Origin of the sequence: Stieleria tagensis (assembly GCF_024129865.1) — a bacterium.
Classification (GTDB): Bacteria; Planctomycetota; Planctomycetia; order Pirellulales; family Pirellulaceae; genus Stieleria; species Stieleria tagensis.
On sequence record NZ_JAMYFE010000049.1, the window covers coordinates 115,344 to 173,014 of the forward strand.

Annotated in this window: 42 protein-coding genes and 1 pseudogene; 27 read left to right on the forward strand and 16 right to left on the reverse strand. The window is 54.7% G+C overall.

All coding sequences use genetic code 11. The features are described 5' to 3' along the window. Window positions 1-86: 86 nt before the first annotated feature. From NHH03_RS12485 to NHH03_RS12550, 14 genes are all read left to right on the forward strand, one after another. Window positions 87-1,433 carry a phage portal protein gene (locus NHH03_RS12485; protein WP_253156542.1) on the forward strand — a complete coding sequence of 449 codons (1,347 nt, stop codon included), beginning with the start codon at window positions 87-89 and terminating at the stop codon, window positions 1,431-1,433. Then, window positions 1,405-3,420, forward strand: a complete 2,016-nt coding sequence (locus NHH03_RS12490) for a Mu-like prophage major head subunit gpT family protein (protein ID WP_253156544.1) — start codon at window positions 1,405-1,407, stop codon at window positions 3,418-3,420. The genes NHH03_RS12485 and NHH03_RS12490 overlap by 29 nt, the downstream gene beginning before the upstream one ends. A gap of 48 nt (window positions 3,421-3,468) precedes the next feature. Beyond that, window positions 3,469-3,798: a DUF2190 family protein gene (locus NHH03_RS12495; protein ID WP_253156546.1), complete on the forward strand. Its 330-nt coding sequence runs from the start codon at window positions 3,469-3,471 to the stop codon at window positions 3,796-3,798. Window positions 3,799-3,807: 9 nt separating this feature from the next. After that, window positions 3,808-4,158, forward strand: coding sequence for a DUF2190 family protein (locus NHH03_RS12500; RefSeq protein ID WP_253156548.1), 351 nt, complete (start codon window positions 3,808-3,810; stop codon window positions 4,156-4,158). 23 nt (window positions 4,159-4,181) lie between these two features. Then, complete coding sequence (locus NHH03_RS12505; RefSeq protein ID WP_253156550.1) at window positions 4,182-4,793, forward strand: hypothetical protein; 612 nt, start codon at window positions 4,182-4,184, stop codon at window positions 4,791-4,793. Beyond that, a complete protein-coding gene (locus NHH03_RS12510; protein WP_253156552.1) occupies window positions 4,783-5,793 on the forward strand; it encodes a hypothetical protein in 1,011 nt (336 codons plus the stop codon). Before NHH03_RS12505 ends, NHH03_RS12510 begins: the two co-directional genes overlap by 11 nt. A 5-nt stretch (window positions 5,794-5,798) precedes the next feature. Continuing rightward, complete coding sequence (locus tag NHH03_RS12515) at window positions 5,799-6,077, forward strand: hypothetical protein (RefSeq protein WP_230273890.1); 279 nt, start codon at window positions 5,799-5,801, stop codon at window positions 6,075-6,077. Between the two features lie 5 nt (window positions 6,078-6,082). Next, on the forward strand, window positions 6,083-6,454 hold the full coding sequence (locus NHH03_RS12520; protein WP_449339229.1) for a hypothetical protein: 372 nt from the start codon (window positions 6,083-6,085) through the stop codon (window positions 6,452-6,454). Next, window positions 6,451-6,894: a hypothetical protein gene (locus NHH03_RS12525; RefSeq protein ID WP_145171153.1), complete on the forward strand. Its 444-nt coding sequence runs from the start codon at window positions 6,451-6,453 to the stop codon at window positions 6,892-6,894. The genes NHH03_RS12520 and NHH03_RS12525 overlap by 4 nt, the downstream gene beginning before the upstream one ends. Beyond that, window positions 6,891-7,448, forward strand: a complete 558-nt coding sequence (locus NHH03_RS12530) for a hypothetical protein (RefSeq protein ID WP_253156554.1) — start codon at window positions 6,891-6,893, stop codon at window positions 7,446-7,448. Before NHH03_RS12525 ends, NHH03_RS12530 begins: the two co-directional genes overlap by 4 nt. A gap of 27 nt (window positions 7,449-7,475) precedes the next feature. Then, window positions 7,476-7,889, forward strand: a complete 414-nt coding sequence (locus NHH03_RS12535; RefSeq protein WP_146439901.1) for a hypothetical protein — start codon at window positions 7,476-7,478, stop codon at window positions 7,887-7,889. A gap of 22 nt (window positions 7,890-7,911) precedes the next feature. Next, the gene (locus tag NHH03_RS12540) at window positions 7,912-8,412 is read left to right on the forward strand and encodes a hypothetical protein (RefSeq protein WP_253156555.1); all 501 of its coding nucleotides are present in this window, start codon (window positions 7,912-7,914) and stop codon (window positions 8,410-8,412) included. Window positions 8,413-8,650: 238 nt separating this feature from the next. Further along, window positions 8,651-11,869 carry a phage tail tape measure protein gene (locus NHH03_RS12545; RefSeq protein ID WP_253156556.1) on the forward strand — a complete coding sequence of 1,073 codons (3,219 nt, stop codon included), beginning with the start codon at window positions 8,651-8,653 and terminating at the stop codon, window positions 11,867-11,869. Continuing rightward, window positions 11,869-12,660, forward strand: a complete 792-nt coding sequence (locus NHH03_RS12550) for a hypothetical protein (RefSeq protein ID WP_253156557.1) — start codon at window positions 11,869-11,871, stop codon at window positions 12,658-12,660. The genes NHH03_RS12545 and NHH03_RS12550 overlap by 1 nt, the downstream gene beginning before the upstream one ends. Window positions 12,661-12,818: 158 nt before the next feature. Here NHH03_RS12550 and NHH03_RS12555 read toward each other — a convergent pair whose 3' ends face one another. The 4 genes from NHH03_RS12555 to NHH03_RS12570 all read right to left on the reverse strand — a co-directional run bounded on the left by NHH03_RS12555 (window position 12,819) and on the right by NHH03_RS12570 (window position 15,301). Beyond that, window positions 12,819-13,469, reverse strand: coding sequence for a hypothetical protein (locus NHH03_RS12555; RefSeq protein ID WP_253156558.1), 651 nt, complete (start codon window positions 13,467-13,469; stop codon window positions 12,819-12,821). Between the two features lie 155 nt (window positions 13,470-13,624). Continuing rightward, on the reverse strand, window positions 13,625-14,167 hold the full coding sequence (locus NHH03_RS12560; protein ID WP_253156559.1) for a hypothetical protein: 543 nt from the start codon (window positions 14,165-14,167) through the stop codon (window positions 13,625-13,627). A 156-nt stretch (window positions 14,168-14,323) separates the two neighbouring features. Continuing rightward, window positions 14,324-14,731: a hypothetical protein gene (locus tag NHH03_RS12565; protein ID WP_253156560.1), complete on the reverse strand. Its 408-nt coding sequence runs from the start codon at window positions 14,729-14,731 to the stop codon at window positions 14,324-14,326. Window positions 14,732-14,941: 210 nt separating this feature from the next. Then, window positions 14,942-15,301 carry a hypothetical protein gene (locus NHH03_RS12570; protein WP_253156561.1) on the reverse strand — a complete coding sequence of 120 codons (360 nt, stop codon included), beginning with the start codon at window positions 15,299-15,301 and terminating at the stop codon, window positions 14,942-14,944. A gap of 285 nt (window positions 15,302-15,586) precedes the next feature. Between NHH03_RS12570 and NHH03_RS12575 the strand changes: the two genes are divergently transcribed. From NHH03_RS12575 to NHH03_RS12620, 10 genes are all read left to right on the forward strand, one after another. Beyond that, window positions 15,587-16,159 carry a hypothetical protein gene (locus tag NHH03_RS12575; RefSeq protein ID WP_253156563.1) on the forward strand — a complete coding sequence of 191 codons (573 nt, stop codon included), beginning with the start codon at window positions 15,587-15,589 and terminating at the stop codon, window positions 16,157-16,159. 13 nt (window positions 16,160-16,172) lie between these two features. Next, a complete protein-coding gene (locus NHH03_RS12580; RefSeq protein ID WP_253156565.1) occupies window positions 16,173-17,507 on the forward strand; it encodes a glycosyltransferase family 25 protein in 1,335 nt (444 codons plus the stop codon). Between the two features lie 5 nt (window positions 17,508-17,512). Further along, on the forward strand, window positions 17,513-18,268 hold the full coding sequence (locus NHH03_RS12585; RefSeq protein WP_253156567.1) for a glycosyltransferase family 2 protein: 756 nt from the start codon (window positions 17,513-17,515) through the stop codon (window positions 18,266-18,268). Then, complete coding sequence (locus NHH03_RS12590; protein ID WP_253156569.1) at window positions 18,261-18,974, forward strand: glycosyltransferase; 714 nt, start codon at window positions 18,261-18,263, stop codon at window positions 18,972-18,974. The genes NHH03_RS12585 and NHH03_RS12590 overlap by 8 nt, the downstream gene beginning before the upstream one ends. After that, a complete protein-coding gene (locus tag NHH03_RS12595; RefSeq protein ID WP_253156571.1) occupies window positions 18,971-19,990 on the forward strand; it encodes a hypothetical protein in 1,020 nt (339 codons plus the stop codon). The genes NHH03_RS12590 and NHH03_RS12595 overlap by 4 nt, the downstream gene beginning before the upstream one ends. After that, complete coding sequence (locus NHH03_RS12600; protein WP_253156573.1) at window positions 19,962-20,771, forward strand: radical SAM protein; 810 nt, start codon at window positions 19,962-19,964, stop codon at window positions 20,769-20,771. Before NHH03_RS12595 ends, NHH03_RS12600 begins: the two co-directional genes overlap by 29 nt. Further along, a complete protein-coding gene (locus tag NHH03_RS12605) occupies window positions 20,768-21,196 on the forward strand; it encodes a hypothetical protein (RefSeq protein ID WP_253156575.1) in 429 nt (142 codons plus the stop codon). Before NHH03_RS12600 ends, NHH03_RS12605 begins: the two co-directional genes overlap by 4 nt. After that, on the forward strand, window positions 21,180-21,506 hold the full coding sequence (locus NHH03_RS12610) for a hypothetical protein (protein WP_253156577.1): 327 nt from the start codon (window positions 21,180-21,182) through the stop codon (window positions 21,504-21,506). The genes NHH03_RS12605 and NHH03_RS12610 overlap by 17 nt, the downstream gene beginning before the upstream one ends. 138 nt (window positions 21,507-21,644) lie before the next feature. After that, complete coding sequence (locus NHH03_RS12615; protein WP_253156579.1) at window positions 21,645-26,222, forward strand: hypothetical protein; 4,578 nt, start codon at window positions 21,645-21,647, stop codon at window positions 26,220-26,222. 37 nt (window positions 26,223-26,259) lie between these two features. After that, window positions 26,260-29,445: a DEAD/DEAH box helicase family protein gene (locus NHH03_RS12620; RefSeq protein ID WP_253156581.1), complete on the forward strand. Its 3,186-nt coding sequence runs from the start codon at window positions 26,260-26,262 to the stop codon at window positions 29,443-29,445. Here the strand turns inward: NHH03_RS12620 and NHH03_RS12625 are convergent. Genes NHH03_RS12625 through NHH03_RS12635 form a run of 3 tightly spaced genes read right to left on the reverse strand, consistent with a single transcriptional unit; the run spans window position 29,393 to window position 38,648 of the window. Next, the gene (locus NHH03_RS12625; protein ID WP_253156583.1) at window positions 29,393-30,448 is read right to left on the reverse strand and encodes a hypothetical protein; all 1,056 of its coding nucleotides are present in this window, start codon (window positions 30,446-30,448) and stop codon (window positions 29,393-29,395) included. The two genes, NHH03_RS12620 and NHH03_RS12625, sit on opposite strands and share 53 nt — an antisense overlap. Then, window positions 30,445-32,190, reverse strand: a complete 1,746-nt coding sequence (locus tag NHH03_RS12630) for an NERD domain-containing protein (protein ID WP_253156585.1) — start codon at window positions 32,188-32,190, stop codon at window positions 30,445-30,447. Before NHH03_RS12630 ends, NHH03_RS12625 begins: the two co-directional genes overlap by 4 nt. A gap of 20 nt (window positions 32,191-32,210) precedes the next feature. Continuing rightward, a complete protein-coding gene (locus NHH03_RS12635) occupies window positions 32,211-38,648 on the reverse strand; it encodes a DEAD/DEAH box helicase (RefSeq protein ID WP_253156587.1) in 6,438 nt (2,145 codons plus the stop codon). Window positions 38,649-39,285: 637 nt separating this feature from the next. Between NHH03_RS12635 and NHH03_RS12640 the strand changes: the two genes are divergently transcribed. Then, a complete protein-coding gene (locus NHH03_RS12640; protein WP_253156590.1) occupies window positions 39,286-40,239 on the forward strand; it encodes a hypothetical protein in 954 nt (317 codons plus the stop codon). Then, window positions 40,239-40,457 (forward strand): hypothetical protein, encoded by a 219-nt coding sequence (locus NHH03_RS12645; protein ID WP_253156591.1) that lies wholly within the window; start codon window positions 40,239-40,241, stop codon window positions 40,455-40,457. Before NHH03_RS12640 ends, NHH03_RS12645 begins: the two co-directional genes overlap by 1 nt. Before the next feature lie 50 nt (window positions 40,458-40,507). Here NHH03_RS12645 and NHH03_RS12650 read toward each other — a convergent pair whose 3' ends face one another. The 7 genes and pseudogenes from NHH03_RS12650 to NHH03_RS12675 all read right to left on the reverse strand — a co-directional run bounded on the left by NHH03_RS12650 (window position 40,508) and on the right by NHH03_RS12675 (window position 53,357). After that, complete coding sequence (locus NHH03_RS12650; RefSeq protein ID WP_253156593.1) at window positions 40,508-41,326, reverse strand: zinc-ribbon domain-containing protein; 819 nt, start codon at window positions 41,324-41,326, stop codon at window positions 40,508-40,510. A gap of 36 nt (window positions 41,327-41,362) precedes the next feature. Then, window positions 41,363-42,472 (reverse strand): annotated as a pseudogene (locus tag NHH03_RS28380) (zinc-ribbon domain-containing protein); the annotation flags it as partial. Window positions 42,473-42,480: 8 nt separating this feature from the next. Then, window positions 42,481-43,377 carry a DUF4238 domain-containing protein gene (locus NHH03_RS12655; RefSeq protein WP_253156595.1) on the reverse strand — a complete coding sequence of 299 codons (897 nt, stop codon included), beginning with the start codon at window positions 43,375-43,377 and terminating at the stop codon, window positions 42,481-42,483. Window positions 43,378-43,393: 16 nt separating this feature from the next. Next, the gene (locus tag NHH03_RS12660; protein WP_253156597.1) at window positions 43,394-46,156 is read right to left on the reverse strand and encodes a helicase-related protein; all 2,763 of its coding nucleotides are present in this window, start codon (window positions 46,154-46,156) and stop codon (window positions 43,394-43,396) included. Between the two features lie 48 nt (window positions 46,157-46,204). Continuing rightward, complete coding sequence (locus tag NHH03_RS12665) at window positions 46,205-49,252, reverse strand: DUF1156 domain-containing protein (protein ID WP_253156599.1); 3,048 nt, start codon at window positions 49,250-49,252, stop codon at window positions 46,205-46,207. Window positions 49,253-49,310: 58 nt separating this feature from the next. Then, entirely contained in the window at window positions 49,311-50,105 is a 795-nt protein-coding gene (locus tag NHH03_RS12670; RefSeq protein WP_253156601.1) for a DUF3780 domain-containing protein, read from the reverse strand. Between the two features lie 99 nt (window positions 50,106-50,204). Continuing rightward, window positions 50,205-53,357: a DUF499 domain-containing protein gene (locus NHH03_RS12675; RefSeq protein ID WP_253156603.1), complete on the reverse strand. Its 3,153-nt coding sequence runs from the start codon at window positions 53,355-53,357 to the stop codon at window positions 50,205-50,207. A 73-nt stretch (window positions 53,358-53,430) separates the two neighbouring features. Between NHH03_RS12675 and NHH03_RS12680 the strand changes: the two genes are divergently transcribed. Then, window positions 53,431-53,787, forward strand: coding sequence for a helix-turn-helix domain-containing protein (locus NHH03_RS12680; protein ID WP_253156604.1), 357 nt, complete (start codon window positions 53,431-53,433; stop codon window positions 53,785-53,787). Between the two features lie 10 nt (window positions 53,788-53,797). On the opposite strand, the gene NHH03_RS12685 is transcribed toward NHH03_RS12680, so the two are convergent. Next, window positions 53,798-55,069 (reverse strand): McrC family protein, encoded by a 1,272-nt coding sequence (locus NHH03_RS12685; RefSeq protein ID WP_253156606.1) that lies wholly within the window; start codon window positions 55,067-55,069, stop codon window positions 53,798-53,800. Further along, complete coding sequence (locus tag NHH03_RS12690) at window positions 55,066-57,291, reverse strand: McrB family protein (RefSeq protein ID WP_253156625.1); 2,226 nt, start codon at window positions 57,289-57,291, stop codon at window positions 55,066-55,068. The genes NHH03_RS12685 and NHH03_RS12690 overlap by 4 nt, the downstream gene beginning before the upstream one ends. Window positions 57,292-57,671 lie beyond the last annotated feature (380 nt).

The following is a 57,671-nucleotide window of genomic DNA, read 5'->3' on the forward strand; positions in this document are numbered from 1 at the left end:
CATCCACGCCTGGACGCTCACCCCGGCAGCCCTTCTTTTCGCGGCTTCGTGCGAAGTACGACGCGGCGAATACGACGCTCGACAACATGAAACATTGGTCGCGAGCCGATGGTTTGTCGTCTGCCGCAGCGAATAGTCCCGATGTGCGGCGCACGCTTCGCAATCGGTCGCGATACGAGGTCGCGAATAACAGTTACGCTCGCGGGATCACGTTGACGCTGGCGAATGACGTTGTTGGTACTGGGCCGCGTTTGCAAATGCTGACGCCAGACGATGCGGCGAATCGTTTCGTCGAAGCGGAGTTTTTCGCTTGGTCAGAAGCCGTTGGGCTTGCTGAAAAATTGCGGACGATGCGGCTCGCCCGCGTTTCGGACGGCGAATCGTTTGGTTTGCTGACCAGCAACGAGCGAGTCGACTCAACCGTGAAGCTCGACGTGCGGTTGATCGAAGCCGACCAAGTGGCCTCACCGACGCTGGTTGCGGATCGCTCTCGTTACATCGACGGCATTCAGTTTGATGCCGACGGAAACCCGCTCACCTATGACGTTCTGCGTGAACATCCTGGCGACGTGGCGTTCACGATTGACGAGCAGTTTGACACGGTGCCGGCCGCCGCTGTGCTGCACTACTTCCGTTGCGATCGGCCGGGACAGATTCGTGGCATCCCCGACATCACGCCGGCGCTGCCTCTATTCGCACAACTTCGTCGGTTTACACTCGCGGTACTTGCGGCTGCCGAAACTGCGGCCGACTTTGCCGGCATTCTCTACACCGACGCGCCGGCCAATGGCGAAGCCGACGCAGCAGAGCCATTCGAGCCAATCGAACTTGAGAAGCGAATGCTGCTCACGATGCCCGGTGGCTGGAAGATGGCTCAAATGAGGAGCGAGCAACCGTCGACCACGTACGCCGAGTTCAAGAAAGAAATCCTCAACGAGATCGCTCGTTGTCTGAACATGCCGTTTAATGTCGCTGCCGGAAATTCCTCGGGCTACAACTACGCGAGTGGACGTCTCGATCATCAAACCTACTTCAAGTCGATCCGTGTTGAGCAAACGCAACTTGCTCGCGTCGTTCTGGATCGCGTTTTGATTGCTTGGCTCCGCGAAGCCATTCTCATCGAGGGCTATCTGCCCAACTCGCTTCGCACGCTCGACAGCACGTTCGAGCATCAATGGTTCTGGGATGGTCACGAGCATGTGGATCCCGCCAAAGAAGCCAATGCCCAAAAGATCCGTCTCTCGAATCATACGACGACTCTGGCCATCGAATTTGCGCGGCAGGGGCGTGATTGGGAGACGGAACTCAAACAGCGTGCCAAAGAAGTGTCGCTGATGCGTGAGCTTGGTCTGTCGGCCAGCGATGCAACTGAAACCCAACCCTCAACCAAGGTCACGGAAGACAATGCCGAAGACACAGCACGCGCCGCTTGAAGCCGACGCCGAATCCGTTCCCAGTTCGTTGCGAATCGTTTGTGATGATGCGGCGACGATTACGCTCGCCGCGGCCGAAACGCCGGAAGAAGGCAAGCCGTCGCTTCGCAAGTTCTCGATGACCGCATATACCGGCGGCGCGATGCGGCTTGGCGGTTGGCCTTATCCCGTCGTCGTTGACTTGGCTGGCATGCGAGTGACTCGCAAGTCGCGACCGATTCTGAAAGACCACGATCGGGGAAGCATTGTCGGACACACCGACGACATCGCGATCACCGACAAGTCGCTCGAAGTCGCTGGCGTGATTTCGGGCGTGGGTGCGACGGCTCAGGAAGTGATCGCGACCAGTGAGAACGGTTTTCCATGGCAAGCATCGCTAGGGGCGAGTGCCGACAAGGTTGTCTTCATCCCAGAAGGCAAAACGGCGAACGCCAACAATCGCGAGTTCAAAGGGCCGGTCTATGTGGCTCGTAAGTCAACGCTGGGCGAGGTTTCGTTCGTCGCCCTGGGTGCCGACGACGACACCGAGGCTCGCGTCGCCGCCGGAAACTTCGCCAACGTTGATGATCCCAGCGACACGGATGAAGACACCGACGACCTCGAACCCGTCAACGCAAGTTTGAACATGAGCACCAAGCCGAAGACCGAAACCAAAACAGCGACCACTTCACCGGTCAACGACATGCGTGCCGAGGCCGCTGCGGAATCTCGTCGCATCGCCGGCATTCGCAAGGTCTGCGCGGGCAATCACGCTGACATTGAAGCCGACGCAATTGAGCATGGCTGGTCCACCACCAAAACAGAACTCGCCGTGCTGAGAAGCGAACGCCCCAAGGCTCCTGAACAGACGCAAAACTCACCGCGATATAGTCGCGAGGTCCTCGAGGCTGCCGCCTGTCTGTCGGTCGGCATCGAAGAAAAAACGCTGCTGGCCAGCTATGGCGAAAAGACGCTCGACGCCGCCAACCCGCTACGTCACATCGGCTTGCGTGAACTCGTCGCCGAGTGTGCTCGGATGGAAGGCATCGAAGTGCCTCGCGTCTTTGGCGATGGTACGGCAACCATTCGAGCGGGTTTCAGTTCCATGAGCCTCCCCAGCATCATGGAAAACGTCATGAACAAGACGTTGCTGGCGGCCTATCAAAACACACCGATCGCCGCCTTCGATCTTTGCAGCGTCGGAACCGTGACCGATTTCAAGGAAGTGGCTCGATACCGTTTGCTTGGCACTGGCGGCTTTGAGCAGGTTGCTCCCGACGGTGAATTGAAACATGGCAAGCTGTCGGAACAAAAGTACTCAAATAAGGCCGACACCTACGGTCAGATCTTGACGCTGACTCGGCACGACATCATCAACGATGACCTGTCAGCGTTCATGGATATTCCTCGTCAAATGGGACGCAGTGGTGCCGAGTCCATCGACGACTTGTTCTTCACACTGCTGCTCAAGAACGCCGGCTTCTTCTCGTCCGCCAACGCCAACTTGCTACAGGGAGCGGACACCAAGTTCGGCCCGGATGCACTGACCGTTGCGAAGACAACCTTCCGCAAGCAGAAAGCCGGTCCTGGCGGCAAGCCCAAGGACCAAAAGCCGATCAACATCCGTCCTGAGTACTTGGTCGTTCCGGTGGAGTTGGAAACCGAAGCGGAACTGTTGATGGGTTCGTCGCAGTTAATGATTGACGCGCAAGGATCGCCGACGAAAATCCCTGTCGATAACCCACACCGCAACAAGTATCGGATCATCAGCACGCCGCATCTGTCGGACAGCTACTACGCCGGTGCCAGTGCTGCCGCGTGGTATCTCTTCGCCAATCCGCAGGTGCTGCCAGCGTTCGAGATCGTGTTCCTGAACGGTCGTCGGACGCCGATCATCGAGCGAGTCGAAATGCCACCGAACACGCTCGGCATGGGCTTCCGGTCTTACATCGACTTCGGTGTGAACAGCCAAGATCACCGAGCCGCCGTGAAAGTCGTCGGCGAGTGATCGCCTGCTGACGTTGACCTTCCTCTTTCATCGTAAACACAAAGACCCATGCAAGCTCAATTCATTCACGACGGAAAACAAGTCGACTTCACACCCGACGTCGATGTCCCTGTTGGATCAATCGTCATTCAAGGTGATTTGGTAGGCATCACCAAACGAGATCTGAAAGCCGATGTGCTCGGCTCGATCGCCGTGGAAGGCGTGTTCGACATGCCCAAAGACCCGGCTGACGCAGAGACCTATGCTGCTGGACAAAAGATTTACGCAACCACCGACGGGATCGTCACTGAAGTGCCCGATGGATCGGTGTTGCTCGGCAAGGTCGTTGCTGACGCCGCGCCGACCGACAACTTCGTTCGCGTTCGTCTGAGCCAGTGATGACCACCTGTGAGCAACCCCATCATCGCACCCGTCGGGGCGATCTACGTCCACGAGGGCGTGACGGTCCCGATCGTTACCGACGTTGAGATTCCCGCCGGCAATGTCGTTGTCCTTGGAAAGCTGGTCGGCATCGCGAAGTTCGGTATCTGTGCCAACTCTCGCGGCAGCATCACCGTTGCTGGCGTATTCGATGTGGTCAAAGACCCGACAACCAACATTCCGGCCGGCACCATTCTTTATTGGTCCAAGATCAGTCACCACGTCATCAAGAACGCTTACGCACACTCGATGATCGGCATCGCGGTTGAAGACGCGCCACCAAGTTCGCTGACCGTCAAAGTCAAATTGCTTCAGTAACCATCCCAACACGAGGTCCTCGCATGGAAGCGAAACCGCGCACGCTTGTCGTCGCATGCTTGCTGCTGATTTGTACGGGCTGTTTGCCGGAGGGCGATGTCCAAGTCCGCTCGCTGCCGGCACCTCCGCCTGAACAACCGATCGCCAATCTTCCCACTCAGTTGCATCAACGAAATTGGACTGGGCGTCTCAACCAAGGTAGCTGCGTTCATGCGTCGCTGGTGAATCACCTTCGCTGGCTCAACGAGTTTGAACTCGGCGAACGCTGGCGGGCGACGTACAGCGACGGCGAATGGGACTCGCGATTGCGGAGCCGACTCGATGCCGCTGACATCGACTACAGCTACACCGTCAAAGCGGATCCTCGGTTCCTTGACTGGGCGACGGCGACGCGGCGCGGTGCGATCCTGTGGTGGAAGCCGGCGCACTGCTGCACCTTCGTCGGCTGGGTCAATCGCGACGGCCGGCAATACGCAGCCATTCTCGACAACAACTATCCCGGCCGATTTGAACTCACACCACGTGAACAGTTCGTGCGTCTTTGGGCCGGCTACGGCGGATTCGCCCTGACGGTGATGGAAGACCCCGCCAGTTCCTTGCCCTATCGAAGCTACGAGGTCATTGATGAAAGATGAAATCCGAATCCGGCTGAGCGTCGGCCTGATTGTAGTCGCAGTGCTGCATGCGGTGATGCTCGGAGCGGTGTTCACGGCATTGCACCGAACACCGGCAGCCGACACGAGCGAATCCTGGCGTTTGCCGCCGGCACAACCAACCAGCGAGGTTGGATCGCGAATCCAACAGTTGCCACAACCTTCGCGTGTCAACCTGGAAGCACAAGGCGAACTGAAACAACAGTCTGGTTACTGCCCGCCCTGTCCACCGAACACGATTCCCACTGCGGAGCCGTATCGAATTGTGCAGCCCTACCGTGTCGTACCAACAGCTCCAACGGTTCCAGCACCGATCATTGTCACCCCCGCGTCGAGCAGCACGCGACCCGCGACGCCGCCCGAACAAGCGAAGAATCGCTATCAAATCGCCTTGTTCGTTGCCAGTGACGCCAAAAGCCAGCGTCTGCTTGACTGGTTCAACACGGACCCAAACCTGGTGAAGTTGAAGTCGAAGTGTGCATTTCAGGTCTACACTGAAACCAATGCACTGTATCGAACGCGATATGCGGACATTGTCCCTGCAAATCAATTCCCTGTGGTGCTTTTCCAGGACTCGACCGGCGGGCATGTTCATGCGGCCGGTCACACAATGTTGCCGTCAACCGCTCGGGAACTCTTCGACGATCTGCGTCACGGATACGAACTCTATCAACAAACGCGGCAGGCCCAACGAACGGGCGCGCTAAAGACGCGAGGCTATTCCTGGGACGCTGCGATCTCACCAACGATGCAGCTCTCGTCTGAAGACTGCCCCGATGGTTACTGCCCTATCGAACCCGTCGACAACACTTGGCGGCCGTTCGATCGGGATCGTGACGGCGACCGCGATCGACTATTCGACCGAGACTCCAGTGGTCGCAACGCATTGATTTGGGCGGGAGCCGGCGAACTGGCCACGCTCGCATTGATCTTTGTGGCGGTTCTGTTGCTCGGATTCATTCTCATCAAACGAGGCCTGTAAAACTCATGATTCTTGGAATTGCAACCGTCGTCGTCCTGGTCTTGGTCGCACTTGCGATTTTGCCGGCAAAGAAGCGAGATCGCGACGCATCGACCCCGAACTTCGTTCAGTCCTTCACACGACCAGCGAACTTTCGCCAACAGCAACTCAGCGAAGAAGCGGAAGCGATCGCTGACGAATATCAACGTCGAGCTGATGAAGCCTGGCGTGAAGAGCTTGGCGAAAAGGCAACCGTCCTGTTTCAGACCAAAACGACGACTGCAACGAAGACCCGTAAATCGTGAGCGACATGCTGCATCGCGGGCAGTCTTGGTTGGCGGAGAAGCTGACCAAGCACGCCTCACGAAACGTGGTGTATCAGCGTGATGATGTCTCCGTCGAGTTATCTGCCACGATTGGCAAATCGGAATACGAACAGGACGACGGTGACGGCGTCATCACGCGTGCTCAAGTCCGCGATTTTCTGATCAATACGAAGGACTTGCTGCAATCCGCCATAGGCACCTGGCCCCGGCGCGGCGATCGCATCCTCGAAACCGATGGCGACACAACCTTCGTGTACGAATTGATGTCGATCGGAAACGAACCACCGTGGCGATACAGCGATCCCTTCCGCGTCAAGCTCCGCATCCACACCAAACTGGTTGACACGATCACATGACAGCAACACCTGCAACCGTTATTCAAATTGCCGAAAGCGTCGTCGCGGAAATCAACGCGGGCGAATTCAGCAAAACAAACCTCTCGGCTCAGCGACTCTACGTTCCCAACTTCGATCTCGAAGACATGAAGGAACTGCGAGTCACTGTGGTGCCTCGCGAGGTTGAATACCTGCCGCTTGATCGGGCGTCCAATAAGTACCACGCCACGATTGACGTCGCCGTCCAGAAGAAGTTCAGCAAGGGCGATGCCAAAGAGATCGACCCGCTGGTGTTCTTTGTCGAAGAATTGGCCGATTACTTCCGGCTCAAACGACTCAATTCGTTCGTGGCAGCCCGCTGTGTCAAGGTCGAGAACTCCGTCCTGTACTCCTCCGAGCACTGGACCCAGTTCAATCAATTCACGAGCCTGCTGACGTTGACGTTTGAGTTGGCGAAATGATGCACATCAGGGCTCGCGTGCGATTCACACCGGGCCAACTGAAAAAGAAGGTCAACCAAGCGACTTTCAAAAGCATGAATCATGCGGCCGGCACCATCCGGATGACCGCGAAACGATCCATTCGCAAACGCAAAAAACCATCCAACCCAGGATCACCACCAAGTTCGCCGACTGGAATGCTGCGTCGCGTGCTTCGCTACGAAGTCAACCGCGATCGTGGCGAAGCAGTCATTGGCCCCGTCAACGAGATCGCTGGCCGGCTATGGAATCTGCATGAGTTCGGTGGCGTTGTTACCAAACGACGCAAGCTGAAACGACACCGGTTCCGTGTCGGCGAGTTTGGGCCGATCCGTGCGAAACAGCCCGGCAAATTCGCCCGCATCAAACTACTCACGATCGCCCAAGCCAGCCGATCCACACGATTGATCGAAGAAGAGAACGAACGCCGCGGAGCCAGCAAACCACGCCGCTATCCCGCACGTCCATTCATGAAACCCGCCCTCATTGCCAACCAAGCACGCCTGCCGAAGTTTTGGCGTGACTCGGTCAAATAGTCTCTCGACCACGGATGGAATCGAAACATGTCAGCAGAAGTAAAACTCGGTCTCGATGCCGTCCTGACGATCGACGGTGCCGAGATCAAGAACGTCAAGGATTTGACGGTCAATCTCGAGAAGGCCGAAGCCGACGCATCGACTCGTGACAACAACGGCTGGCGAGCCACAGTCGGCACTCTAAAAGACGCGTCGATCGAATTCACGGTGCTCAACAAAAACGGCGACACCGCGTTCGGGATGCTGCAAGGACTGTGGAGTAGCGGAACGCCGACTGACGTTGGCATTTCGGATGCTGGTGGTTCGCTGACACTGACCTGTGAAGTCATGAACTTCAATGTCAATCAAAACCTCGAAGAAGTGGTGTCGGCCGACGTCACCTTGAAGCCAACCCAATCTTCGTCTGGCAGCGGCATGAACGTTGGTGGCGGAACGCCCTAAGTAATCCTCGGAACGGAACTCCATGCAGAAATTCATTGATCGTCGTGGTCGTGTCTGGATCGTTGACATCGACAATACGACGCTTCGCCGCGTGAAGGCACTCACCGACGTGCGATTGCTGGACGCGATCGACGGCGACCTCGTCACTCGGTTGTCGAGCGACCCACTTCTACTCGGCGACGTGTTGTTTGCGATCTGCAAACCGCAAGCCGATCAACAAGACGTTGACGACGAAGCGTTCGCCGAGGGATTGGCCGGTGACTCGATCGACGAAGCGTGCAAGGCATTGGTGGATGCGTTGGTCGCGTATTTCCCGGAGTCCCGACGCCGTCTTCTGCGGAAGGCGGCCGACAAGCAGAAGATGATCGAGACGCGGGGATTGGCAGCGATCGAGAAACGGCTGGACGATCCGAATCTGGTGGACCGGATTGTGGAGGACCTGGAACGCAAGCTCGAGGTGCCGACATCGAGCGACTCATCATCCGACTCGCCGGCATCATCGGAGTCGACCCAGGACCACTGACGCTTCGGCAACTCGTCCAGATGGCCGAGGCGAAACGCCAGCACGATTGGCATATCGCATCGAGCGTGATGGCATTGACCGCCGAGATCAATCGCGATCGAAAACGTCGGCGAAAACCGTTCAAGCCGGATGATTTCAATCCCTACACGGTCACTCGACCGGTTCCGGTGAAAGCCACTGTTGAACAAGTCGCCCATTTGCTCGGCGCAGTCTTCCAACCCCGTGAGAACGAGTCTCCATGTCCCAAGTCCGAGCCGGATCCGCCTACGTCGAATTGCTGACCAGGGATTCAGCATTCATCAAAGGTCTGCGGTCGGCTCAGAAGCGATTGAAATCATTCGGTGCATCCACGCGGTTGCTCGGCACCAAACTGATGGGACTCGGTGCGGCCACTGCCACACCACTGGCCGGTAGCGTCGCCATCTTCTCCAACTTTGACGATGCCATGCGTGGCGTTGCTGCGATCACACAAGCGACTGAATCGCAGCTTGAGTCGCTTCGCAATACGGCAAAGAAGCTCGGAGCAACCACCAGTTACTCTGCCAGCGAAGTCGCATTGTTGATGACCGAACTCGGTCGCGCCGGTTTCAAACCGGAGCAGATCGAGAAGATGACAGCCGCCGTGATGAACATGGCACGTGCAACTGGCACCGACGCAACTCAAGCCTCCGGCATCATGGCAGCAACGATTCGTCAGTTCGGAATGGAAGCCGGCGAAGCAACGCGGGTTGCCGATGGCCTGACCGCCGCGGCGAACAAGTCGTTCAACACGGTGGAGTCTCTCGGCGAAGCCTTGTCCTATGCCGGTCCCGTCGCCGCCGATGCGAACATGAGTCTCGAAGAGACACTCGCGATCCTCGGTACGCTTGGCAATATGGGCATTCAGGGTTCGTCAGCCGGTAATGCGATGCGTCGTTTGCTGACGATCAGTGCCGCCGAATCGGAGAAATTCAAAACCACATTTGGCGTCACGACCAAGGACGCGAAAGGCAACGCCCGATCACTCGTCGACATTCTCGGCGAAGTCGCTGCGGCGACTGAGAAGATGGGAACGGCCGAGAAAGCGGAAAAGCTGAACGAGGTGTTCGGGCTGCTGGGCATCACCGCTGCCAGTTCGATTGGAAAGAGCGTGGCCGATACCCGCGAGTTGTATTCCGCACTGCAAAAGGCTGGCGGGATCGCAGGCAAGACTGCTGAGGAAATGGAAGGCGGACTTGGCGGAGCGTTCCGAATCCTGAAGTCCTCCATCGAAGGCGTGGCGATTGCGATCGGTGAATCACTCGAAGGCAGCGTCACCACGATGGTGCAAGCCTTCAGCCGCGCCGCGTCAGGGGTGATCGAGTGGATCAACAAGAATCAGAAGATCGTCAAGATTGCCGCTGCGAGTGCCATCGCCATCTTCACGATTGGAGCGGCATTGTTCGCTCTTGGTTCGTTCGCTGCCGTTGCGTCGTTCGCGGTGGGAGGACTCGCGACCATTTTCTCATTCATCGGTGGTGCCATCGGCGTGATCGTCTCGGCGGTTGGGATGCTGTTTACCCCGCTTGGCCTTGTTGTTGCAGCGGTTGCAGCACTCGGTGGCTACTTCCTCTACTCCACCGGCATCGCTGGCCAGGCGGTCCAGTATCTCAAAGGTCTGTTCGAAACACTCAAAGCCGACACCCTCGCCGCCTTTGGTGCGATTGCCAACGCTCTGGCTGCTGGTGACATCACTGCGGCGACCGATGTGTTGTGGACTTACTTGAAACTGCAGTGGGTCAAAGGCACGACCTATATCAAAGGCGTCTGGGCCGATTTCACTCAATATATCTCTGACGTGTGGGCCGATTCCGCCTACGCGATCGGGGATGTTCTGATTGGTGCCTTATCCGGGCTCGCTGGCGTCTGGAACAGCACGCTCGGTTTTATGGCCGATGGCTGGACGATTCTTACGTCCGCCGTGCAAAAGGGCTGGAACAACACCATCGGGTTCCTCAAGAAGGGATTCCTCAAACTTCACGAACTCGTTGACATCGCGGGTGACGTATCGGTGCAGATTGGCGGAGTGCTCATCAACGCACTGGCCGGCGTCGAAAACGCATGGGTCGAAACCGTCGATTACCTTGCCGACACTTGGACCGTGTTCGTCGGTCAAGTGAAGTCGATGTGGAATTCGACCGTCGGATTCTTGAAGAAAGCCTGGATCAAACTCAAAGGCCTGTTCGACGACGACATCAATGTCGACGTCGAAATGGCAAAGATCGACGCTGACACTCGAGCGGCCGATACTGCCGAGGAACAACAACGCCAGCAAGCGATCATCGAACGTCAGCGTCGCCGATCGAAACGCAAGGAGCAGATCGAAGCCAACCGAGTGGAAATGCAGAAAGGCATCGCCGCACAACTCGAAGCCCGCCGCAAAGCTCGTGAAGGCACAGACATCGACGCCGACATGCGGGCGATCGACAACGAGACCGATGCGAAGAATGCAGTTGTTGACCAATCCAAGGAACAGCAGTTCCGCGAAAACGATGCGGCGCAGAACAATCGTCAGGAAATCATCGACGACACAACCGTCGGAGTGCAACGCACCCTCGATCAGATGCGAGCGGAAGCTAAAGCGGCACGCGAAGTAGGTCGGCCAACCGCAGAGGATCGCAACAAGGAACGCGACGGGCAAATCGCAACCGCGCAGGCCGAGTTCGATGCTGCGGTGGAACGAGCCAACAACGCGACGGCCCCTTCCGATGCTGAGCCGAAACCCGACGAGGCCGCTCCGCCGGAACAACCAGTCGCTCCGCCCAAGATGCCCGAGCCTGGCGCAGTCGACATTCCCAAGGTCGATCTCCCCGGCATCGACGACCCCGAGTTGCGACCGCCCAATGCGAAAGACCTCCGTCTCGACCTGGATCCAAACGCTCGGGCGGCATTGGATCAGTTCGCGGACGGTCCGGAAACCGATCGAACCGAAGTCGCCGGGAATTTCGATGCGAGGGGTTTGGGGCTCGGCAGTGGAGCTTCGACGATTCCGCAACAGGCTCCTGAGCCACTCAAGAAGCTCGAGCCGATTGCCGCTGAGGACGATCCCGTCGAGGTCATCTTCGCGCCGCAGTTGAGGTTGGAACCTGAAAAAGTCGACGATCCGAACGTAAACGGTGAGCAAGACAACGAGGTCGTCGCCGAGAACCCAGACGACGTCCCGTTGGATCTGCCAGAGCTTTCGGGGCAGCCCAATCCGATCGAGATGGACTATCCGCCGACGCTCGACATTACCGCGATCACCGAAGCGTTCGCATCCGTTGGTCGATCCCTCGCGGCGTTTGATTCCGCGATCTCCAGCAGCGCGTCGCAGTTGCAACTGCCCGCGACTTCCGGCGGGGAATTCAGCGAGGACATGAAGCGTGCGATCATCCAGACTGCAGAGAACACTCGACGCCTTGTTGAGCGTTCGCAGTCGGGAGGGTTGGTGTTTAGCTGATGTCAATCTCCACCGGTGGATACAACTTTGAGGTCGCGGCACTCTCCGAAAAGGCGTCGCGAGGGAAATCGCACTCCGATTTCACTTCCTACGTTGCGACGAACGGCGGAGCCGTCGATCCGGCAGCTGCTGCGAGTGCTTTGTATCAATATTACAAAGCGAATCACAAGGACCTGATTCCGTATCTGCAAATCGACTCGGAGTTCATCAACCAGAAGCACGCTTTGGTCAGCGTCACAATCAACAAGACCAAACTCGATCCGGTTTCGTTCAGTACAACCGGAGCGACAACTCATCTGAATCAATCACTGCAGACTCGCGGCATCTATGCCGCGCCGGGGATCGCGGCCCCTATCTATCACGGAGCGATTGGCGTCAGCGATTCCGGCGTTTCCGGAGTCGATATTACGGTTCCAGCGTTTGAGTTCTCCGTCCGCAAGAAGTTTGAGTTCGTCTCGACGGCATATCTGCTTGCGATGGTCTCGATGACTGGGCGAGTGAACTCGGGTGCGTGGTCAATTTTCTCTCCTGGCGAAGCGTTGTTTCTCGGTGGAGAAGGCGGCGAGGATGAGCAGAATTGGGTTGATGTGACTTACCACTTCGCTGCGCGACCGAATGAGTTCGCGATGACGGTTGGAAACATCTCCGGGATCAGCAAGCAGGGTTGGGACTACTTGTGGGTTAAACACGGCGAGAAAGTGGTCGGCGATCGTGTGCTGCAAGTTCCTGAGGCAGCTTACGTCGAACAGGTCTATCACGGAGGAAACTTCAACGTGTTGGGGATCAGCTAGTGACCCGACGCGTTAAACCAGGCGATCAGTTTGCGATCACCGCCGCTGAATACAACCGATTGCTTGTCGCTGCCGAAGCCTCGCATCGAAATCGACTGCCGGGCGGAGGTGGCCCTCGCACGCATCTGCGAAACGCCGCAACCGTTCGCGTTCACAACCTATCGGCAACCACGGTCCCGATTGGCGGAATCGTTGGCTTTGAGTCGCCGCTGACCGATCCGACCGTTGGCCCGTTGGAACTGGCCCGCTTCGTTCGCGACGCAACGATCGAGTGCGTGCGCCCGACGGAAGACGAACACACAGGTCGCGTTGGGGTCGCCATCGAACCGATCGCGGAAGACAAGGTCGGCCGCGTGGTGTTCGATGGCGTCGTGGCTGCGCGAGTCAACGTCGTAAAGACTTGGCACAAATTTGCCGACGTCGGCGAATCGGTCGGTGACACGTTGCAGTCGAAGCCGGACGGATCGGCACAGATTCTGTGGCGACGCGACCTCAACCAACTCGGTGACCAATGGGCCGTCGTTCGAGTCGGTCGGCCCGCTGATCCGGTTTATCTCGTCGAGGTTCCAGCAGGTGGCATCGCTGGTCGCCGAGGAATGCGGACGGGCAGTGCAGATTGCGACCTGTATCAACTCGACAAAGCTGGCGAGATCGAAGCGGTAGCCGATCCAGATGGTGACACAGTACGAATCACCGCTCGGAATCACTCGGCGCAGCGTATTCGAGGACCGATCGCGGATTCGCCGAAACAATACTTGGAAGTGCAGTTCGACGGTCAGCGATCCTGGGTGATCGACCCTCCCAAGCAAACACTTCTATGCAAGCCAACGAAACGCATCAAAGCAAAGTCATGGGGAACGGCTCGCGAGCTTCGGTTTGATGGTGGATGGAAACCGATTGGCCCTGCCGTCTCGGTTTACAACGTTTGCGATTACGCATTGCTGGCCAGCCAACAGATTGTCTGTCACTTCCACGAAGACACGTCGGCGTATTTGACGATAGGTTGCCGATGCTGTGATGGCAGCAGTAGTTCGAGCAGTTCATCAAGCTCCAGCAGTTCGTCGAGTTCAGGTTCCAGTAGCAGTTCTAGCAGCGATTCATCATCCAGTAGTTCTTCGTCGTCGCCCTCGTCATCTTCATCCTCGTCATCGGGAAGTTCGTCTAGTAGCAGTGGCTCGTCGAGTAGTTCGAGCATGAGCGGTTCGAGCTCATCGAGTATGTCGTCGAGTTCCAGCAGCTCCCTGTCGTCATCCAGCAGCAGTTCGTCTGGTCCTAGCTCGTCGAGTAGCGGATCGTCGTCATCTTCGTCCGGCAGCCCTTCGTCCTCATCAAGCAGCGGTTCGTCATCGAGCAGCCCGTCATCAAGTAGCAGTTCCGGCAGTTCGTCATCGTCATTGAAGTCGTCTTCGAGTAGCGATTCGTCCTCAGAATCCTCGTCATCCGACAGCAGCGATTCCTCCCTCAGTTCATCCACGTCTAGCAGCAGCGATTCAAGCCGCAGTTCCAATTCTTCATCGAGCAGCGACAGCAGTAGTCAATCGAGCGACTCGTCGGACAGCAGCGATTCGAGCACATCGACGAGTCTGCCGAGCGTAAGCAGTTCATCCAGTTCCGACGGTTCCTCGTCGGCATCGAGCGGTTCGTCAGACAGTTCGTCGAATTCTCAATCAAGCGATTCATCCAACAGCGATTCGAGTGGCTCGAGCGATTCGACCAGTCTGCCCAGTGTCAGTGGTTCATCAAGCTCCGATGGATCGTCGTCCGCATCGAGTGATTCGTCCGATAGTTCGTCCGATTCCAAGTCCAGCGATTCATCGGCAAGCGAATCGAGTGATTCCAGTACGTCAATCAGCCTGCCAAGCGTGTCCGCGTCCAGTTCATCGGCGAGTGATTCGTCGACGAGCAACTCGCAATCAAGCGATTCCGGTTCGTCGAGCGATTCATCTACCTCGCAATCAAGCGAATCAGCCAGCACGCCATCCATAAGCAGTTCGCAATCGTCTACATCCGCAAGTGAGTCATCAACCAGCGAATCATCGACTTCAGAATCGAGCCAGTCCGAATCGAGCACATCCGAAAGTGAATCACGAAGCGAGTCAGGCTCGGAGAGCGTGCCTTCGTTTAGTTGGAATTCGTCAACGAGTAGCGAAAGCGATTCCGTATCAAGTGATTCCGCATCGGAATCCCAGTCGCAATCCGACTCGACGTCGCCATCAGCCAGCGAGTCGGGCAGCGATTCTCAAAGCGAATCCAGCATCGACCGCAGTTCGGACTCACAAAGTTACTCAGCGAGTGCTTCGGCATCGTACTCGGACAGTGCCTCCGCCAGTGGGAGCCAAAGTGGTTCTGCATCAGACAGCGGATCCAATTCAGGCAGTGACTCAGGATCAGGCAGCGTAAGTGCATCCGAATCAGATAGCGAAAGCGGATCGGCCTCTGATTCACGATCAACGAGCACATCGGATTCTGGCAGTGATTCGCGGAGCGATGACTCCACAAGCGTGCTTACGTCATCAAGTGACTCTGGTTCCGATTCAGCATCGCGGTCGACGAGCGACTCGGGATCGGAAGGCTCGAACAGCGATCGGCCAAGTGAAAGCGACGACCCGAGTGTCGGCGATTCATCTGGAAGCGACAGCAATCAACCATCCGAAAGCAACGACTCGACATCCGACTCAGACCCGCCCAGCGATGGTTCCGACCGACCCAGCGAAAGCGCATCCGATAGCAGCGACGGCTCCGATCGGCCGAGCGAAAGCGATTCCACGGAGGAACCTTCCGAAGACAGCAGTGGATCGAGTGAGCCTTGCAATAGCACCTGGATTTGGTCGTGCGGTTGGGAACTGGTGAGCAGCGATTGTGAAGACCCTGGCGACCCACCCAGTTCGTCCGGTTCATTCGATGGAGCGGTAGCGGGGATGACAGCATGATGCATTGCCCACATTTAACGCCTGACAATCAATGCGAAGTGGCCTGCCAACTTGCCGGCTGTCGGGTGCAAACCACGCCGACCGCCTGCAACGCGTGCCAGACCAACGACAACCCGTGCGCGATCAACGTCGTCACGATTGGCATGGCATTGGTCAACAAGAAGCGACGCAAACAAGACATCACCGAGTTGGAAGCATTGCTTCGCAACTACATGCCGGACGAAGAACCGATGCCGGCGACGCTGAAGATGAGCAGCTACCGGCCCGGCCCCGGCAACGAACTCAAAAAGATGATCGCTTGGTTTGCGAAGCCGAGCGAAACGTGCAACTGCGAAACCCGCGTCGACACGATGAACGACTGGGGTGCCGAAGGTTGCCGCCGAAACATTGACACGATCGTCGATTGGTTACTCGAAGAAGCCCAAGCAAGAGGACTCCCGCATGGAAGGTTTACCGCAACAGTCGCCCGCAGTCTCGTCAGCACTGCCATCCGCAAGTACGAGCGGAAATTCCCCGAAGGGGCACCCGAACCAGACCAAGACGATCCGGAGGACGAATTCGATCGTTGAACGCTGTTTCCTAATGAACCTCGATCGGCGCGATGATCGGTTGCGTGACTGGATGCGGCAGCTTCCCGATCCGTGGCCGTTCCCCGAACCCGAACGGTTCGCCGCGATCGACGGCCGGCGCGTGGCCACGCCCCCGCAGTGGCGAGCAGGCAACGGCGCGTGGGGGTGCTACCGATCACACTTACTGATTCTCGAAAAGTGTTTGCTCGAACACATCGACTCGTATGTCGTCTTTGAAGACGACGCCGGTTTCGGTGATGACTTTTGCGAACGACTGCAGCAGTTCATTGCGGAATTGCCGGCTGACTGGGGCATGGCGTATCTCGGCGGCCAGCACCTTTACGCCGGCAAGAACCCGCCGCACAAGGTCAGCGAACACGTCTACCGACCTTACAACGTGAATCGCACGCACGCGTTTATGGTGCGAGGACGCGAGGCGATGAAAACACTCTATCGCCATTTGACTTGGAACGACTGGCACACCAAACATCACATCGACCACCACCTCGGTCGTTTGATCCAGCGACGCTACCAAGCACTCGTGCAAGGTAAGAACATCCAAAAGGAATCTATCGCGGTTTACACGCCCGATCGCTGGCTCGTTGGACAACTACCGACCAAATCAAACATCTGCGGACGGAAGTGGAGTCAAACTCGGTTCTTCAATGACGCCAAGAACGCTGACCATTCGGACGCACCGTTCTTTGCGGTGCTTGGACCGCACCGCGCCGGCACGTCGTGTGTCGCAATGGTGATGCATCACCTGGGCGTTCACATGGGCAACCAACTCGGCGGCTACGAAGCGACCGGAGGCGGCGAGGCAGTTGGACTGGCACAGCTTTGCGAAAAGGTGATGCGTTTCCCGGCTACCGATCCGAACGTCAGCGACGACCAACTGACTCAAATGCTCAAGTCGTGGATCGTCAGTCGCAAATCGGAAGCCAACCGCGACAAGACCGTCGCTGGGGCAAAGTATCCGCACCTATGTCGCTTCGTGACTCACCTTCACGCGGGGCTTGGTGATTCACTGCGAATCATCTCCGTCGAGCGCGACATCGAAGCGTCCATTCGTTCGCTTCAGAACCGTAGCGAGAAACATCGTGGCCAATGGTTCGCGGCGAGCGATGAGGAGTGCGAGGTGCTGCAACGCAGTCTCCGCGACCACCGAGACAACTTCATCACAGACCATCCCGACGTGCCGGTATTCCGGATCGAATTCGCCGAGTTGGTGACGTATCCCGAGGAGGTGATCGGCAATCTGGTCGAGTTCCTCGGCATCACGCCGACTCCGGATGAAATCCAATCGGCAATCGAACACGTCAATCCTGATCTTCGGAAGTTTGGGTGAGCATCATGTCGCATAGTATCTCAAATGCAGACATCACATTCTGCATCAAAACAATTCACCGGCCTTGGTCCTGCCATCGGCTGGTCCAGTCGCTGCGCGAGCATATCGCCGAGCCAACGATCGTCGTCGTCGATGACGGTCGCCCCGAGCTTCGCTTCAGCGAAAAGTATCCCGAAACCGCCAAGCACTGCACAGTCATCAATCTAGATCGGCACGATGTAGGCGTTGGCGTTGGGCGTAACGCAGCGATCGACGCGGCGCAGACCGAGTACATCTTTCTGCTCGACGACGATCACGTAGTTACGGCGGACTTTCACATCGACCGCGTTTGCGAGTACTTCACGACGAACGAACTCGACATTCTCGCCGTCCGACAAGGTGGAGGCGGTCGACCCACGATGCTTTCGCCGCTGATGAACGGCAAACGCATCTGGATGCATCGCGGTGAAAAGAAGCGAATTGGCTCGGTCGCCTGGTGCGACATGGTCAGCAACGCATTCCTCGCTCGCAAGGAAACGATCGCGACGCTCCGTTGGGACGAGGCCCTAAAGACCTACGAGCATTGGGAGTTCTTCTACCGAGCGAGTCACCTCGCCAATCTGCAAATCGCGGTCGCCACCGATTGTTCTGTCGTCCACGCCCATGTCGCCGGCACTGGCTATCGCGACCTGCGTGGCAGAGCGAAGTTTCGTGCGATGGGCCTTCGCAAACACGGTTTCCATTCATTGCGCTATCCAGGAGGTCAAATCGTCCGTGCGTAATCAAGCCACTTTCTGCATCAAGACGATTCATCGTCCGCATTGCTGTGCCGCACTCGTTCGCAGTATCCACGACCACTATGGTGATCACCGTCCGCTGATCCACGTCCTCGATGACGGTAAACCGGAACTGCGATTCTCGGCCGTTTGTCCAGACGAAGCCGCCATGGTCGATCGACTGATCGAGACCGAGTACGACATCGGCCTCTCCGCCGGTCGCAACAGGCTGCTCGATTCTGGCGACACACCGATCGTTATTTTCGCCGATGACGATCATCTCGTTACGAATCAAACGCGTCTTCCTGAGTTGATCGGGACGCTCAACAAACATCACGACCTCGATTTGCTGGCTGCACTCAGCAACAACGACGAACGTCCTCGCATGTTACGTGTCGACGGCAGAACGCTGCGGATCGCCTTCGGCAGCTACCGACAGCGGCGTTCGATTCGCTGGTGCCACTACGTCGGCAACTGCTTTGTTGCCTACCGCGACATTCTGCAAGCGATCCGCTGGGACGAATCACTCAAGGTCGAAGAACACTGGGACTTCTTCTGGCGAGCAAAAATCGCCGGAATGAACGTCGCAGTCGACGTCAATCACTCATTCAAACATGAGCACGTTGACCCACCCGGCTATCAGCGTCGGAGGCCGGAATTCCTAAAAGCCGGCTTGGACAAACACGGATTGGAGAGAGTGATATGGAAATGAAACGAGTGATTGCGGTCCTCGACTTGCCGCCACGGCGAGCGTCGCAGAACGTGCGTGAAAGCTATGAGGCTGCCGCTAAACGATGGGATGCGGACGTGCTTTGGATTGACGAGCACCTTCAACCGGTGCACCCATTCTGGCAGAAGATGTTTGTCTGCGATCACGTGCATTCAAAGGTCGGGCCGTCGCATGTACTGCAACTCGACAACGACATGCTGATCCGATCGGACTGTCCTTCGCCGTTTGATTTGCTGACGCCGAAGAACTTCGGAATGGTTGCCGAGCGTCAGTCAGCAAACAATCGCATCGACAATGGAGGTTGGCAGCAGCGGGCACAAGAGATTTGGGCGAAGCGATGCGCTGTGCGGCCGGCACCGACATGGCTGCATCCCAACGGTGGACTCTATCTGTATGGCTCAGAAATGTATGGCCCGATGTTCGCTCGCATCATTCGGCATTTGATTCCGACGTGGGGTGCCAGCGATCAGGCCACCGACGAGTCGTTGATCGTCAATCAGCTTTACAACGACCATCCGGGCTACATCAAATTCTTGCCGCCTGATTTCAACGTCAGCATGATTTACTCGCCCGCCTGGGCGATCAATCCGGTCATGCAATCTTACGTCTACCACTTCGTTGGGCGATCAAAGGCTCACATTGATGCCTGTCATTGGCAACGTCGCCTTCCACCAGAGTTGCCATTTCCAGGCAATGCTCAAACGCAAGAACTGATTCAGCAATGGGGAGATGATCCGCCGGCCCAATACGACATCGGCCCGATCTTCACTCCACAACTCTCCGCGAACCTGCTGGCCATCAATCCCGATTTGATTGTCACAGGTCAGTGGTCAGACAGACCATACCGATTGGATCGGCGGATGCTCAGTCATACGGTAACCGGTTCGTCACATTTGGTGCTAACCCGCTTTCTGTTGCAGCTAGGCATCAATGCTCGACGATTCCGACTTCGCGTTAAGGAGGACATCAATGCAACGACACAACTTGCCGGCACTTGAGTATCACTTGGCCCACGGTTGCAATCTGTCCTGCCAGCAATGCAGCCACTACAGCGACCATCATTTGCCCGGTGCGATGCCCACGATCAAGCAAGCCGATGCCGACTACCAGAAATGGTCGCATCGGCTGAAGCCGACTCGGTTCGCGTTGCTCGGCGGCGAGCCACTGTTGAACCCAGCGATCTTGCAACACATCAAGCTTGCTAGGCAGCATTGGGACAGCGACTTGATGCTGGTATCCAACGGGTTCTTCCTGCATCGTTTTCCCGAACTGCCGGCGGTGCTCCTCGAAACGAATTGCCGACTCGAAGTCAGCCAGCACGGAACGCACGACGAATATGTCAAACGCTTTCGCGAAGTCAAACACCTGGTTTGGCGCTGGCGAGAACAGTTTCCCGGCATTCGCATCAAGATTCGACAATCGCACCGCCGTTGGATGCGCCAATACAAGGTGACGAATGGCAAGCCAATGCCGTTCATTTCCAAGCCCGACGCCGCGTTCAAAGTCTGTATGCAGAAAACCTGCACGCAGCTTTACGAAGGCAAGCTGTGGAAATGTCCCGCACTGGCCTACTTCGCCAAGCTCGAATCCAGACTGCGATTGCAGGACTTGCCGCAATGGCAACTCTTCCGCGACTACCAAGCGTGTTCAGAAAGCGCGACGGATGAAGAACTGCAAACCTTCCTCGAGACCAAATCCATCCCGCAGTGCGGATTGTGTCCCAGCAAACGCACTGCATTCTCCCATCCCAATCCTCTGCAACGGAGTGCCCTGCAATGACGTATCCTTCCGACTATCCCGAAATGCCGCCTTGCACATTCGTCCCACCGTTTGATCCGCCCGGCAGTGAAGCGCCTTACGATCCCGAGGAAGACAACGACGGCCCAATCATTCTAACTCCGCCGCCATTGCCACCACCGCCAGTGTGGCCCGACGACTATCCGCCTGGCACTCCCGATCCTGGCCCACGTCCGCCATGGTGGCCGGACGATTACCCTTGGCCGCCTCCACCCGAAGAACCTGTCGTGATCGAGTCTCCACCGCCGATTCACGTCTGGCCGCGACTGCCGCCGGACCATCCCTATCACGTTCCGCCTGGCTACTCTGCTCCCGACAACTTGCCGCCGGGCCACCCCGGCACTCCCGATCCCGAAGGCATCGAACCAAACGGTTCGGAGACTTCCTCGGGTGACATCTGGGTTTGACGTGAACGAAGGCGACAAGGGAATCCTTTACGTTGCGATCGGCGCGCGGATGCGACAATCGCTCGTACGATCCATCGAATCAGTTCGCAAGCACCTCGATTTTCCATTCAGGTTGGCGACCGACTTGGCCGACGCAGCGGATGTCGATCAAGTCGTTGTCGTCGAGGCGGTCAAACCAGCGTTCGTACCAAGATTACCGTGTGCTCGAACGCACTATCTCGACACTGACTCGGTGATCCTGCACAGCGACGCCGCGAAACCGCTGACCGATCGCTCCAGCGATCGTTCGTCCAATTTTCGAGTTGTCTGAAAAACCAATTCTCAAGCTATCTCATTGCTGAGTTCTGTCTCACCTGACAAGTAAACGTCACTCGTTCTAGTAAACAACATTCGCGAAATAATTCAGAGTAAACTATCGACTTTGAGTTAACTCCCCGGGGCTGTGGCAATGCCGAATCAGTGGTACATCAAGAATCAGGAAACGGCGGAGCCGACAGGGCCGTTATCAGATCGAGAACTGGTTGACCTGGCTGCTACGAACAATATCTCTCCCGAATCATTGGTCGCAGCGGGCGAGCCTATTAAATGGTTCCCAGCTGCAAAAGTTTCAAAGCTCTTTGAGCTAGCGCAACAGCGTCGTTCTCGTAGTGCATCGAGATCCGAACCCGCTAGTTCAGGTAACGAGGTCCCCACAGTCAAAGTTTCGGCTGACATTGTCGAAATACGCAAAAGAATCTCTGAGAATGAACTGCGTGCCACCGAGATTGAGAGAGTCGTACGTGGAGTTGCGGGAACACTTCAACACCAGACCACACTTAACAGTGAAATCGAGACTTTGAAACAGGATCTCGTAGAGTTGACGAGTCGCGTTCAAGAGGGCGAAGCTCGCCTGGTTCAACGTGATGCGACAGGTGCAGAAATGTCCGCCGCAATTGATAGACAAAGCGAATTGAATCGGTCGCTAACTGAGGAACTGCGGATCCAACAGGAAAGAACGAAGGCGGAGTTCGACCGATTGGCGGAGGAACGACTTGAGTTGAAGCAACGCGTTGATGAAAATACGCAGGCCATTGAACTGCTCAGCCGACAGCAATCGGAATTCACAAGGGCGATAACCCAACTAACGGACTCGATTGAGTCTGAATTCGCGACGCGAAAGTCGATGGCGGCTAGCCAGTACGAAGACGTCGAGAGGCATTGGGAGAAATTCCAATCGGAGTTTCTTTCACTAACTAAAAAGATTAGCGAACTCGAATCAGAGTGCTTTACGCTTCGCGATCAAATCGCAACGGCGCGAGCCCGAAGCGAGAGCGCCGTGGCTATCAATGAACTAGCAGAAGTCTCTACCGTCGATAGCAACCCTGAACTGCCAGCGTTCCGAGAAACGCTCCCAACGAATGTTACCAACGAGCAGTATTCATCAGACAATTCCATCGAGACGAAGACGCTACTTAGCGATTCATCTGCGTCATCGCTCGAACTTGACGCTGCCAAGAACAACAGCGCATCAGCAGAGTTTGAGTCTGCAGTGATAGAATCTCCAGCGATTGGCGTTAACGATAGACACGAACAGGTAACGACTTCTATCTGTGAGACTCATGGTTCTGAAGCATCGCTCAGCATAATGCCCATTGAGAGTACGCCGTTGTCTGCTGAGTTGACGTCATTTTCAGAAGAAGCTGGGACGTTCAGTGATAGCAATCCAAGTGAAATTGAGACCGCGCCAACGTTTGAGCGTGATGAATCTGCGACACTCCTCAGCCTCGCCGCTCCTGAGAGTCTCGAATCGACTGCGGAGGTGACTCCTACGGTGAGTGATACCGAGGAATTTTTCCACGACGGAATTGTGGAACTAGACGCAAGTAATCCTGATGAATCACTTGGTGACGTCGCCCTCAGCGATGATTGGGATTCCCTGAACGCAACATTGCTTACATGTAAATCTCCAGTAGTTTCATCGTCTGCGGATGAATTGCAGGTTCTCCATCAAACATTACACAGCCATTTCTCGCAACTATTCGAGAATCGCAAGCGAACTGGTCTTGGCGTGTATTTACTTGAGCACGAGCTTGATAGAGATCAGGTAGACACGACCATTCGTCTCGTTTCAGATGGTCTTCAGCGATTTTCGTTGTCAAATGCGGCGTGGTGGTGGTCAGCTCGGTATCTGCCTTTTTTGGTAGTGGCGGCAGAGGAGGGCTACGTCTATGAGGGTAATGGAACGGACTACTGGCCACGGCTTCAGCGACGACTGAACTATTTGTTTGACCATGACTCTCGACGGAAAGTCTCCGCGTTTTTTGAACGCGCAAATAGAGAGTGTGGGATTGCAACGGCACCAGATACGCCGTGGCACCGCAAGTATTGTCACATCGCTTGGCCTATCACCAATGCGGTGCTACCGCTCGATATGCGGATACCGTTTTCTGAAACCCTTAAGTTGCTTCGTGTTCCGATCGAGAGCATTGACGATGAAGCGTTGATGCAATTCTTTCGACAAACAATGGTCGAGTCAGGTTCTCTTCGCTACGACAATTGGCTAAAGAACGAGACCATTCCATCGCATCTTGCTCGTTTCGTTCTGCAGGATGACTACGATGTAGAGTTCCTTACGACGAGCACACTTTTACGTCTTCGTACCGACTTGCTCGCTGAGGCGAGCGCTCGCCGAGCTATTTTGGAAGCGATAGGTAAGCAAGGCAAAAAAGGATCCAATGGAACTCTTCGTAGTGGGCGTAAAGGAGATTCGCAGAGTGCCGATGCAAATGCGGACCAAAAACTGAAGTGTCCGCTTTTCTTGAGACGACTGGAGGAGTACACCTTCCAGCTAGAGGTCGCTCTGCCAAACCCACCGCACTCGAGTTGTGCTTGGCTTCAGCATCAACTTCGATCTCGCAATTGGGAGCCGAAGCAATGGGGGAATCCATCAACAACAACCATCGGAATTTCATCGCTGCTTTTTAATTCCCCATGTCCCATTGACGTCCGCTCTATGTTAAAGCGAGAGTTGGAAACCCCCTTTTTGTCGGGATGGCAGATTCTCGAACCCGATGACGACACGGTTGAATGGCTACGCGGAGTGGAAATATCGCCGACGCTTCCGATCATCTTTCGGCCTGATGAGGAATTGCAATTAGCGAACGAGCATCGCGCGAACTTCGTAAACCCTGCTCAGCTTCTTTGGGTATTGAGCCAGGAGATCGACGAGCTGCCCAGCGGCGTAACACAGTTGGGCGAGGTTCCAGGTGCAAAGGTGTTTCAAGTCGACCCGAGCGTCGAACAGGCGGCTATTTGGCTTGCGTCACTCGGTGTCAAAACAGGAGCACGAGTTCATTGGCGTTGCTCGCACGATCCGAGTCATGATCGCGTGGGTTACCGGGTTTGCTCAGTGGGCGATTTCTTCGCTTACCAGTTAGTTGCTCTTAACGGGGACTCACAGGTCCGAATTCAATTGATTAAGCCCGATACGACACAGTCGACAGTTGAGATAAAAAGTGACGGAATTTTTGGTTGGCACATCGCAAGTCCCGGCGAATACGATTTCTCGTTGTGGTCGGGCGAACGCTTGCTCGATCGGAGAGCGTTTCAGGCTGAGTCGACACCGCCGCAGGTTGAGCCGATTTTTCAGATCGATCTACTCGGTGGAGAAGCGACCGTAACATCGCTGATGCAATCGCAGTTGAAACTGGAAGTTCTTGCTCGACGCGATATTCAACAGGTTGAAGTGACGATCCGGCTGGGGGAAGCGAAAGTGCGCATGTTTGCATCCGAATTCCCACTACGCATCGGCACGACTGACGAGATTTGGCGGAATCTGTTGACGGACTCAAACCGCAAAGCTGTGGCGAGTGGTGCAAACTTGTCGTTGTTGGTTGACATTTCTGGGATCGAATCAAAAACGTGGACACTCGAAAACGAAATTGCCGATGTGACATGGGAAATCCATGATGACGGCCGACCCGTTGCCACGACAGACGATCAGGAATTGGAAGTTGAGCAGTTGACACTTGACGTGATTCCGCCGACACCAACCTCCGATCTCAGTTCGGCGTCTATCTTTGTCGTTAAGCAGAATGAACGACTGTGCTTCGAGATGGGAACGATCATTAATTCGCCTCGACAATCAGCGTTTCCGACGAGTCCTCGTTTGCCCGAACGACTCGAACGAAGAATGATGGCTTCACAAACGAAGTTTGTTGCACTGCAAGAGTTGATTGAACTCTACATCGCTTTCGTGACTTCGCGAGCATCGCATGGTGTGGCAGCGTTGCATCAAGAGAACTATAAGCAGACGTTGAGAAACTGCATTGCAGAGTTGATCCTCGGCAAACGATGGATTTCCCGGCAATCACAGCAGGAGACTGAGTTTTCAGTGCCGTTAGCTGTATTAGTAGATTGCGCCGTCAAGCGAAAAGCGGGTTTCAACAGCGACTTTCATGTTGCTGAGAGAGTAACTCCTGAACTTCGGCACTTAGCCATGTCAGAAATGACCACTGCAATTCCGCCTCAGTGGTGGATGCTGCCTTCGAGTCACTTCACCGACAATCATGCAGCGAGATTGGATCGAGCTGTCGGAATGGCGTATCGACAAATGTCCGGCGATATCGAAGACCCCGTCGTCAGCGAGATGTGGGAGAACGCTGATCCATTTACCGACACATCGCTTTGGGTGCGTGTCTTGCACGAAGCAACTCAGAAACTTCGCGGCGAGTACTTGGCGGAAATGGTACTTCCCGCTGAGATGGGCGAAGCCATTCTCAAAGCGAATCTCAACGGCATGAACACTGCTGAAGTTGCCGAGCTTTTGGCTGTTTGGGCAAAGCAGTTCTTGAGTTCGCACTGGTCTCGGTCGCTCTGGACGCATGAGCGGTTCAGGTTAGCTCTTTTCTTGTTTGAGCGTCCGCAGAGCCTAGGCCGACTTGACTGGACCGAGGTCGCTGAATTGCTGTTAAAGGATCGTTTTATGGCACGTGCAATTGCCTTTACGGCTTGGCGTCGATTGCAACTCGAAAGGTTAGGGGGTTAGGAAAATGATGGAGGCAATTGACGAACTCGAACGAATCATGCACGGCGTCCAGGCACTTCGGCGGCGTACAGAACGATTGGCGTCGCCGTACCAAGGTGCGACCGGTGTTCGCGCTCAATTCTATATTCATCAGCTTCAAACGGTGCTGCGGATTTTGCGGGACACGCGCGTCCATCATCTGATTGCTGACGAAGTCGGCCTGGGGAAGACTGTCCAGTCATTGATGGTCTTCAATGCCCTTCGACTGCAGTACGGTGACGATTTTCGGACGATTGTTGTCGTACCACGCGAAGAACAGGCACGTCAGTGGCATGAAGAAATTCAGACGCGTGCTCATGTGCTCGGCGAGGTGGAAGGGGAAACCGAGCAAACGAGCGTCCGTGTGTTGTGGGCGGCAAAGCTCGACAGACCGCTCGAACAATTGCACCCACGCCAGTGCAACTTGCTAATCGTCGACGAAATGCAATCGCTGCGAGCTGACATCGTTGATGCTGTCGTTCGGTACAGCAATGACTACTCGCATCTATTGATCCTGACGGCTACCCCGGACCTGTCATCAGACGCAAAGCTCTGCGAGTTGTTGAAACTTTTGGAGCCCGATCGTGTTGCCACAGCACTTGATGAGCTTGGGTCGATTACCGAAGTAGTCAGTCACATCGAAAACCTCGACGAAGAGTCGATCGCTGATGAGAACATTGATGAAACGACTGGTTCCTCCATCTTGCAGGTCTTTCAACAACGTCACGACTCCGCCCATGAACATGCCGCAACGGAACTGGATTTGTCGGCGATTCCTTTGCACCAACTCACTCCGTTCTTTGACAAAGCTTGGTATCCGTACCGGAGACTGATTCGATCGCAACGACGTCAATTCCCCAAGTCGTTGCCCGAACGAATCATTAAACGTTTGGCTGCAAAGCCAACTGAATCCGAAGTGCGGCGAGTCGACATTGTCAACGCATATCTTCGATCAGAAGTTGATTTTGGAAACCTAGACCGAAGTGCGTTGGCTCAACGAGCACTGCTCGGAGGAGAGCCCCTTCGCGAACGCGTTCAAGAACTGGCCCGTAAAGGCTTTGACCCAACGAATGCGTTAGACGAAGTCCCTGGACTTTGTGCGGTTGCCAACGGTAACTCACGTTTCGAGGAGCTCGTGGATTGGCTTCGTGAGTTTTGGGAAGAACATCCCCAGCGCAAAGTGCTGGTTACTGCAGACAGCAATCGAACGATTCACTTTCTAAATCGACAAATTGGACTTTTCCTACCTTGGGTCGGATCGACTCGAGAAAGAACCGAGCTGAACGCTATTACGTTAGAAGCAGAGAATGATGCTAAAGATCGAACGATGCTTGATGCCTACTACAATTCAAATATCGAACAGTTCACGTCGGGAGATGCTCAGTTGGCGATTGTTCACAATCACTACCGCGAGGGTTACAACTTTCAATGTGCTGATGCGATCGTCTTTTACCAAGTTCCTTGGAACCCACGTGATGTTGACCAATGGATCGGTCGCGTCGATCGACTCGGCCGTGACACCACGCGGGAAGATGTAAGCGAAGTGCGGGAGTCGCAAGGGAGGCGGCATCGGCGCGATCGCGCCAAGAACGTCACCGTTGTGGCCATTGGAATTGAAGGCGAGTTCGATAGTGAGTTAATTTCGATGTACGATCGAACCGGCGTGCTTGACCGTCCTCGAGTGTATGACCCCGACGAGTCGCAAGCCCTTTCTGAATCCATCTTTTCGGCAGGTATTCGAGAGAACGCTGAAGCAATTATTGAGGTTGAAGACTTTTTGCGTTCTGATCGCGAGTCTTTTGCGTCGGGAGTGGTTGACCAACCGGCTGTTTTTGGAACGGTTCGATCAGCGATCGACTCCTTCATGCAATTGGTTAAATCGGCTGCGTTGGAACCTGCGATCCCCGAGCATAAATTCGGAGCATACGATAATTCACTTGGAAGATCGCGAGGCGAGATCGAAGCAGCAGTGACGCGTTGGCTCTGGTTGCTCGGTAAGCAAAACTACTACGTCACGTTCTCAATAGAGAAGCGGCTCAACAGATACTACGTTTTTGATAACAAGAAAAAGGAGATCGCCTGGCTTCCAATGCTCGATTCGCTTTTTCGATCCGGCAATCCGAGCGTACCTATGTTTGTCTGCCGAAAGCACATACAGATTCCACCGCGAAATGGCGTTCGTTACGAATGGAATGGTGCGGAACGCGTCAAGTCCCTTCGCTTCTTCGATCATGGTTCGGATCTTCATGAAGCATTGCTCGATCACTGGATTTCAGTCGGTGGTACGACGGTAAAGAATCGTATCGAGAGTGAAGACGAAGACGACCTAGTTCGGAAGGGTCTTGGCTTCCTTCTTGGCGCGCCAGCACAATTAAGGCTTTGGAGTGTCCGACTGCAGCTTAAACGCGAGCATCTCGGTTTTGAATCGCAACTGGTCGACGGTGGTTATCTTGTAGCGGTGGGTACGCATGACCCGGCGAAGCACTTCGGCGACGACAAATCCTCCGCTGGAGCGATTCTTGTCGGCCTCGACGACGATGTGAATGACACGCAGAAGGAGGCTCGCAAGATTGAGGTCTCGCGGCACCGAGCGGGTGTCATGTCCGATGCTCGTTTTGTGCGAAGCGTATTAGGGGTTCATTTTCCTCTCGTAGCGGTCAACCCCAGGGGCGATGATCTCTCGCATTTAGCATCTGAACTTCTCACTTTCGTTTGGACTGAAGAATCGCAACCGTTTTGCGAATGGGTTAAACGCAAAGAAGGGGAACCTCCCAAGTTGCAGCAATATCTTCATCAACGACTACAACTAAAGACACAAGAGCATCGCAAAACTCAGCTTGCCGACTTTCGAGACTCCATCCGCGAACGCATTCTCCTTGTTGAAGTCGAAGAACAAGATCGTATTCGGCACCTGAGCCAGCAAATCCGAACCATCGACGCCCGCATCACGGAGTTTGAGGAGTTTGAGAGTCAACGAAATCGCGATGTCATCACGCGAAACTTGATGCCGAAAAAGCGACGCCTTGAAGAAAAACGAGACCTTTGCACGCGTAGTCGAGAGATTCGCGTTGCGCAGTTGTCGCGATCCATCGATGAGACCGAGAATCCAGAGGTCGAGCTTTATGTGTGCTTGGACTTGACCATCTCAGCCATCATCGAACCGCCGCCGCCATTGGATTCATCCAGTATTGAAGTTGCTCTATAAAAACTGGATGGGCAAGCTGCCAATTCCAAGCTGATAGTTGAGTTCCGAGCAGGTTCAACAGCCCTCGCAGTTGTCTGGGTGGCGGAAAGGTTAAACGGACTTCTCGATCGACGCAAATTATCTGCTCAGGCTCACGTCGGTGGACTCCGCGGGCGATCACCGCCCATTGAAACTCGTCGGCATTCTCGAGCGATAGTGCTCGATCCACACGGTGATCTTTGATCTCGATAAGTTGGAATCGCCAATCATTGTCGTTTCGTGCTCGGTAGCAGGCCAAATAGTTACCGTCAGGATGATCCAGCGACGTTCCCCAGCGGCCTTGTGGTGACTCGTCATTGTGCCGACCGAACCTTCCGCCTGGTGGCCCCGAAAGAATCCTCAGGCTTCCATCATTGGCAGCAACCGCCTCGCTTTGCGCAAGTTCGCCGAGAAGGTGTTGCCAGAACGCATTAATTGATGAATCGCTGTCGTGACCGCCCCGACGTTCCCGATGCACGTTCCATCCGCCGTCGCCAATCCATTCCTCAATCGTGACTTGATTGGTCGAGGAGAACGACTCGATGTTTGATTCGCCCGCACTCTTGGGAAACCGACGTACAAGATCCGACGAAGTTTCTGACGTCGATGGTTTGATTCCAGTTGTCACGTCTTCGAGGTGTCCCAGCACGACCGCCGTAGTAGGTGAAGTCTCGATCCAGCGAAAGGGAGTTCGGGTCCAACCATGCTCCCTGCCAACACGAATTGATCGCAGGTCACCTAGTTCCGCCAGCTCGTCAGCAACTCGCACAAACGTACTGCGTGTATTCTGATCGAACTCATGCAGTGTCTGAAAAATTGGGCTCAGAAAATTGGCCAATTCACGTCGAGTTACACAGCCCTCGCAAAAAACGAAATGTCGAATCAAGTCGGCGAGTCCACGGCGATCCGATAAATAGTTTGGAGGATCGCCAACAGCGGTGAGTCCGACCTTCTCGGCAAAATCAGAGACGGAAATTTGCATCATGTGTTTCCTCCGGTTGCCCTGTTCCATCCCGTGTTGATGGCTTCTTGGATACGTTTACTGGAATTGGGATCGTAAACCACAATGTGCAGGTAAGTACGTGCACGGGTACACGCGACGTAGAGATCCGTCAAATCGAATGTGCCGCCGAGTGGTCCCACATCATAAATCACGACCGCATCCGATTCCAATCCTTTGAATGATCTTGCGGTCGTCACAAGCAACCCTTCCTTCACTCGCCACTTTTCGGCTGAGTCGATAAGGGGTATCCCCTCAATCGCTGCGACATCTTTTAACGATCCCGCAACCAAACCGCGTGGGCCAATAATGACGATTTCGCTCGGCGAAACGTTGTGTTTAGTGAGCAAGTCTCGCACAATTTGCTGAACCACGCCCTTACCGCTTTCGATGCTCGATGGGCGGCTTATATCGGGTTTCAACCCAACCGGCGATCGATCCAGAACTTCCGATGTCACACTCGCTAAAACCGAACTCGATCTCGCGATAGCCTGTGTATTGCGACAGTTGTGACGGAGAGTCACCGGCGCATCGAACGGAATATTCGGCTTAGCCATCGACCAGTCCCAAAGGCTCTGGTTTGGATCGCAAAACGCGTAGAAAGTCCCTTTGCTTTCACCTTTAAGCAAGCAGTAGTTTAAGCAGTCCCACCACGTCGTGTGGAAGTCTTGACCCTCGTCCAGAACGATCGCATCGTATTGAAACTCCGGCTCATCCATCAGAACCAACGCAGCCTGCTCGATTATCTCGGGGACTTCGTCACGCCAAAATACTTCGCTCTCTTGTTTCGCTGATGGCGGCTTGAAGTCAATTTCAGCTTGCTTTGCCAAACGTGCCGCTAAGCTATGGAAGTGCGTGATCTCGAGATGACTCAAACAAGGGCGATCAATTTCCGATTGTTCAAATTGCTCGTTCCACCACGCAGCAAGTTCTTTGTTGAAGCATACAAGAAGAGTTCGTCGTCCGTCCTTCGCAAAGGTCCGTGCGCGATCAAGTGCCAGCAGGGTTTTTCCGGATCCTGCGACCCCTTCGACGTAAAGTCGATTTGCACCAAGGCTGCGGAAAAAACTCAATTGACCATCGGTAAGCTCCTTGATTTGGTCGTAGTCCGATCGCAGGTTGACATTCACAGGGCGGAAAAGTCGAAAATGCGGTAGGAGTGCATTGACTAACTTAGTCCAACTTGAATCGCTCAACGGCCGTTGGTGACGAGTCCAACTACGGAAAGCACCTTCGATCTTTTGCTGAAGATCAGGCAAGTGGGGAGCCGCGATAATGATCGACGGGTCTGAATTCGTGGGCACTGGACCGAGATAGTCGTGAGTCGGAAACGCAGCGGCAAACCCGTAAACGTAGTGCTGCGTTAGTACCTCACCATCGGTTCTCTCTCCGATGATCTCATTGAGTTTGTGCATGTTCCGTTTGGCCTGCTCAAACGGATTCTGAATCGTCTCCCAATACGTTTTCTTGCGACGTTTCCACAGAGGAGCCTGATAGTCGATTTGGCCGCCTTTGGCCTCGAGTACGAGCATCCCGAGTTCCTGATGAAGCACAACGAAGTCAGTCTCGCCTTCACGAAGCGTTAAGTCTCGATCAGGACGCAACCATGGGTATGAATGAAAGCAGACGAAGTCGTTGGAAACATTGTCCCTGAGCGCTATGTACAAGAGTCGTTCCGACTCATAGGAAATGGTCGCGGGATCGACTTTGGGGATCATCGTTGCCATGAGATTCCTTTCACTGATGCTTACTGCGGTTCGTTTTTCATTTGAATCAGTTGGCCAGCGTGATAAACCCCGCGCACAACGCCAAGTATCTCAAGGCCATCCGCCGATAAAATTTCTGGCTTGCAATGTGTTTTTGAGCTGCGATATCCGATCCGGACTCGTCGTTCTTCTTCTCTCCACTGCATATAGCCCAATGTGACCCGCTGTTTGGTCGCACGGAAGTTTTCTACTGGATTACGGACGATGACGATGTGTCCGGACATGCGTTCCATTGGAGCAACCGCGCTCAATTTTTGCACAACCAACAAACAACCGGGTATCATTTTTCCAACCACCTGATCGTTTCCGCGACTATTGGCTTGCTTGATTGGGTTGCGTTCAAGCAACGGTTCGTCAAGTCGCAGAACAAAAACATCGGGCTTCTGCAATTCAGAGATGGCGGCTTGATAGATCGGCGTTGCTGACTCCCATCCGGATTCCAGTTGCGAAAGAGTAAACACACTCGTTCCGCCATCATTTGCAATCGTTACAAAGGGTGGCGGAGTTTCATAAGAGTCAGACGTTTGATCGGCAACTCCGACGGCACGGTTGGCTGCTAACGGAAGAGCGCGTTCAACCATCAAATGCGGGATGCGCACGGCATCGCTGGCAGTTTCATGTGCTTGCTTCGCCCGTATGGACCCGGCAAGTTCGGGACACAACGAGTTCGCCAGCACAATGCGGCGTCCAGAGCCACCGAGCTCCAAGCCACCGTCACGGACGCTGACGTCTCGTCCCGAATCTTCCAAATCGCGTGCAAGCGTTTTCAGCAGACGGTCTTCGGTGCTTGACTCCAGAATCGGGCGAGACTCCATTGACAAAACATGCTTGAGCACGCTGGCTGCTAGTCGTCGATCCAAGTCGGCATGCATGAACCGGTTCTCGTAAGTGTGCAAACATTTGTAGCAAGAGTGCTCGCAGTTGCAGTCTTCTAATAGTGACAGTACTGCCCGCAAAAATTGCGCAGCATCGTTAGTCGCTGATTGAACAAAGCCGGCACCGCCGGACGTCGTGTCGTAGAGGTAAACATCGACCTCTTTTCCAGACGCGCCGCCTGGCGTTAAAGCGGGCCGATACTCACCACCGACATTCGCTCGCTCAATTTCTAAAGTTCGTACAACGGCGGTGCTCATTGCTTGTGCCAGAGTCGTCAACGCGATACGAGCCGTTGCCGAACCTGGCCTGAGTCGCATTTCATCGCCAAGCATGAATCGATAGAGCACCACATCCGATCGAAACTTGGTTCCAAGAGAAATCGTCTTGATCGCAGCACGCTTTGTGCAAACATCCTTGCCCTCGCGTCCACGGTGATCTGGAAATGGCTTCGGATGTGTCGGCTTGGAAAGCTGGCTGCCGGCACCGATCCATCCATTCGGCTCGATGCACCCACAGTAGGTGCAATATCGAAAACCCGGATTCTGGACGTCGCGCGATCCCGCATTTGTAATGTAAAGATCTTCCTTCCTGGCCCACTTCTTAAATCCTCGGTCATTGTCTTCCACGACTTCGTCTGGTGTTTCACTTTGCTGAAACTCGGCAGTTAATTTCGCGTGGGTGGGGCGAGTAAGTTCGGGTGGATCTTGAGCGAGGTTTTCCGACGCGCCCCATGGGTGGGCGAAACCAGGCGGTGTCATCCACAGCATTGCTGGGCCGAGTGACTTGTTCTCACGGCATGCGGGGCAATTCCTTGACTCACCCTCAAAGCGTCCTGGTTCATCGCGACCTTTGACCTCTACATAGCCGCACTTCTCGCACTCGTAATACAACTGTCGATTGCTCCACGCATCGAATCGATCGCTAGAAATCGGTGACCAGATTGCAAGTGAGTAGTGACGTAGCCCGTCGATAAACACCTCTCTGCCCGGCGCGTAGCTCGACAAGGCCTGGCTGAGTCCCTGCTGCGGAGCGTATTTGGCGACTGCGTTGTAAGCGTTACTCGCCCGATGATCGAACACCGTCATGCTGACAACATCCGTCGGAAACGCATACGACGGCAGCACGGCTTTGTCGAACAGTCGATCCAGTAGCTTATTCGTGTCACGCGCCGCGTCTTGTACTTCAGCGGTTTCGTCGAGATCGTCCGACACTGCAGGGTTCACCCCGTCGCTGCTGCCTGGGTCCGCTACGGCGCTGAAGTCATCCCAACCTGCGTCGAAGCCGGTAGATGAGGCAGCGTTTGCATCGGAGGCCGTCTCAGGTGCGTCGCGTGGTCCGGCGCCAATCTCATTCAATTTATGCAGCAAGTCGTCAGGCAATCGCATCAACAAAGTCTCGTGATTCTTCCTGAATTGCTCGGGTACCAATTCCGCTAGTTCCGCATCGATCGTCATGCGATGGTCGGCAATCCATTTTTCGAATCCACGATAGGAAAAAGTGGTCTCGTCGCCTGTTTGAAAATCACCCACCAAACCGAGTGACGAGAAAATGTTGGCGTCTTGAGTCGAGCCAGCGCTCGGCCCCGGAATACGCTCCTGCTGGAAACGACTCAGCAAAAATGCATATCCGTGGCGCACCACGATATCCGCATTGTCTAGGTTAAGAATGGGATCAGTAACTGGCCCACTAATCATCGCCGCAGGGTCGCTAAAATACTTCTGGTCATGACTGCCTTGGTCCGCGTACGTGATCACGCTCGAGAGCGACGATCCACGTCGTCCGGCGCGCCCAGCCCGTTGTTGGTAGTTCGCTCGACTCGGCGGTACGTTACGCAGCGCAACCGCGGTCAGGCTACCTATGTCGATACCAACTTCCATTGTCGTCGTGCAGGACAACACGTCGACGGGGCCGCCGGGTTCGTCCGATGGTCCTGCGATCTCTAAGTCTTGGAATCGCATCTCATACCATTCTGCGCGTGAAAACGATTGCTGAGGATCCACGGCACCAATGGCTGCAGTGTGTTCAGCCGCGACGAATGGGTGAGGCGACCAATTCCCACGATGTTGATCTGTGAGCCGCTCGGTAAGCCGGCGATAGATTCCTTTTCGTTTCTTGAAAGCGTCTTGATTTTTTCCCGTCAAAAGTGCGACAGTGTTCTTACCACCACAACTTAGGCAATTGACCGGTGCGATTGCGGACAATGGCTGGACCCAACTACACCGCTCGCAGCGTTGCCAAGCAACGGATTCGGCCGGCAGCAGTAGTATGTTGGATCCAAGCAGAAGAAAACGCCCGCCAGGCTGTGGATTACTGATGGGAGACGTACCCAAGAACTGCAACCAAGGCCCTGGTTGGCCTTTTCGAGCGGAAAAATTGTCGACAACAAATCGGTTGCCCAAAAACGGGCTTAACGTGGTCTGAAAGCCACCTTGTTGCGAAGTCAGCCACGCACCCTCAGCGGCGTCGATCCAAGTCCCAGGTGTCCCGTTGAGGAACACACCGTGCTTGTACGCCATCAAACGTATCCATAAGGCGAGTAGTTCGAGCTTACGTTCTTCGCCAGAAATTGTTTCGGGAACGTCGGGGGAAGGTAGTTCGTCGAATTGCCGCTTCTGGGCTTGATTCAAACGGGGTGCGAACGTTGCCAGCCCAAGCGAGAGAACACCTGTTTGCTCGTTAAACAATACTTCGTAAATCGCGTTGAGAATTGCATGAGGTGTTTGCCGCGAGATCGCTTCGGCAGCATCTGTCATAGAAGTCCAATCCGCGCTGCTATCGAGTAGAGACGAGATCGTTTTCTGATGGTCGTGGAAAACCTCTTCACCACTTCGTAGTTGAGGTGTTAACGTGACACGGTTTCGCCACGCGCCGGCTAACAACGCCGGGTACACGTAACGCAGGGATTGAACGTCTTCCAATCGCTCCGGCCAACGACTACGCAGCTCGTTGTATCCATCCAATAGAATAGGGCGGACGCTATCTCGCAGTGAGTTATCACCCAGCTTGCCCGCCAAACGCGAAGCGGGTTGTCTGCCATCCGAAAAGATGAGTGATTTGCGACCAGCAAGCGGCGTCTTGATGTCGATTCGCGGAGGTTGTTCAAGAAGTTGCGATGCAATGAGCTGTTGGAATGGTTCGTCACCCTTCGTTTTCAAGTTGCGAATCTTATCGCCTGAGTTTTGACAACGCGGACATTTACCGAATTGTCCCGGCTGTTCGGCGTCAACCGGAGTCAGCCAAACGGGACGAGTTCCATCCCTTGGAACATCAAGCAAGCTCCCCGTGATCGTGTCGAGGTAACGTTCCACGAACGGCTCAGCATTGCGATCATCGGGATCGAAGTAGTCGCTTGGATCTTCAAGCAGGATGTGAACAGGCTCCACCTTCGCGTCGGCATCATCCACCTCACCAACATCTTGATGCCAAAGATAGTGTGGATGCTCGGGATCGAGCGACCAGGCCTGGAAGTAGGCTGATCCGCACGAATCGCAGCTATGCAGTTCAAACAGTCGCGATCCACAACCACAGGTGCGATCGGGTTGGACGTGAAGCATCCCGGCCGGAGCCATCCCTCGCTGGGCAGGTTCGAGCGAGTCGCAATTCGGATTGCTACACGCCCATATTCCCGGTAACGCTCTGAAAAAACGATGCACACGCGCCGCCATGAGTGGTACGCCGTTAGGAGTCCGTTTTGCCAAACTCGCTAATTCGATCAAAACATCCGTTGCTTGCATCGAGATTTCGTGCGAAACCTGATCTGCAGGAAAAAGTCTTGCTGCAAGTTGCTCGACCTCTTGAGCGGGACCACCGCCGTGGAGCGTTTCTTTATCATCTGGATTCTGCGCTCCACTGGTCAAATTCAACAACCTGCCGACGGCAGGAATACCCCGAAGCGTGTCGTACAAAATCCGTGACAACGGGTCAGCGTCTCGCTCAACCGTGAGAGCCGCCGATTCATTCAACCGCAATGATGCCAGCCCGTCTTCGCGGGTGACGGTACAGATCAAATCGCATGTCACCTCGGTCACAAAAAAGAAAGGCTCCCTTGTCGACTTCTTCTCACCCACCGCGACTTTGCATTTTTCTTGAATCGGCGATCCATCAATCCCGATGCCGGTTACCGATACTGCCGCCCCTGGCAAATGTGTTTCTTGCTCTGGGATCTCGACCAAATACCGGAATTCATGCTGAACGCTCTCTCGAAACGCGACAAGATCCGCGATCGCAGCTATTCGCTCACTTGGGCGGCTTGATCGCACGCGCTGGAGGTCGACACTGCAAAGCAACTCCGCGAGAAACGCATCGCCCGGTCCAGACGGATCGGTGAACTGTTTGTTCCCCATGAGCACATCAAAGGTCGCCTCGCTGGCACCGCTCAGTCCGGCAGCAAAAGATTTAGCTTTGGCTCCATCGGCAAACGATGCACTGGTACAGATCACTTGCATGCGATCGGATGTTAACCCCAGCCGCGATTGGAGTCGCCGAATCAACATCGCGACCTCGGTGCCTTGCGCACCGCGATACAAGTGAGCCTCATCAAGCACCAGGATGAATTTCTCTGATGGATGAGCCGCGTAATAAGCATGCGATGCATCAAAGATGTTACGTTCGATTGGTCGTAGCATCATGTACTCGAGCATCGAGTAATTTGTTACGAGCAGATCGGGTGGCGCCTGTTGTATTTCAAATCGCGTCAACAATTCGGGGTCAAGGTTGCGTTCTACTGTGCGTTTAAGATTGCCACCCGAATCCCGCCAATGGCCCGAACCGAACCAAGTTGAGAACCCGTCTTCGCCACCCGACGGATGGATTTTAACTGGCCATTTCCCGCGTTTCTTGAGCGTGCGAATCGTCTCTGCTGTTTTTGTGTCGCCGTTTCTCGCACTTTGCTCCAAGTCGTAATAGAACTTCAGACCTGCAAAGCGGCGCAACAGTTTTTCCGATTTGTCCGGTAAAACGCCAGGAAAGGGAGTACGGCTGGTGTAGCGTCCAAATTTCGCGGGACGCCCGGCAGCGCCGATAAACCAACTCGCCGCTTCAGGACTTCCCAATAGCAATCGCAGGCGGGCGAGTTGATCATTGACGAGAGCGTTCATCGGATAGAGCAACAGCGCGCGAACAGCACGTTGACCAAATCGCTTCGGTTGCTCGCCTGCTTCCCTCGCTAAGCGTCCCAGGATAGGCAGCAAGAACGTTTCCGTTTTTCCAGAGCCCGTTCCGGTGGTGACGATCAAATTGCGAGACTGTTGTCCCAATACAGCCTCAAGAGCGTCCGCTTGATGCGAGTAAGGCGGATCAAAAACGACCTGAGCATTAGCAAGTTCGCCAAGCAAAGCCTTGACGGATTCTGGGATTGCAAGATCTGCGAAACGACGCCCCGATTCGTAGCGAGCCGTGCTCTCGATATACGGCAATTGAGAAACGATTCCGTTGGTCTCCAACAGCAATCTGCGGCGTCGTGCCAGGACCGGATGTGAGAGGTGATAAGCCGCCTCGATGTACTCAATAAAACCGGTTGCCGTCCGTTCAAGCTCAGGAAACATCCTAAAACCCCAGGTTAAAAAGCCGTGTGTCGATACCGTTCTGGCGCCCAGCCAGCCTGACGAAAAACTTTATCCGGCGGCCAGATGTCTCTGTTGCGTCACTGCCACACAAGTCGCATTGGGAAAACGACACCATTGCCCAGCTTTCGCTAATTGTTTCGACCGCGCGTTTCATGATTAGTTCAACCGGGCGTTTTAGTGGGTGATTTATAGGTTGCAACTGGGTCGCTAGCCTCGGCCAGAAATCCATACCGTTTCCGTCGTAGCTATACCCCACCTCTACAGCGCACACCAAAAGCGGAAGGTGAGCAGTCTGCCACTCGAACGAATCGAGCGGTTCGCAACTCAATGCACCCCGTACGATGTCGCGAAGTTCATCGCACTGATCATTCGTCAGTCCGTGGTCAGCAAAATACCGCGACCGCGAATCATTTTCGCTGTCACTAACCGGTTGACTAAAGCGATCAACCAATTCGCTGTGTTTGCCCCTGAGTCGCTCCAAAGTCCCGGATTCCTAGATGTGGTTTTAATGTTGCTCGATTGATCGGGGGTCACGCCCCATATACCATCAGGTAGGTGGACACGATGATACTCGCTCAGCATGATTGCGTGTTGCGGCAGCACGACTCATTGCTGTTTGCGACACGAACAAATCAATCTGACATTGGGGCAACCTTATATGCAAGAACAGGACGACGTAACTTCTCAGCCGGCTCTCGTCTTGACCCGCGAAATTGCGGAGTCCCTGATTTGTGAAGACGAGGTGATTCGAGCCAGTGAGTACACGCAAATCGACGCGGACGCGGCTGTCTTAATCGGTTCCGCTGGCAAGCTGTTGATTCTCGACGGTTTGAAGACGTTGCCCGTTGACTTGGCTAAAACGCTGTCCACAAAATCGACTATTTGGTCGCTCGAAGGTTTGTCGGTGCTCGATGATGATACGGCTAAGGTGCTCGGAGAATCTGATGAAGGCCTAAACCTGCCTGGACTTACGTCTCTTTCGGCTTCGGCTGCAGGCGAGATTGCCAACGTGAACGGTTGCGATCTTGTGCTGGATGGGTTGACGACGATTTGCGAGGCCGTCGCCGCCAACCTTGCCCGTTACCACGGTCAAGAAGAGTCGACATTGAGCCTCGATGGCTTAACCGAAATTTCAGAAGGTATCGCCGCCGAACTAAAAAATCATCGCGGATGGTTGTCGCTCGGGGGACTCTCCGAGATTTCCGACGAGGTTGCACTTCAGTTGGGTAAGCATCAAGGTGAAAACCTATATTTATCGAGCGTCAAAAATCTTTCCGACTTCGCGATCCGAGCTCTCGCCGAACATCCGAACTGTGTGGAACTGGGCGGGCTGCCAGAAGTTCAAATAGCTCGCTTCAAAGAACTGCACGCTGAGCAGAAGAAGTTCCACGAATTCGCATCGTACGTGAGATTTGCACTTCACATCCACGACCCGCTGAATCCTTATCAGAGAACAACGGATTTTGATGGACTTGTCGATGAGGTGCAGTCATGCATGGATTGTGATGAGGACATCCGTCGCACACGCCAACTTCGAGATCTGCTCAACCAACTAAATTTGGATGTTTGATGCAAATGGACGAACTCGACCCCATCACCATGTACGAATTGTGCTTTCCCGGTGCCGTGACAGGAGCGACCGAAGTCACTTGCCCCCACTGCGATGAACTGCTGACGATGCAGGTCGACGATCCGATGGGGGAATACTCCTTGGTTTGTTGTGAATGCGGCGGCCAGTTTGACGTGGATCTCGCCGACCGGACGGTGAGCTGGTATCCAGTGATTTAGCGAGGCAACCGATGGGAACCCTTCATCAAAGCGATCGACGGTGGTCGAAGTCATCGCGGTTTGGATGCTTTGCGTGGCTTCCATGGAGTTCGCGCAATTTGCGTGTCAATGGATTCAACCAACTCACGGACACTTGAAATCGCAAAGTCAATGTCAGGCACCGCAAGCGACATAACATCGCCTTTCTTCGTGCGACCGTTGCGATGCACAATATTGTGGCGTGCATTGATGATCCGTTGCAGACCGGCAAGCTTTTCTTCCGTTGGAAATTTGACTTTCAAAACCTTCATAAAAAGCGGTCCGATCCTGATCAGATTATGGAACACTTGATCAACAAGGTGCTTTTGAATAATCGTTTGGCTGTTTCGTTCCCAGTCGATGACTTCGTCAAGCTTGTACTTGCGATCCGCGAAATCGGCCGTCGCCCGCGCAAATCGGTTCCGCAAAGCCTTGTCGCCAACGACAGTGTTGATGAACGTGTCCGACAAATACGTCTCCATCGACGCAACGATACCGGCGTAGACTTGGCGGTAGAGCACCTGTTGCAATTCTGCATCAGGTGATTCGAGCAAGGCCAGCCGCGATAGGCTGTCGATCGCATCAGCAAATGTCGTGTAGGAAGAAACATTTTCCGAAATCGAACGGGCGAGGGCGTTTTCGAGTTTGCCTTGACGAGCGAGTTTATTGCATTCGGGACACTGCCGCCGATTGACCCGATTTTGGACAGATTCCGACCAAACGTGCTCGGGGTTTGTGCCGCAAATCCACCATCGCTTGGTTGCACTTTGACGAGTGACATCGGCGGGAGTCACGTCACCATTTCTGGTCGGATGCCAAGTCGAAGCAATCTCAGCGTCGACTGCTGCCAAGCAAGTTTTTGAGTCAGCTCGTAAACCGCTGCAGAAAGGACAACCCGCACCCTTCGTACGCCGAAAAACATGTGCCTTCCAAACGTGCTCTGGATCGTTTGAGCACTGCCAATTTGGCTTCTTGGCACTGCCCGGTGACACGGTCATCGGATCGAGACCAGGGTTAAGCGTCGGATGCCACTCGGCAAGCAGGTCAGGATAGGCATGTCCGAACGATTCCTCGGCGCGAACGCTACCTAGCTTGTTCGGCCCAGGACACAGTTGGCATTTGCGTTGCCGGCTGTGAACCTTCTTAATTGAATCCTGCCATTCGTGGGTGGGATCTTTGGGGCACCGCCACCAGACCTGCTGCTTGGAACCGTGAGATACACTTTCCGGTGTCGTCGGATGGTTCTTGGTTGGATGCCAATAATCCAATAGTTCAGGAGCGGTTTCGTTCAAGCCACGCCGTGTGTCGAACCTTATTGACAACGGCTTGGGCGGCTTTGGTGTTTTCGGACGACAATCCGGACAAGTACCTTTGCCACGTTTGCGGGTTTCAATCGCGGCCTGCCATTCGTGCTCTGGGTCTTCCTTGCATTGCCACCAAACCCTCTGAGGATTGGTGCTCGAAAACATCTCAGGGGTAAGCGATCCGTTTTTGGTCGGATGCCATTCGGCTGCTAATTCCGGCGACTTGCGAGCCAACGAATTACCGAGCTTCCGACATTGAGGGCATTGGCTGCCTTCGGTGCGATTGGCGACTTGAGATTTCCACTCATGAGTCGAGTCAATCCGGCATTGCCACCAAACGTGTTGGTTGGATTTCGGTACGAACTGATCCGGCCGTAAGTCGCCGTTCTTAGTCGGATGAAATTCAGCAGCAACGTCAGGAAACAACGCGACGATTGAATCCTCCGGCATAACTTTTCGGCCGGAGCAATACGGACAGCCTTGTTTCTCGATCGCTCGGGTGGCAACGCTCGCCTGCCACTCATGTCGCGAATCCCTTTTGCATCTCCACCAAGCCCGATAGCTGCTGTTGTGCGGGACCGAGTCACGATCTTTCTCGGGGTTTTTGGTTGGATGCCATTCCTCAGCGAGTTCAAGCGAGTACGCCACCAAGGAAGGCACGCGAATGCCGGTGTGTTGAAGTGTTCTGCCCATGCTACTTCCTAGAGGGTGAGAGAAACTTCGCCTGACGCAGGCTCTGAAGAGAAAATTTGGTTTGCGTGGTGGCTCGTCACGGAGTTGAACGCAGCGACGCCCTCGCTATCGAGAACCTTCTCCGGTAGACCTTCATCAAACGCTCCCACCAATGCGAGCCGACGATGAAGTGGCACGCTGACGATTGTGTTCCTCATGCCAAATGCCGGTGGGATCAACATCGAAGCTGGCGGAACGATCCAACTCGGAACAACCGGGTTGTCGGAACAGATCAAATCAGGAGCGTCTCGAGCGACGGACCAAAGTCGCCAGCTTCTCTGTTTCAATAGTTCTGTCAGCGGAATGCCAATTTCAAAAATCTGCTTGACATAGAACGTCTGCTCGAGGGTGATGTCGTATTCACCACCCTTCGCATATCGAACGAAATCGTCAAATTCCGCGTCGCTCATGTTCTCGCCCGACCGGCCAAGCGTTTTCCGAAGCGACGATCGTCCTTCGGGAGTGCTGCACCAAATCTGAATCATCGACTTGTGGACGTCGCCCATGAATGTCGCGATCGCATTTCGTACGTTGGGAACACGGGCCGCCATGAACGCAACAAACATCATCAGTTCTTCAAACGCCTCGCCTTCTGGTAGACGTTGCTGCTCGATGACCTCCTTCAAAATGCTCGCCCATTTCCCTTCAAAGATGGCCAGCTTCTTTTCAATGACCATCTCATCGCCGCCCGCTGCATTTTCGATTCGGTGAAAGTTCTTCGCAAAGCCGGTCGCCTTCGGATTGCTTTCCCACGTCTTTCGCAGCACCTTGTCGAAAACATAGAAGACAGAGTCTTTCTGATCTGCCTTCGTGAATCCAGCAAGATAGAACTGCGGAACATAATGATGCTTGATCGGTTGGTTCATTTTCTACCCCGTGTTCTTACCATCCCTCAAGGAAGACACCGATTGCCTCTTTCGAGTTCAGGACTTCGGCGGTGCCTTCCCATTCGTCGTCAAGGTATTCGTAACTTTCCTTGACGTTGAATGGGCTTTGTGACTTGCCGGTGACCATTTTCACCAAGTCGTCTTCGCTCATTCGACGATCTTCCGCGAGGGCGTCGACCCATTCGTCGGTGATGAAATCGGGGATCGTTCCGAAGATGTCCGTGATCTCTTTGATGCGGCCGGTCAGCACATTAAAGAGGCGGGCCTCGACGCCTTCGTTGTACCGCAGGTTGCAATACGGGATCTGTTTGGCGACGGTGCCCCGTTGCACACGGCCTTTGCGTTGTTCAAGCGTTGTCGGATTCCACGGAAGATCTAAGTTAATGAGGCTGCCGAGCGTTTGTAGGTTCAGGCCCGTGCTGGCAGCATCCGTGCCCACGAGTATCTTGAGGGTGCCGACGCGAACCTTTTCTTTCAATAGTTCCCGGTCGATGGTTTGAATCTTGCCGTTTTCAAACAACTTGGATGACGACGAGTTGGCGTACAGGCCGATTGCCAGATCCAAGTGTTGTGCGAGGAACTCGCACAGTGCATACGCCGAGTCGTAAAACTGCGAGAAGATCAGAACGCCACGCTCAAGCCAGGTTTGGTCGTCGAAGCGGCTCTCCAACGTGTCCAGAACTCGATCGAACTTGGGATCACCGTCGTGGTCGACCTGCCGCTTCAAATGATCTCGCAATAGTCCCAATAGTTCGCGTTCCTCCGGTGTCAATGGATAGATTCCGGCGTCGCTCAACGAGGGTGACCGCTCATTGGCTCCCTCTTCGTCTTCGATTTCTTCCTGCTCTAGCATCCGCTGAGCCGTTTTCAAGCCGGCGATCACGCTGCTTCCCACGCGTCGCTGCAGCAACGTTTTGATGAACCCACCGGCCGTGTTCTTCTTATGCAGCTCTTTAGCGAATCGCTCGGCCAAATCCAACGCTTCCCGAATGCTGTGTGTAGCCGTCACGGGCTGATCATCGTCGACCGGAATCAACTCGATTCGCACCAGCTTGCCATCCTTTTCCAAGCGATCTCGCGAACGCTTGATAACTCTCATCGTGAATGGGTTCAGTTCGCGAACGTCAATCCAATCCAATTCTTCTCGGTCGAGAGGGTCGATGCGATCAATGTCGGCATTGACCGCAACGTCGGAGGTTTCGGCGACGTTCAAGGTGGCCCGCACCATTCGGAAGACATCATGGTGGCGTTCGCGGGGCAGCGGGTCTTTCCAATACGACCACTTCTCCACCGCGTCATCAACGGATTCTCGACCGGCTAGGATCTCGAAGTTTGTCTTTGCGGCGGCGTCGCAATGACTCCACCGCCCGTAAGCTGTGCCCAAGACTTGGTCGTTGTTCACGGCCAAGACGTTCAGCAAATCCCACAGTTCGATCGGGTGAAGTTGCACTGGCGTCGCCGTTGCCAGAATCATTGTCCGGCAGCGAGCGGCTAGCTTCATCGCCCATTCGTACAGCAGATTCTTTTTGGGCGGTCCCCAGACTTTTGGTTCACGAACGTTCTCCCGGCGGATTTTGTGCGCCTCGTCCCACAGCACGCAACTGAACCGTTTCTTGAGAAGTTCTTCGGCCAAACGACCATTCATCACGCTGCGGGTGGCGCTGAGAACCACCGACGTGGAAACGATCGCAATCTTGCGAGGGCATTTCGTAACCGATTCTTCCGTGGCTGGATGGAATTCACCGCGTTCGGTCAGCCAGCCTTTGCCCGTCCAGACGGCGCTGGGTGCGGCCAATTTGTCGTAGATCTCCTCTTGCCACTGAGCGACAACGGCTTTTGGGGCGACAATCAAGATCGGTTCGTCCGACAGCGTGCCGATCAACTTGGCCAGCCCGCCAAGTTGCAGTGTCTTGCCAAGGCCTACACCATCAGCAAGCAGGTAACGAGCACCGCGTCCGGGAAGATCTTCGTACAAGCGGTGCTCGTCGAACGCCATCTTGATGAAATACTTTTGGTGCTCCCAAAAACCGAATAGCTCCGTGCAAGTCGGCACCTCGGCCAGCACTTTTTCGACAGCGGGACTCTTTCGCCAATCGCCGATGTGTTCGATGATTGTTCGGCTGCCCAATCGGCCGATCTGGCGGACAATGTACTGGCTGATCGGGAATCCGCGCTCCCACAGGGCGTCAAACTCTTCCTGGACCCATTCGATAGATTCGGCCGACGGATCTTCCCACACCAACTCGTAATTCTGTGACCATGCCCGTTGGCTATCGTTCGCGCTGCCCATGAAAGACGTTGCCGTTCCGTCTTGATAGCGAATGACACCCGCTTTGCCGTGAACGAACCCGAACTCGCAATCCGGAACGATCCGAATCTCGAAAGACCGCCCCGAGTCAGGGTCCAGGGTCACCAACTCTTGCAGGATGCGTAGCCGTTCTTTGGCTTGTTCTCCATAAACGTCGACCAGGTGCGGAAACTCACCCTCGTTCCAAACCATCCGCAACAACGATTGTTCCAGCTCTTCACGGCGCGGCCCCAGAGATTGTCGGACGGCATGTACATCTGCAGGGTTCACGTCGGTGTTGCAAACGATACGAACGTGCGGGATCGTCTTGAACTCATCCGCCGCGAGCGCCAGCAGGCTTGATTGAAAATAGCCAGCAATGCGATCGTACGAAGCCGCATTCTTCAGACGCTGTGACAGAAACGAATCGTAGAGACGCTTGCGACGCGAACTAAACCGTTGAATCGACATGGTGCTTTTCTTAACCCGACGCGTAAGCGAGGACGAACATGGACCTGCTTAAGGTCGGTGATTCTCAACCGCCAACCGCAGCGTTTGGATGACCGAATGTAAATCGGCCCAAGCTTCCATCACTTCGGTGGTGTGATACAGGTAGGCCAGCAAGACGAGATGCTTGCCGTGCCGGTCTTCCCAGAAATTAGTGCAGTCGACCAGGTGCTTCATCGCTCGGTCCATATCGGCACCGTCTTGCAGGATCGACATCGCGTAGTAGAGGTGACGCGTCACGCTGTGATCGAACTGGTCGCGATCGGTTGAGGGGATGTCATCCCAACGAGTCATGTCGGGGCGGGGGAACTCGCTGGGTAAGCGGGTGCGAGCGTTGTTGGCACGAACTTCGCCGAGCAAGTCTTCGTAGTCGGCGATGCCGTACGCTCGTCCCAAATCTTGAAACGCGCCGATCCGGTCTTCGCCACCGGCTTCCAGTTCCAATCCCTTTAGCAGGAACTTCTCCTCCGGTGCAAGCTGTCGCCAGAATTGAGCGGCCGAACCGCCGTCGGGCGTCCGGCGAAGGTGCTCTTCCAATCCGGTGGGAACCAGGAAATCGACCGCTTCACGCTTGGCTTGATTCATCAGCGTTCGCAGCACGGACTGTTCATCGCGCTGGTTGTTGGGAGTGCGCAGTTCTTCGTTCAGATTGATACCGGAGATTGACGCGTAGCCGGTAATCACTTCGGCGGCGACGGCTTGCGCTGCGAGCAAGTAGTCGGTGTCGGTGTAACCACATGTGAACGATCCGGCGGCGGATTGGCTTTCCCGCATGTGCGTGATGACTTCTTTGACGCGGCCTTGAATCTCATCGACGATCATATCGTCGAATCCGACAGGTGCGTTCGCCGGACGTTTGCGAAGCACCATGTTGTAGGTGGCCTGAACATAATTGCCTTTTCTGACTGCACCGGCACCGGTTTCAGTCGCGACGCTCCAGACACGTTTAACTTGAAGGCCAGCTGCCCACATGATTAATGCAAGATCTTCCCAAACCTCCGTGTCTTTGTGCGTAAACATTAGAACTTGAAGGCCATCATCGGGCATTTGCCTGGCGAGGTTGCCGTAGCATTCCGCCATAGCAACTCTAAACCCGGCATCGTCGCCCTGCACAGCACTTCCACGGAGTGAATCGACGGTCCAGTCGGGAAAACAAGATTTTATGTGCTGCTTGTACCATGCAAGAAAGAATTCGGACAACTCTGCATACACAACAGCGTCGGCATAAGGTGGGTCAGTAATCCACAGTTCAGCCGTTTCTCCTAGACTACGAGCGTCTTCTTGTGTCACAGTGGGGGCTGCATCACAAGGTATGTTTTCATGCGTTGCGCAAAGGTTCTTCCTGAGGGATGCCCAGCTTCTCGCTGGATAATTTGGAAAGGTATTCAAAGCTTGGTTGTAAAATACTCGACCCGTGCTACCGACTCCCCCGCCGGCCTTTTCATGCCAATGGCAAAGACGGGAATTGTAGTTGAGTAGCAGACCGATATTGAGCGTCGCCGCTGCACGTTCGTCGCCCTTTAAATTTGCGATCCTTTTTGAATATTGCGACACAAGCAAAAGCTGTCTTGCGTTAAACAAATGGTGCCAGTACGTCCAGCCACGGGTCCGAATAACTTCCCTAGTCTTTACGCCATCCTGGATTCGCCAATCTGGAATCCAACCATTTTTTTGCATCGAAGCAAGGCCCGATTCAATCTCAGTATGAATGCTATCCTCAACCTGGATGTCGTGCTCAGTAGGGGCGCGATAGACAAACACATCTCGTCCGATTCTTCGCCCGCTTTCATCCAAAGGTGCCGGCTGCAACCAGCGAATGCAATAGAGCCTTTCTCTGTAGAAATCGTTAGGTGCAGGTTCAAAATCATCCTTTCCCCACAATCTAAGTCCACCGTGATTTCGAATAAGTGTATTGATGGGGATACGGCGAGTAGCGTTGTTGGTCTTACCCTCCTCGTGAAGAATCTTCCAGAGCGAGTCAGGGCAGTGTAAATCCATCCCTCGCTTTGTGCCATGCAAGGCCTTTCCAAATCCTTCACCACCATGTCGGACTTTGAACTCAAAGCGTTTCTTACTCGCGTTTGGTACCAACTCAATCCACGTATTTGACTTGGGTGCAATTCGCCAGGTTCCTGAAACTGGAATCTGCCAGCCATCCCATTCAGGGACCGGTACTTCAAGACAATAAAAGTGAAGCGTAGCTTGCAATCCATCCTCGCTTCGTTCGATTCCTTTTTTTTCAATCCACTCAGCAACTTCGTCGTACACCTTGAGCTGAGCAGCAGCAACAGATTCGTGGAACTCCGGGCTTCCACCAACAACATTCAATGCGCCCCAGGTTAGTAAACTCGCGACTGGGTTGATATCAGACGCCGATACATCACACCCAAGTCTCGCTGCTTCAAATGGTATTGACCCCATGCCACTGAACGCATCTCCGACCTTGATCCGCTTGCCAAAACGGCGTTTTGATATCTGTTCAACCCATTCGCGAAGGCTTGTTGCAGTAGTCGCACAATGCTTATTGATCTCAAGCCAACTCTCGCGTGGGGGACCCTCAACCTCTTGGACATGCTTGCAGTATCGCCGCTGGATTGGATAGTCCAGGCTGAAAAAAACTCGTTTCTCGAGTAGTTGACGTTGCGATTTTTCGTCTGCATCCAGTCGCGGTCGCCAAGTCGATTCGTCTATAAAGAGTTCGACTTCATCCTTTTTGGCATTGGGATAACACAATGACGCAAAGGATGGATGAGCTGGTCTTGCTGAGTTTGCTGATAAATTATGGTTGCGCCGATGCCACATGCCGTCGCTGTCTAAGCAAAGCAACCGGAGGAAAATCTGAAGATCTGCGGCCCAGCGGTTATGGTCATCTGATGCTTCAAAAAGAGCCGCCAAAATGATCGCACGTGTCAAGACAAACGGTTTTGCTCCCCACCATTTACCTAGCGAGTTTAATGTTTTTCCGTGTGTAGCACTTCGCTCCAGAAAACTCTCGAGCGAAAGCTGAGCGATTGGGAATTGGACTTCAAGAAGAGATTTTCGCTTTTGGGCGGCGGTCATGGATCAAACAGCTTTAGTTGGTTGGGTGGCGGCTCGCGATGGACATCCGGCTTGTCAGCTACGCGGTCTTTCGGGCCGTCGGTTTCTGGAGATCTTTCGCTGACGCTTCGGGTTGAGTTTTTTTCGTCTTCTTTGCTGGCGTCTTGCGTTGGGACTTCTTGGTCGAACGCTTCGGCTTTGCCGCGGAGCCACTGGGTTGGGTCGTCGTCACCGGGCTGCGAGGGCTGGTTGGCGACTTTTTTTTTGCGGTCGCCTTTTTCGCGACGCGCTTTTTGACGGCCTTTTTGCGCGGCGTTATGTCGTTCTGTTTACTGTCGCTTGATTCTTTGGGCTGGACCGCGGTGCGTGTTTCAGCGGGATCGTCCAACGCAAATAGAAGCGCGTGTCGCCAGCCGTGCCCTTGCTTCTGTGCCGGGCCACTAGCCCGTGCAAACAGCCACCATCGTTCCTCAGCGGCTAGCTGTTTCCACCCAGCAAACAACGCATCAGTACGCTTGCCGGTTTGATCTTCCATGAGTGCCCACAACAGGACCGCCAGTTCGCGAGTTAGAAGGGTGCTGAGTGCGTTCTCGCCCGTGGCAAGGGTGGGATCATCGCCCTTTCGCTTCTTCGTGGTTTGTTCACGATCCTGCATTCCGCGGATCAATTCTTTTTCGACCGCCGATCCGATTTCTTTCCACAGTTTACCGGAGATTGTTGCCAACTCGGTGCGCGGGTATCCGCGTTCGGTGCGGCCAAGTAGCGTCAATCGGCAATCATGGCCGCGACGGGTATCGACCACGAAGATTCCGTGTTCGATGTCGGTGTCCACGTCGCCAAACGGCTTCGGTGATTCGGTTGGAGTGTTTTTCATGGTGGTTATCCTTACCCGTTGGTCGACTGCGGGCCGCACTTCAATGTACGAGAGGTGGGGACACGTTTGGTCAATCCGGTTTCCATCGCATCAGTCAGCTTATTGGGTGATCAGGTTGGATGAGATCTTGATTGACTGCTTGGCTTGCCAATCAATCAGGTCTTTGCCAGTGGGAAATACGATTCGAGCGGCTAGCAATTCCCACTCGGCGTCGGGTAGCTCACCATCGAGGAATGCGTAGGCCTTCATCAAGTCGGCTTCCTTTAAAACAATGCTTTTGTCCCAGGCGATCGCCACGTGGTTGTCGGAGGCTGCTTTAACGACCTTCGCACGCGGGCCAGCGAGACCAGTTCCATTTGGTAAATCGGTCAGGAAGCCGTGGACTGTCTTTCGGGTCACCAACGAGAATTCCTTGAGCGCCTTTCCATCGATTCGGGCTGGTTTCTCGGGATCTAGCGGTGCCGGCCCATCGCCTTCGTCCGCGGCGGAGGATGTTTCAGGAACGGAAATCGACAAGTCTCGGTGAACACTGCCTTTTTCAACGAAAAGTTTGACGGTTGCACCCTCGGGAACGTCGATGCCCTCGGTCGGATACGGGTTGCCATTGTTGGCAGCATCCGTTCCATCGGATGTCCATTTGATGATGGTGTCCGGAGGAACGACTCCGATCTTCAGCCGTCTATGCCCATCGGTTGAGGTGTCGAGGAATTCGTGTCGAAGGTCGATCTCGTTTTGGATTTTGTATTCTTGACCGGTCTTGTTCTTACCGGTGGAGTCTTCCGCCTTGAAGACCAAGGTCATCGCATCGGATTGAAATGCTTCGTCGGCGGGCACTTTCTTGTATTCGCCGCCATCTTCGCTGACCAAAAGCGTATCGCCATGGTGCAATTTGATGTCGGTGGTGACGATCCGGCCGGTCTTGTCATTGCGGTCGTATTCGATCGAGACACCGGTTTGTTCCTCGAATGGCGGCTTAAGGATTTGCTGGGCCTCGTTTCGCCACTGACCGGCGGTCAGCATCGTGTCTTTCAAGCGGTCGAGCAGTCCAGGTTCCGTCCACACCATGTTCCCCTGGCTGGCGGCGGCTTCGAGAATCTGGTCCCAACCGGCACGCCCAGTGCTTGGGAACAGGAGCGCTTCGACTCGATCGCGGATTGCTTGATACGCTTTGACCTTGTCGGTACCGCTGGCGGCTTTGACGGTTTGAAACTTGCGTTTCTCTTTCATCGTCGCCTCGACGACTAACTCGCCCTTGGAGGCGTTCGTCTTTCCGTCGTACTTGATCGCTTTGTCGCTACCTTCTTCGCTGTAGGAATCGAGCAACGCGGCATCGGCGAGTTTGGATTTGCCGAGCGAGTTGTCGTACAGGGGATAAAGCAAGCGGGCGTAGACGGTCCGAATTGCCATGAACAGCTCGGACTGGATGTTGGCTTTCTCGGTGAGTGCCTTTTCCCATTGAGCGTCGTCTTTGGTCATGTCCTTCAGGACTTGCTCGATCGCCCAAAAACGTTCGGCGTGTTTGTTGACCTTGAATAACCCCTTCGGATCGACGACGGTCAAAAACGCAATTCGGTTTTTGTACTTCGCATCCTCGAAGAACTTTTCGTACGGAGCGTCGTGACCGCAGACGACCAGCAACGCCGAGTCGCGGTTAAGCTGCAATTTGGTGAAGTCTTTGTGGACTGCGAGCCGTTGATAGCACCGCTTTTCCTTCGGCTCGAACATCTCCGTCAATTTGTCTTCGATGACGGTCTCACGATCATCTTTCGAACAGTCCTTGACGTAGGAATTCAACTGGGCGTTGAGATTCTTGGTTCGATTGAAGAAATACTTGCCGGATTTGTGCTGGTCAATGTACCAGCAGTTTCGATAGAGTTCGGTCACTGCGCCGGCGATCTTGGTTTGATCTACTCCGGGACCAGCCATGTACTCGGTCAGTTCCCCGACCGATAAACCACGCGGACGGACTTCCGATAGAGAGGCAGCGAACAGCCACTTAGCGGCTATAAGCGACAATCCGTCTGTTTCGCCGACGAGTGCTTCGGCCTTAGAGATGCCAGAGCCAGCAATGTCCGTTTGCATCGCGCCCTCGAGGGAACGCTTGATGTCCTTGAATCGTACAGCAACATGGCTATCGTTGAAGTCCGGCGAAGCAAGTGACAGCACGTATTGTTGGTCTTGTTCGCCTTTGCCCCACACCGCGCGGACGATTGATGACATGAGGTAGATGACATCGCGGGTCTTTTGAAACCCTGGATTGTCATTGAAGGTTTCAATGAGGTGTTTGGTGGAGAAGTGGAAAGGATACGACACATCCATTTCCTCCTGGATTTTTGGTAAGGCTCGCTCGATCAGGCCTGCGCGCTTCGCGGTTTGCAGTTCCTTGTCGTAAGTTTTGATGATGGCCTTCTTCTCCGCGTCGCTGATATTGATCGTTTTGAAAATCCGTTTTCGCAATATTTCGAATAGTTCATCCTTGGAGTTGTTGACCGGCGAAATCGACACGGCTCCTTTGCTCATTTCGTTGTCGGTACTTTGGATAGTGCCACCAAGCGAAAGGTTAGACCTCATGATGCGGGCCAAGTCCTCCTGTCCCTGTTCCCAGTCCTTTTGCAAGTCGGCAACGACCAGGGCGGTGGTGGCGGATTGCTTGTGATCGCGAACTGCCCCGAACAGATTTGTCAACGCGATTGCGACCAAGTTGCTAAAACGCTCTCCCTCTTCCTTGTTTCCCTGAGACGCGGCATGAACGAGATAAAAAGCAAGCTCATCCAACAGAATGAGAACCTTCTTGCCATCGAAAAGTTTTGCCCATTGCTTTTCTGATGGCGCCTTGTCTGGGTCAAACTCGACACCAAACTCGCGGCCAATCGAAACCCAAACGATCTCGTCGGTATTCCGACCGGTGAATGCAATGACATGGTCAGCCGTTACGGATGCCGGTGGCTTATCAAATTCAAGGCTTCCGGCCAGTTTGGGATACTTCGCAATTAGACCTGCGACGATCATGCTTTGCGTTTTGCCGCCGCCCATTGACTCCGAAAGCTTGAAGATCCCGCGGCTTGGACCGCCAGCTAGTCGATCGAATGACTGCATGACGAGTTCCTGCATGCCCGAAGTCAAAACATTCGAGTCCAAGAATTCAATCGCTTGCGATTCGGTAAGCTCCGCGAGCGACGACAGATTGACGACAAAGTCTTCGGATCCGTCCAAGACTGATTGGCGAGGCGTGCAGCAAGCGAGTGTCTTCATCGGTGAAGATGCTTTTCCGTGGCGGTGATGCGGATAGTTGACCAAAAGGTTCAACAAGCATACGGTTTGCTTAGTGATTCAACAATCAGAGGTATCGGCGATGAATTTTGGGCAGCGGGTCCGCGAATTACGACTAGCTCGTGGTCTGACGCAACGATCTATCGCGGAGCACCTTCAGGTGAGCATTTCGTACGTCAGCAAAGTCGAGAATGAAAAGTTACATTTCGGCGACTATCCATCGGAGAAGTTCATTCACAAACTGGCCGTTGAGCTGAAGGCTGACGAGGACGAGTTGCTGCTCTTGGCCGACAAGGTGCCGGTGTCGATTCGCAAGCGGATACGACAACGACCGGAGCTGTTTCGGAAGCTAGCGAAGCTGGACAAGCGAACGCTCGACCAGTTGGAAGCATCGCTGTCGACGGGAGGTTGATCGCGATGGATCAGTTGACGTTCGCTTTTAGCTGCCGAGCCAGCATCAGTTTGCAAGCCGCCGGCCGTTGGTTCATCGGCAGTGCAATCGCGTCAATGGTGACCGCGGCTCCGCCAAACGTTGTTGACATGAGCGTTCGTCGATGCGGCTGTCCGGCGTTTGCGAACGGGTAGACGAGGGTGGCTCGATTGGCTCCAAAGCCGAGGACGTAGGCGCACATTTGGAAGCGATCGCTGCGGGACTCGTCGCCGAAACCGCGTTTGTATTTGGCGTCGAGGATCCATCGGTCGCTGCCACGACGCAACAGTGTGTCGGCAATCAACGAGCGGTTGGGGTCGTCGGGGCCGAGGGAATCGTCCCAACGGCGGATGGAGGTAGAACGTGGGGCGACTTGCCATCCGGTTTCGCTTGCTAAGTCGTCACACATTCGGGTGACAGCTAATTCCCAAATGCGTGACAGCGACAAGGTAAATGTGTCTCCGCCGACGCCGCGATCGGGGTCGAGACTTGCTCCCGTGAGCAGGAGTCGAGCGAGCTGGATTGCAGGTCGGTAACCATCGGGTGGTGCCGCCACGCTGGTCTGCAAGATGCTCTGTTGGTCTAATTGTTCGCGGGACACTTCAGACCAGTCGGTTCGCAGTTGATGAAAGAGGCATTTCTCGCCGGCTTCGAGATCCGATTGAAAATGAACGAGCTTGTCCAATGCCATCGCGAGCACCTGATTCGCGGCGGTGTTGATGCTGCGGCCACGAACGATTTGCGGAATGGATGGCAAACGCCACATGCGTTGCGACAAACGGTTCGTCAGAATTCGACCGCGTACATTGGGCGAGTCGACCTGCATCGGGACGAATCCTTTGCGCAGGTGGCAGCGAGTAAGCACTTCGAGTTCGGCGAGGAAGAGTCGTGCGAGTGCGGTTTGCCAAGAATCGCTCGACTGGATGTTTCCGCCGGATCCCCATATTTGAATATCGGGAAACTCGTTCAGGTAGGCCAACCAATCGAGCAGGACAATGCCGGGGATCTTCGTCCGCAAAACGATCCTTCGACCACTGGGAAGGACCAGCACGCCGACTCGATCGAGGGCATGAATCTCAATTTGGCCGGCACGTTCGATGACGTGAATGGTACGGTTCTCGGCGTGTCGCCGAATCGCGGCGTAGTCATCACGAACCTTGTCCAGGTTGCCAGTCCAATGCCGCCCGCCTGGAGTTCCCTTCTCATCGCAAACGATGTCAGTTGTCGTCGGCGATCCGTTGGTTGGTTCGGCGACGGCGTTCACTCGCTGGACTCCGGTTCCGCGTCACTCGAATCGGTTGGCGTAGCGGTGTCGTTCAAGCATTCCAACAGAACCCGTTCAATTTGTTGAACCAGCGGTTGGTCCACGCGTCCGAACTGCATTACGCAAAGCTCTTTGATGTAAGGCAGGACGCTGAAACGAACAATTCGCTTCAAGGCTTGGGCAATGAGCGGCTTATCCTCGGACGCTTGTGTTTCACTGCCGAAAGTCTGCACCATGAACAATGCGTGCCCAACCTGTTGCTCGGGCGCAATGCCACGTTCTTCGAGCAGTCGGTTGCATTGACGCAACGCTTGGGCGGTGAACCTCGAAGGGTTGTTGCCGGTTCGGCTGAGCCACGTGTGAAGGATGTCGTAGTCGGGGACGAGGTCCAGCCAAAGGAAACGCCGACGCAACGCAAGGTCCATCCGACCGATCGAACGATCCGCGCTGTTCATGGTGCCAATGATGTAGACGTTGCTGGGGAAACGAAACTTTCGACCGGACAGCAAACGAACGGCTCGCCCGCGATATTCAAGTAATTGCAGAAGCTCACCCAGCACCGCGGCGGTATCGCATCGGTTGATTTCGTCCAGAACGAGAACATGGCGTCCGGTCGGCCGATACTCTGCGAGCGATTCAATCCATTCCAGGAAACAGCCCAACCTCGGTTCAAACTTTAATACGCCTTCGTCTGTGAACGGTTTGATTCCCTCGAAGAAGTCTTCGTATGCCCAGTTGGCGTGCATGAACAGCATTGTGTGCTTCCCTTGCGAGTTCGTTTCGCGGTCAGCTGCGAAGTACCGAGCAAACAACTGTGCGATGTAGGTTTTGCTCGTGCCGGGGGGGCCGGTCAAAACGATCTGCTGCTTCGTCAACAAAGCGTCTTCGATTTCTTGGAGCCTTTCGATAGACAATGCAGAGAGATCGCTCAGTTCCTGAAGCGTCCGCGGTGCATCCTCGTCGAGCAATTCGTCTTCTGGATCGCCAGCACCGGGCTCCGTTTGTTGATGGGAAGACCAAACGCCGGTTCGCGCGGCATCAAAGAACGGCCACACCCATCGAAAGAAGCCACCGATTTGTTCGTTGAGCGAATGGGCTCGCTCTGGCAACTCTTCGAGCGGAAAACGTTGGATAATGCTAATGGGTGCCGTTGGCGATACAGCGTCGTCGCCCAATGCTTCACTGGATTGAGCGATTAAGCCTGCGAAAACAGCTGCGTCGATCCGTTCTTGGTCATCCGACGTGTTCAAGCCGACCACCGTGCCCTCGGGAGCACCTAAGAGATACTCTTGCACGGCGACCCGATTGGCCGCGATCGCGCTGTGAAGGTTGGCGATGTATTGATCGCAGTCGTTGCCGAATGCGAAGCCGTAGCGGAATTGTCGCTCCGCGGCGAGCATCCGGAAGAAAAGTTGGCAGCTTCTTGTCTTTGTGTCCTGCTCTGGATCGAAGAACGCTGCCCAATAGTGATCGTAGTAGCCGCCGCGACCGTAGTCGTTCTTCTTCAGCACCGACACATTGCGTTTGGTTGCGGCAACGCCGGAATCAAGGTTTGAAATCGGGTCGCTTCGCAGCCGCTCGACCAAGGCTTTTGTTGGATCCTTCAACACGCGCCAATAGACGTCTTGCTTGGACTTGTGCCAATCTCCATCCGTCGTGCGATTGGACAGCTCGAGAACAAAGTCGACGGTCTCCTGGGTATAGAGGTGTTCGATTTCATCGTCCGATGAATCGTCGTCTTCATAGTCATCCGTGTCGGTCGCATCGAGTTCTTTCGCTGCGGTATCTTGCTTGATGGCGGCTGCGAGTGATTCCTTCTCACCCTCGGTCATGGGCACTTCGCGGTAGTAAGGCGTCAGGTCAGGCGAATCCTCCGCTTGGCTGAACCGTTGCGTTCGCAAGTCGATGTAAACGGTTTTGACGCCAGACTGGTTCTCGGGAACGGTCGCGAGACTTTGAATGGTGACCTCGTCTGGAATCGCCCAAACGTGCATCTTTTCTTCTGACACCTCGAAATAGCAGAACAGAAAGATCGCCGGGTGATCCGCCGTCACTTGACGCAGGTCAGCAAGTTGGGACGGCGGCATGTTGGTCCAGAACCCGCCGCCAACGCGCGAATTGCGATTGATGATAATTCCGTCGCCCCACCAATAGCGTGAGCCGCGATCGCGAACCATTTCCTGCCCGCCAACTTGCAGTCGCTGGACTGGAATTTCCTTCATGACCTTCCCGGCATTGCGTTTGCCACGCTCGCTCAACGTCGGAGGGGCGAACTCAAAGTCACTGCTTGAGATGCTTGATAGTGCAAGGGTGGAGAGTTCGGCTGAGTTCATGCGATTTGCCCAAAGGTATTTTGATTGGCACACATGATCCCAAGCTGAGACGTGGCCCACAACTGGGGAGATCCGGTAGCGCTGGGTCAGCTGAAACCGGCACGATTGACATGGCCGCTTGATGACTGCTCGGCAGCTCTCGTAACTGTTGGGTTGTGTTCGTTGGCGTTGGGTCGGCGGCGTGATCTTGGCTTTGCGAGGGAGTTGTTCTCGTGGTTGATGAATTGAATTTGGAACCTGTGCCGGCGGTGGAGTCGGTGGGGACTCGG

Coding starts and splice junctions, on each gene's coding strand:
- NHH03_RS12485 (WP_253156542.1), top strand. CDS start 87: ATGAAACATTGGTCGCGAGCCGATGGTTTGTCGTCTGCCGCAGCGAAT.
- NHH03_RS12490 (WP_253156544.1), top strand. CDS start 1,405: ATGCCGAAGACACAGCACGCGCCGCTTGAAGCCGACGCCGAATCCGTT.
- NHH03_RS12495 (WP_253156546.1), top strand. CDS start 3,469: ATGCAAGCTCAATTCATTCACGACGGAAAACAAGTCGACTTCACACCC.
- NHH03_RS12505 (WP_253156550.1), top strand. CDS start 4,182: ATGGAAGCGAAACCGCGCACGCTTGTCGTCGCATGCTTGCTGCTGATT.
- NHH03_RS12510 (WP_253156552.1), top strand. CDS start 4,783: ATGAAAGATGAAATCCGAATCCGGCTGAGCGTCGGCCTGATTGTAGTC.
- NHH03_RS12515 (WP_230273890.1), top strand. CDS start 5,799: ATGATTCTTGGAATTGCAACCGTCGTCGTCCTGGTCTTGGTCGCACTT.
- NHH03_RS12520 (WP_449339229.1), top strand. CDS start 6,083: ATGCTGCATCGCGGGCAGTCTTGGTTGGCGGAGAAGCTGACCAAGCAC.
- NHH03_RS12525 (WP_145171153.1), top strand. CDS start 6,451: ATGACAGCAACACCTGCAACCGTTATTCAAATTGCCGAAAGCGTCGTC.
- NHH03_RS12530 (WP_253156554.1), top strand. CDS start 6,891: ATGATGCACATCAGGGCTCGCGTGCGATTCACACCGGGCCAACTGAAA.
- NHH03_RS12535 (WP_146439901.1), top strand. CDS start 7,476: ATGTCAGCAGAAGTAAAACTCGGTCTCGATGCCGTCCTGACGATCGAC.
- NHH03_RS12540 (WP_253156555.1), top strand. CDS start 7,912: ATGCAGAAATTCATTGATCGTCGTGGTCGTGTCTGGATCGTTGACATC.
- NHH03_RS12545 (WP_253156556.1), top strand. CDS start 8,651: ATGTCCCAAGTCCGAGCCGGATCCGCCTACGTCGAATTGCTGACCAGG.
- NHH03_RS12550 (WP_253156557.1), top strand. CDS start 11,869: ATGTCAATCTCCACCGGTGGATACAACTTTGAGGTCGCGGCACTCTCC.
- NHH03_RS12575 (WP_253156563.1), top strand. CDS start 15,587: ATGATGCATTGCCCACATTTAACGCCTGACAATCAATGCGAAGTGGCC.
- NHH03_RS12580 (WP_253156565.1), top strand. CDS start 16,173: ATGAACCTCGATCGGCGCGATGATCGGTTGCGTGACTGGATGCGGCAG.
- NHH03_RS12585 (WP_253156567.1), top strand. CDS start 17,513: ATGTCGCATAGTATCTCAAATGCAGACATCACATTCTGCATCAAAACA.
- NHH03_RS12595 (WP_253156571.1), top strand. CDS start 18,971: ATGAAACGAGTGATTGCGGTCCTCGACTTGCCGCCACGGCGAGCGTCG.
- NHH03_RS12600 (WP_253156573.1), top strand. CDS start 19,962: ATGCAACGACACAACTTGCCGGCACTTGAGTATCACTTGGCCCACGGT.
- NHH03_RS12605 (WP_253156575.1), top strand. CDS start 20,768: ATGACGTATCCTTCCGACTATCCCGAAATGCCGCCTTGCACATTCGTC.
- NHH03_RS12615 (WP_253156579.1), top strand. CDS start 21,645: ATGCCGAATCAGTGGTACATCAAGAATCAGGAAACGGCGGAGCCGACA.
- NHH03_RS12620 (WP_253156581.1), top strand. CDS start 26,260: ATGCACGGCGTCCAGGCACTTCGGCGGCGTACAGAACGATTGGCGTCG.
- NHH03_RS12625 (WP_253156583.1), bottom strand. CDS start 30,448: ATGATGCAAATTTCCGTCTCTGATTTTGCCGAGAAGGTCGGACTCACC.
- NHH03_RS12630 (WP_253156585.1), bottom strand. CDS start 32,190: ATGGCAACGATGATCCCCAAAGTCGATCCCGCGACCATTTCCTATGAG.
- NHH03_RS12635 (WP_253156587.1), bottom strand. CDS start 38,648: ATGTTTCCTGAGCTTGAACGGACGGCAACCGGTTTTATTGAGTACATC.
- NHH03_RS12645 (WP_253156591.1), top strand. CDS start 40,239: ATGCAAATGGACGAACTCGACCCCATCACCATGTACGAATTGTGCTTT.
- NHH03_RS12655 (WP_253156595.1), bottom strand. CDS start 43,377: ATGAACCAACCGATCAAGCATCATTATGTTCCGCAGTTCTATCTTGCT.
- NHH03_RS12660 (WP_253156597.1), bottom strand. CDS start 46,156: ATGTCGATTCAACGGTTTAGTTCGCGTCGCAAGCGTCTCTACGATTCG.
- NHH03_RS12665 (WP_253156599.1), bottom strand. CDS start 49,252: ATGACCGCCGCCCAAAAGCGAAAATCTCTTCTTGAAGTCCAATTCCCA.
- NHH03_RS12670 (WP_253156601.1), bottom strand. CDS start 50,105: ATGAAAAACACTCCAACCGAATCACCGAAGCCGTTTGGCGACGTGGAC.
- NHH03_RS12675 (WP_253156603.1), bottom strand. CDS start 53,357: ATGAAGACACTCGCTTGCTGCACGCCTCGCCAATCAGTCTTGGACGGA.
- NHH03_RS12690 (WP_253156625.1), bottom strand. CDS start 57,291: ATGAAGGAAATTCCAGTCCAGCGACTGCAAGTTGGCGGGCAGGAAATG.